Raw genomic sequence first — 57671 nt, 5'->3', positions numbered from 1 at the left:
GGCCCTCGTAGTCGACGCGCAGCACATCCGGGTATTTGCGCGCCATCCAGGCCGGATGGGCTCCCGTGCTCGTTGCCAAACAGATATACACCCCGTTCCGGTACAGCCGGTCAATCGTCTCGTCCAGCCAAGCAAAATCGTACGTATCCTCATTCGGCTGACTCAAAGCCCAGGAGAATACATTTATGGTGGCTACGTCGATGCCCGCCAGCTTAAACATGCGGTCATCTTCCTTCCACGCTTCCGCATCCCACTGCTCGGGATTATAATCCCCGCCGTACCACATTTTCGGCAGCTTTTCGTTAATCATCAGCATTCAGCTCCTTTAGCCTTCATCAATTCGTATCCGGTTATCGTTCAACCAGCCATGCTCGAGATTAGCCATTATTCACAATGCCTCCATGGCAGCCAATGCAATCTGGTAAGTCATGCCGCTCACCGTCTCAAAAGAAAGCCGATCTCCCGTCGTCACAACGCTCCCGTCTTCCCTTCGAACGGCGAGAGGCTCGGAATATTGAATTCTGCAGATCCGGCCATGCGTAGAGGTTATGCTTGCGGACGCAAGAATGCCGTCCTTCCATTCCATATCCACGATAAATCCTCCGCGGGCCTTCAATCCTCGCACGGAGCCTTCCGCCCACGCTTTCGGCAGCGCCGGCAGCAGATGAATGGCATCCAAATGGCTCTGGAGCAGCATTTCTACAAGTCCGGCGCTGCCTCCAAAATTCGCATCGATCTGGAACGGGGGATGGTCCCCGAGCAGATTGGGGTGCATGGAGCGGGAAATCAGGGTCCGGACATAATCATAAGCCTTGTCCGGCTGCTGCAGTCGGGCAAACAGGTTAATCAGCCATACGCAGCTCCAGCCCGTATGCCCCCCTCCGTGATCGATGCGCGACATCAGCGTACGATAAGCAGCTTCTGCAAGCTGCGGCGTATCTTGGAGGGTAATATCGGAGCCGGGGTACAATCCGTACAAATGGGATACGTGCCGATGTCCGGGCTCCGCTTCCGGATACGGCTTGCTCCATTCCATGAGCCTGCCCTCGTCATCGATGGCGTAAGGGAGCAGGCGCGCGACCGCAGCTTTCCATTCCTCCCGCAGTTCATCATCTTGCTCCAACAGCTGCGAAGCTTCGATGCAGTTATGGAATAAATCGCGAATGATGGCCATATCCATGGTCGAACCTGCCGACACGCTGCAAGGCAGGCCTTCCGCGGTAAGAAACTGATTCTCCGGCGATGTCGACGGGCTGGTCACCAGATGCCCTTTCCCGTCCTCAATCAGCCAATCCAGGCAAAACAAAGCGGCTCCACGCATCAGTGGATACGCCGTTTCCCGCAAGTATTCAAGATCCGGGTGGAATTGATAACGCTCCCATAGATGCCGGCACAGCCAAGCACCGCCCATTGGCCAGAAGGCCCACATGGCTCTGCCATCGCTCGGACTGGCCATTCGCCATAAATCCACGTTATGATGGGCGACCCATCCACGGGCGCCATAGTGAATCTTCGCGGTCCGGGCACCGCTTACGCTAAGCTCCCGGATCATTTGGATGAGCGGCTCGTGGCACTCGCTCAGACGCGTCGTTTCCGCCGGCCAATAATTCATCTCGGTATTGATATTCGTTGTGTAATCGCTGTTCCATGGCGGCTGGACATGGGGATTCCATATGCCCTGCAGATGGGCGGGCTGTGTACCCGGCCGGGAGCTGGCAATGAGCAAATATCTTCCGAATTGAAACATCAGCGCTTCGAGCGCAGCATCCTCTCGTCCTTCCCGGTACGCTTCCATCCGCTCGTCGGTGGCTAAAGCTGCTATGGAACGCTCATTCTCTGGACGGCCAAGCTGAAGCTCCAGACGTCTGAATAAGGCTTGATGGTCCTGGACGTGCCGTGAACGCAATTGTTCAACACCATGCCGCATGGCGCCCTGAAGTCTCTCCCTGCATATGCCGGACGGATCGGTACCGCCAGAACCCGGAGAACGATCGAAGCCTTCAAAATTCGTAGCAGCCGCAACCAGCAGCGTAACCGAGCCTGCCGCGCAAATGCGCATGCCGCTGTCATCGATCGTCACCTGACCGCTGTCCGTCAAGGCCAGCAGCCTCATTTCGTACCGAATGCCCAGCCCATCCTCATAAAGCACCGACCCGGGATGATCGCCCCTGTAATTATCAGCAATATGAGTCGGAGCATGCCCATGCAACACCAGCGTCCCGTCTTCCTCTGTACGCGTACGATGCTGCAGCGGTGAACGTAAACCGATCTCCAATTGGATGGATCCGCTCCCCGAGCATTCATAACGGATAACCCCGACCTGGTCAACCGCACTGATGAACATATCCCTGCTGAAAATATGATCGGAGCCGCCACCTTGAAAACGAGTGGAAGCGATCCCCGTATCCAGGTTCAGTTCGCGCCTGTATTCCGAGCATGAATCCCCTATTCCCGACTGTCGGATCAACAGATCTCCTAACGGCAAAAAGGACTCCGTATTTCTGCCAACCATCCTGCCCTCGATCAACTGTTCGGCTTCGGCATTCTTGCCGGACGCAATCAGTTCCCTCGCCTTTGCCAGATACCGGAGAGCCTCGTAATTATTCGTGTCCCGGGGAAAGCCGGACCAGAGCGTATCTTCGTTCCATTGAATGCATTCTTCCTGTACGCCTCCGAACACCATGGCGCCAAGGCGGCCGTTTCCAAGCGGAAGCGCTTCTTCCCACTTGGCCGCAGGCTTCCGGTACCACAGGGTTGTGTTCTTATGCTCTGCTGAATACAGCGTAATCCCCCCTTATGTCCAATGATTTATAAAGGTCTTCTCGAAGAGCACCTGAAATCCTTCATCTATGGTTGTATTTCTTCTAATAAATTGAGGTCCGCGATTATAACAGCAGCCTGCCTTGAATAGCGGCAAAAGGGGCGGCATATTGCCGGCCCCTTCGATTCGCCTCTACCTTAATTATTCCAGAGTTCCACCCGTTCGCGTACCAATTGGGTGTATTCCTGCTCCATTTTCTCGGCGCCGGCATCATTCAGTTCTTTGATGAACTGGTCATACAGTGCATCGAATTTCGCCGGATCGGCAAGAATGACTTCCGGAATCCGCTTCCGGGTAATCTCTTCCACCTTTTTGTACGTGATATTGATATTGGAGTCGCTCGGTACCGGAATGTTGTAAGCAACGCCCCACGGCTTCACATCAAATTCCTCTTGTTTCGGCCACAGGTCTTTCCACATTTCCGCGCCGTACGCTTTCAGCGTTTCCTTCGCGGCCGGCGTATAATTCTCGATGATCGTCTCCGGGAAGTTCGTTGTGTAATAGTTATCCGTCGAATCCTTCACGCCGTCGCCGTAACGAGGGAACATCGCATTGTACAAGCCGATTCCTGTTTCCTTCGTGAAGTTGGCGTTGTCATAGGTTTTGCGCTCTTGGACGTCTTCAGGAATAACTCGCTTGCCGTCCACCACGTTGTAATGCTCGCCTTCAATACCCCAATTCATCAAAACTTGCCCTTCTTCGGAAGCCAGATAATCCAGGAACTTGATGATTCGAACCGGATCCTTGGCGGATGTCGTAATGCCTACGCCCCATCCGGCGACGTAACCCGTGTCTTGGAACGTTGCATCCTTCGTGGACTCATCCAGCTGGATCGGGAATCTCGCATAGGTGCGGTTTTCCTTGCCGGAAGTTCTCAGTGCGTTCGTTGCATTGCCGAAGCCCCACTCCTGATCAATGACGCCAAGGACGCGGCCGGAGGAAATTTTCGCTTCGTATTGGTCCGTCTTCTGCACGAACGTTTCTTTATCCAACAAGCCCTCGGCGTTCATATGATTCAGCCAGCGGAAGTACTCCTTCTCTTCCGGCCGCTTGTAATGAAGCTTCGCCTCGGTTGTTTCCGGGTCGATATAGTACTCGCCGTCATCCGATACGCCTGTCGCGATAAACGCCGGGTTCGTTACCGAGATCATGATTCTCCATCCGTCCGCATTCAACGTCAGCGGAATCGTCGGCTGGCCGTCAATGGTCGGGTGTTTCTCGGCATAGTCTTTCAGCGCTTTCTCATAATCCTTCACCGTTTTCAGTTCAGGGTATCCGAGTTCTTTCAGCACCTCATGTTGGATCTGGAACGTGCCGCCGGCATCGAGTGCCTGATGATCCACTGCCGCAAGCGTCGGAAGGACATAGATGGCCTCATCCTCGTTGCTCCATTTCAGGCGGCTCATATATTCTCCGTACACCTTCTTGATGTTTGGCGCATGCTCTTCGATCAGATCCGTCAGATCGATAAACGCCCCGGAATCCACGAACAGATTGGCGTCCCCCTTGGCAAATACCAAGTCAGGGTATTCCCCGCTCGCCACCATCAGCGGAAGCTTCTGATTGGAGCCGTCCACCGCATATTCGGCTTGGATCGTAATGCCGGTCTTCTCGGTCAGCTTCTTCCCGACCGCATCCTGCATGTTGGCCCAGTTCGCATTGGAATCCGCGCTGTAATACGTCATGGTCATCGGCTCGAGCTTCTCTTCCTGCTGCGTATCGCTTCCGCTGCTGCCCTCATCGCCGCCGTTTGCGCTATTGTTGCTGTCGCCGTTGCCGCACGCCGCCAGAACGAATGTAGCCATCATCATGATCGCGAGCAGGAGCGACAATCTCTTCTTATGTTTCATTGCTATACCCCCTAAATCGATTTTTGATCATTTATCGTATAACAGGACGTTGTGCCTGCTGATACCGTTACATGCGCCTAGCTTTTTACCGCTCCAAGCGTCATACCTTTCACAAAATACCGCTGCAGGAACGGATACACGAGCAGTATCGGAACGGTTACCACGATCGTGATTGCCATTTTGATCGACTCCGGCGACACCTGCTTCACGATCTCGGCCATATTCTGCCCGGTCATCATGCCGCTGGTTTGCCCCTGGGTGCTCTGCAGCACCTTCATCAGCTCGAATTGGAGCGTGGTGAGATGGGGTGCGTTACCGTTGTAAAGATACGTATCGAGCCAAGAGTTCCACTGCCCGACAGCCAGGAACAAGGCGATGGTAGCCAAGACGGGCTTACAGAGCGGAAGAATGATTTTGTAATAGATCGTAAAATCGTTGGCACCGTCAAGCTTTGCCGATTCCTGCAGCGAGTACGGCAGGCTGTCGATGAAAGACCGGATGACGAATACGTTAAATGCGCTCACCATGCCCGGAATGATGTAGACCAGAAACGAATTCATCATGTTCAGGTCGCGGATCAGGATGAACACCGGAATCATTCCGCCGGAGAAGTACATCGTCAGCGCAAGAAAGGTCGACATGAACTTTCTTCCCTGAAAGTCTACCCTGCTGAGGACGTAGCCCAGCATCGTGCCGCTGAGCAAGCCCAGAAAGGTCCCTGCAAGCGTACGGAGAATCGTGTTTTTGGCCCCGGTGACCAAGCCGTCGTATTTAAAAATCTGCACGTAGTTATCCAGCGTGAACTCTCTCGGCCAGATGTAGATTCCCCCGCGCACCGTATCAACGGAATCGTTCAGCGATATCGCCAGAACGTTCAGGAACGGGTAGAGTGTGACAATCATGACCAGTGCCATGATGGTAAAATTCGCGATATCAAACACCCGATCGGAGAGCGAGGGCTTGAATGCTGCTTTGGTTCGTGCCATGCTGTTTCCCTCCCCTTACATAATCGATTGCTTCGTGAATTTTTTGAACACGCCGTTGGCAAGCAGCAGCAGGATGATGCTTACGACCGAGTTGAACATTCCGATGGCCGTACCGAATGAAAAACGTCCCATGCCAAGTCCATAATTCAGCGCATACAGGTCAAGCACCTCGGAATAATCTACCACTAGCGGATTACCCAGCAGGAACTGCTTCTCGAAACCGATGCTGATCAAATGACCGATGGACATGATCAGCAGGATAGCAATCGTAGGGGCGATGCTCGGCAGCGTAATGTGCCATATTTGGCGAATCCGGCTCGCGCCGTCAACCTTGGCTGCTTCGAACTGCTCCTGATCAATCCCTGTAATCGCTGCCAAATAAATGATCGCGCTCCAGCCCATTTCCTTCCATATATCGGAGCCCGTTACGATGTACCAGAACAGGTTCCCCTGAGCCATGAACTGTATCGGCTGATCGATGAGCCCCAGCCACATCAGCAACTGATTGACAGCGCCTCCATCCGTGGACAGCATTTTGGTCACGATACCGGCAACTACGACCCAGGACACAAAATGCGGCAGATAAGATATCGTCTGTACGGTCCTCTTGAATACGCTTCCACGAAGCTCATTCAACAAGACTGCGAATAGGATCGGAATCGTGAATCCAACGATCAATCCCATGAAACTCATGGCGAGTGTATTTCGCAACACCAGATAAAACTTATCGTCCGCGAAAAGTGCTGCGAAATGGTCCAGGCCCACCCATTTTTGCTCGAATATCCCTTTGCCCGGCTTGTAATTCTGGAATGCCATCAGCCAGCCCCACACCGGCAAATAACTAAAGATGAATACAATGACGATGAATGGAAGCGACATTCCGTACAGTACTTTCTGCTCTTTGAAAGTGGTCCAAAAGCCTTTCTTTTTCTTTGCGGCAGGTTGGATGCTGCTTTCCGTCTTTGTTACCGCTTTCAAACCAACCCCTCCTCTCTTGTATATCCTGATGATAAACCAAGCTGGGGCGGGGAAGTACCCGAAGGATTGGCTTAAAAATCATATAAAAATTAGACATTAACGGTGGGAGGGAAAATGCGAAAGACCTTTATGCCGCTCCGTGTCCGGATCGTATCTCCGATCGCTGTTAAACCCGGAAAACTTCGATTGATACGGGGAGGTGGTTTCCCGGCTTTAAAGGCGAGCGCTGGCGCTTCTCCGATAAGATTCCGGCCCCTCCGCTCTATGCTTCGCAGCATTTGGATTCCCCGCTAATGCCTTGGGGAGGAAAAGGGGAAAACAAAAAAGACGCGTACCTTAGTCGCGTCTAAAGGGCAGCGATATGAAAGTACTTATGCTAAGTCTGGTTGTATGGTAAGTGAACGCTATTGGAGAACAATCATAAACCATTTAGAATACGGCATCAGACGACGCGGAGCTGCTTGCAGCCTATTTGTCGTGCGCTAGCTCCTGCGTGTGATGCTCTGGTCATGATAGGCTTTATGACCTCGATGCCGCATCCATGGCTCGATCACGTTGTGCGAATCCGCGTTACGGCACGGCTAAATTACAGGTCCAGCTCCTTGCGGAAATTGGACGGAGACGTGCCGACGTATTTTTTGAATTTGCTATGAAAATAATCGACGTTCGTATAACCGACCTTCTCCGCCACCTGATACACCTTCATGCCCTGCTTCAAAAAATCTTTGGCTTTGTCGATCCGGACCTTATCGAGATACGTATTGAAATATTCCCCGGTCGTATTCTTGAACATTTTTCCGAGGTAAGCGCTGTTGTAATTAAATATCGACGCCAGCGTTTCCAGCTTAATGTTCTCGTTGTAATTGCGCTGAATCAGATCCATGATCCGCTTCATCTCCTGATCCCGTCCGCCATTGCCCGCCTGCCATATCAGCTCCTCCAGGAATTGGGACGAATGGCGGCACAGATCATAGGCCGTTCGCTGTCGGAATATTGCCGCAATCCGATCCGAGTATTCCTTCGTGCGGGACTGCAGCTCCGTATGATGCTGCATCAGTTTGTTGTGCACCCCGGTCAGGAGCTCCACGAAGGCGCGTTTCATCCTCTCCTCCGTGTATTCTTCATTCACCATGGCTGAGGCTGCCGTATACAGCAGCTTCTGCTGCACCTCCACGTTGCCCACATCCACCGCATAATAGAGCTGTTCCATCAGCTGCTCCGGATCATAGGGCTGCCGTTCTTCATCCGTGTTGCCGCCGGCAAACCGCTCGGATTCAGGAAACAGAATCTCCCCGGGAGCATAGAAGAACCGTTCGCGAATCCGTTCTTTGGCACAACGGTACGAATCCGCTACATCCTCCAGACGGTGGACCTGACGTCCCAAAGAGGCCGTTATCGCCGTGCCGGCCCGGCTTGCGGCTTCCTCCACCAACTGCAGCAATTCCTTACGTCCACCTGCCGTCAAGACCGGCGTGGGCATTAGGATACCGAGCTGTCCATGCATGGAAAACACCGCGCCGCGGCCGTTATCTTCAAAAGCTTCGATCAGCTGGTTTTTCAACCGGTCGTCGGTTTCCTCACCGGATTCATCGCTGCCGTTATGATGAACAAGCAGCACTTGGTAATGGTTCCATAACAGTCCCGACCGCTCGGCCATATGCCGCAAAGCGGCCGGATCGGGCTTGCTCTCCGGGTTGAACCATGTCTGAATGAACTGCTCGCGGCTCATATCGGAGGCTGCCCTGTTCAGTGCAATCCTCTCCTGTTCCTGCTCGATGGCTTCTTTAATCTGCAGCAAATACTTGCTCAGCTCGTCCTCATCCACCGGCTTTAGAAGGTACCCGTCCACACGGTGGGAAATCGCCCGCTTGGCATAATCAAAATCGGCATATCCGCTCAAGATGAGCAGATGAATTTCGGAATCCAGGTTTCGGATGGCTTCGATCAGCTGCAATCCGTCCATTCCCGGCATCCGGATATCAATCAGCATCAAATCCGGGTCGTACTTCCCGTGCTTCTCCAGCGCTTCGTTCCCGTTCGCTGCGGTATCAACAACCTGATACCCAAGCTCGGGCCATGGCACAATGCTCTTCAGCCCTTCGCGCAGTTTGGGTTCGTCATCCACGATCAACACTTTCATCATCGCTCTCTCCTCCTGTCGGAATACTGAATTCAATACGCGTTCCTATGCCCGGTTCGCTATAAATGATCAGACCCGCTTCAGGGCCGTACGTGAGCTGCAGACGGACATGTACGTTACGGAGCCCGATCCGTCCGCCATCCTTCTCGTCGGTATCGTTCAAATAACCGTAGATCATCTGCAATTTGTCCAGGGATATGCCTGCACCATTGTCCTCGGTCATGACGTGCAGTTTCCCTTCGCTGGCCGAGACCCTGACCCTTATGGAGGTTCCCTCTTCTTTGTGATCCATCCCGTGTATAACCGCATTCTCCACAAGCGGCTGGATGATCAAGGGCGGGATTCTTACCCGGTTCGCTTCAGGGTCCACCTGAAGTTCATATTTCAGGCGGTCCTCATATCGGAACTTCTGAATGTCGAGATAGCACTGTACCATCTCGATTTCGTCCTTGATTGTGGTTTTTCCGCTGCCCACCTCGAGATTGCTCCGCATCATTTTGCCGAGCAGCCGCACGATCCGGGCAATTTCGGTCTCGCCCTTGAGATGGGCCTCCATGCGAATGGACTCCAGGGCATTAAAGAGAAAATGCGGATTGATCTGGCTGGCCATCATTTTGAACTTGATTTCGTTTTGCTTCTGCTCCATTAACCGCTTCTGTTCGTTGGACTCCTGCACTTCGTTCATCAGGTCGTTAACGTTGCCCACCATGGAGTTGAATTGACGGGACAGCTGGCCGATCTCATCCTTGCCGTCGATCTCCATGGCAACGCCAAGATTACCGGTACCTACCTTCGTAATATGCTTGCTGAGACGCAGCAGCCGGTTCGAGATCAGTGAAGAGAAGCTGTAGATCAGAAGAACGGCCAGCAGCAGGCTGATGATGATGACGGTCATCGCCAGCTTGCTGATCCGGTTGGCATCCGCCACGATGCTATCGATCGAGAATATCGAAATAATGCGCAAGCCGTTCACTCCGGACTCCGTATTCAGCGGTTCGATCAGCACCTTGGAGGCTTCGTCATGGATGACCGACTCGTAGCTGCCGCTCGCGTGGTAAACGGCCCCGCTGGCATCTTCAATCTCGGCTAACGTTTTCCCGTACAGCTCCGGGCGATTAGCCGCGACAATATTGTTACTGCTGTCCACGATAATCGTGTCGAACGCTTCCTGGCTCAGGATCGTATTGAGCATGCCGGTGTTGACATTGATCACCAGCACGCCGCGGTTGTCCTTGCTTCCAAGATCAACCCCCTTGATCAAGCTGAGGTACACCTTCTGATCACGCTCATCCTCAATGTAGTCCCAATAGATGACCCCGATATCGTCCTCCGCCCGCCGATACCATTCCGTACTCCTGATTTCATCCTCGGGATAAAGAAACTCCCAATTGTTCAGCATGGTCGGATTGTCGCTGTAGAATCGGATATTCGATATTTCCTTGTACATCCGTATCGCCTGCTGCAAATCGGGATACTCCCTGTATGCCACGAACACGTCGTATACGCTTTCATATTGCCGGTTGGCCAGATTCCTCAGACGCTCGTCGTAGGACAAGCGGTAAGATAAATCATCCGCCACGTTGATGACTTCGGTCGACCGTTTCTTGACCCGGTCCACGTTCTGATAGGCTTGTTCCAAAGCATTGTCGAATGCAAATTTACGGAGCTCTCCCGTAAGGAATATCCCTACGATGGCTACCGGTACAAAGACCACGACCACAAATGACAATATCAATTTATTGCGGATTTTCATGTCATTCATAAGCTGAATGAAATTCGATAACATCGGACCGTCGACGCTCCTGTCCTTTAATCTTCGGCAAGCAAAAGTAAACGGTTACATTCCATCGTGGATAAGCCTGCCTCAGACCAATTATATCAGCACAGCCTTCCTTTCAAGGCCAGCTAAAATATGGAAGAAGCCCGACTCCAGCACAAAGCTGGTCCGGGCTCATCTTCACTATGTTTTTACCCGCTTAACAGCAGGGGGAACCCGAGATTATCCTAGCGCAACGCTGAAGGCCATCGCTTGTTGACCGGCTTCCACTTGAATTTTCCCTTCCTGCAGGCTCACTCCCGAGCCCTCCACGGAGGAAACGTTTCCTGTGTCATACAGCTTCACCGAAAATGGCTTGCCGCTGCCTTCCACCGTAAAATTGATCCGGCTGCCTGCACGTACAGCCCGTACAACCAGCTCGCTCTCTCCGTTCATGTTGCGAACGATGGCGGAAGCCTCGCTGCCGTCTTCCAATGCATACAAGCCAAGCTCTACTCCGTCTGCATAGTCATATTCCGGAAGGGCGTCGCTCGCACCCAAGGCGAGGAACGAGTTGCCGCGTACGAACAAAGGCAGTCCGAGGAAACCGTACGTTTCCTTGCGCCAGGTTCCGCCATCCACCGTTTCTCCGGTTAACAGATGCGTCCAGCGGCCCTTCGGCAGATAATACTTCACGTCGCCTTTCTCGCTGAATACCGGTGCAACGAGCAGGGAATCGCCCAGCATGTACTGACGATCCAGCATTTCGACGGCCGGATCCTCCGGGAACTCCAAGAACATGGCGCGCATGCTCGGCACGCCTTGCTCCGATGCCTGTACGGCGGTATGGAACAGATACGGCATCAGACGGCTCTTCAGCTTCGTGAAGAAGCGCGTAACGTCTACGGCCTCTTCGTCGTAAGACCATGGCACCCGGTAAGAGCTGCTGCCATGGAGACGGCTGTGGCTGGACAGCAAGCCGAATGCCAGCCAGCGCTTGAACACATGCGCCGGAGCCGTATTTTCGAAGCCGCCGATGTCATGGCTCCAGAAGCCGAAGCCCCCGAGACCGAGGGACAAGCCGCCGCGCAGGCTCTCCGCCATCGATTCATAATCCGCATAACAATCGCCGCCCCAGTGAACAGGGAACTGCTGTCCGCCAACGGTTGCGGAGCGTGCGAATACCGCCGCCTGATTCTTGCCGAATTTCTCGACCAGCACGTCAAAGACCACTTTGTTGTACAGCTGGGTGTAGTAGTTGTGCATTTTATGAGGATCGGAGCCGTCAAAATACACAACGTCCGTCGGAATGCGCTCGCCAAAGTCCGTTTTGAAGCTGTCCACGCCCATATCAGCCAGCTCGCGCAGGTACCCTGCATACCATTCGCAAGCATCCGGATTCGTGAAGTCCACCAGCGCCATGCCCGGCTGCCACAAATTCCACTGCCAAACATCGCCATTGGCTTTCTTCACGAGATAGCCCTTCTCACGGCCTTCCTCGAAGAGGCGCGAACGCTGCGCGATATACGGATTGATCCATACGCAGATTTTCAAGCCTTTTTCTTTCAGTCGCTTCAGCATGCCTTCAGGATCCGGAAATACCTCTTCATCCCATTGGAAGTCCGTCCAGTTGAGGCCCTTCATCCAGAAGCAGTCAAAATGGAACACTTGCAGCGGAATGTCGCGCTCCAGCATACCGTCCACGAAGGAGTTTACGGTCGCTTCGTCATATTGCGTCGTAAAGGAGGTCGATAGCCACAATCCGAAGGTCCAAGCCGGCGGCAGCGCCGGTTTGCCTGTCAGGCTTGTATATTTGTCCAGAACGCCTTTCGGGTCGGGCCCGTCAATCACGAAATACTCCAGCGACTCGCCCGGCACGCTGAACTGAACCTTCTTCACTTTCTCTGAAGCCACTTCAAAGGATACGAGGTCCGGCTGGTTGACAAACACGCCGTAGCCTTTGTTGGTCACGTAGAACGGAATATTTTTATAGGCTTGCTCGGAGCTTGTGCCGCCATCCTGGTTCCAAATATCCACAACCTGGCCGTTCTTCACAAACGAAGTGAATCGCTCGCCAAGTCCGTAGACCCACTCGCCCACGCCAAGATCGAGCTCTTCGCGCATGTAGGTCTGCCCGCCGTCCTCCACGATATGCGCCATGGATTTGGCTCTGCTGCCGGTGATGCGCTCCTCTCCTCTATAGAAGTGGACCGACCATTCCGGGCCTTTCTTGATCACGACGCTCAGATTGCCGCTCCGAAGAACAGCCTGTTGATCGTTCTCTTCGATGACCGTATGGTCGCCCTCCTGTTTGTACAATTCGAATGCAGGTCCACGATCTCTTACGCCCGCATAGTGGACCAGCTTCACGCCGATGACGCCGGGTGCCGGGGAATGAAATTGCACGGTGATCAGCTGCGCATTGATGGTCGCTCCTCTGCCCGGAATCGGTGCCGTGGAAGCATAAGCCGTCAACGTATCTCCTTTTACCGCAAAATCATAGGCCTGAACCGCTCCCGAAACGGAATACCCTTCCCGGATTAGCCAGTTGCCGTCTGTAAATTTCATCGTTACTTCCGCCCTTCTATATTTTTAAAATTGAACTTTCAGATGTAAGCGTTATAATATCATTATACTGATCCGTTTTTACCTATTCTAACAATATCCGATTGTTTTATAGCACAATTTTGATATCAGATAACAGTGTTCAGGAACACTTCACATCCCAAGGAGGTGCAGCATGGATCAATCCATCCGCCAGTCGTTAAAAGAAAGCACCGTCCACGGGAATGAGCGTTTCCCCTTCGGTGCCTATTGGTATCAATTTGCCCCCGGCGCCCATGTGGTAGACTCCCATTGGCATAAGGAAGCGGAGATTTTTTACGTGCTGGAAGGCGAGGTGCTGTTTCAGATCGATTCGGAATATATCCCCGTCCGTGCGGGCGAAGCGATATTTATCGATGGGGGAGATCTGCACACCGGCCACGCCCAGGGCAATGAAGGGTGCAGCTTCTGCGCCATGGTGTTCGATGTCGGCATGCTCGCCAGCAGCAGCTATGATCTTGTGCAGGAAGGGATGATCGTTCCCTTCCAGGAGCGGAGAGCCGCTTTTCCAAGACGGATGACAGCCGGGACCGATGGGCGCCTGCTTGAACATATAAAAGAAATGATGCTGCTGTCCAAGCACAAACCGGCTGGATATGAGGCTGCCATTAAGGGGCATCTGTTTCTCATGCTGTTTCAGGCCGCAGCCTCCGGCAGGCTTGCCAACCGCAGCCGGAGCGAAGCGGCGGACATGACGAGAACGGAACGCTTGAAGAAGGTCATTCTCTACATCCAGAGTCATTACCATCGACCTATCCGTTTGAGTGAGCTGGCTGACCTGATCCCGATGAGCGAAGGCCAATTTTGCCGCTTCTTCAAATCCATGACCGGGCAAACGCCCGTCGACTATATGAATTCCTATCGCGTTCGCCAGGCGGCGGAGCTCCTTCGTTCGCCGGACAATAAAATATCCGACATCGCACTCGATGTCGGATTTGGACACATCAGTTATTTTGTTCGGGTATTCCGCAAAATCATGAACTGCACGCCTTCGGAATATCGGAAGAAGTTATAATTTCGGCAGGCTTGGTATGACCTGATTGCAGTCCCCCTGAAGCGGCAGGTTCCGGCATACGTATTGGCCGGCGCTGTTTTCGTTCGCCGCGCCGGGCGGGGCCGGCTGATGAACCCGCTGTTTCCAGAGCTGCCACAGCATGAATCCATCATTCGCTCTTCCTTTATTCTTGATGTAGTTTACCATCGTTTCTACATTATAATAAGCCGTCGCGATGTTATTCTGACCGTTCATCATATCGGCATCGTATACCGTACCCGGCGCGGCATTCAATTGCAGGACGGCCCCGCCGGATCCCTCCGGCGCAATCTGCATGCCCATATTGATGGGCCCGTTGTATATCGCCTTGTAGGATTCATAGCCTTCGCGCGGGTCGTAATAAATACCGCCGTCGTAGGACATCAGATTGATAAAGTCGATCTTGCTGCCATGATCCTTAACCACGCGGTACATGGTACCGCCAAAAGGAGAACCCCATTGGACCTTGCCTTCCTCAAACGGCGTCCCCTTCACATAATAGGCGCCCGTGGACCAGCCGGCGATGGAAATCTGCAAATTCGCGTTCCTGGCTTGGATTTCATTGTAGAGGCTCGTTATAATGCCTGCGATCTCGCCATCCTTGGTACAGCTGAACTGGGCAGCCGTTCCTTTGTTGCAGCTGCTGCCGCTGGATTCCCAGTCAATGTCGACGCCGGCTGCGCCAAGATCCAGGGCCAAATCGACGATGTTCTTAGCATTGAATCTGGACCACTGCGATCCTTGGCTGTACGACCAGCCTCCTACCGAGAGGAACGCTTTCGTTCCGCGGGCTCTCAGTGCGGCGATGTTGTTGCGCAGATCCTGCGACTGCTGGGCCGTAAATTTACGCTGCCCATTCGGCGTCGTGGCTCCTTCCACGAATTCCAAGCCCGCTACGGCTTGATCAAACGCATACGACCCTTGCGTATACGTGGTGTCCGGCCTTACGAATGCTAGATTGAGATGCGTGATGTAATTGGGAATGTTCGCAGTCGTCAAATCGTAGATACTGGTGTTCCATGAGCTGGCGTAAGCGACGTACATCCGATCACCAGTCCCCGGAGGATCTACCGGCGGGTCTACTGGCGGATCCACCGGGGGATCTACCGGTGGTGTCCCTGGATTGCACGCTCCCAGGCCCTCCCATACTCCCCACTGTCCCGTCGTTCCGGGCATCTCACCCTGAGTCCACCATTTTGCTTTCCAGGCCTTACCCCCGTGGGATACGATATTGCCCCCGCCATATACGGCAGAACTGCTCCAAGCAGGCTCAGCGCAGGCCTCGGCGCCTTGAACCTGGGACGTAGGAAAGACACTGAACACCAGTACGGCGATAAGTCCGAGAATCCATCCTTTCATCGTTCTGGACTGCCTTGTCATTCATTAAACAACTCCTTCTCCATGGGTATTCGGCTCATTAAAGCGTTTTCAAATTTGGTGAAAGCTCCGTACCTTATACACCTCCTGACGCATTGGGATGAATCGAATGAAACACTTTAAGTGTAACTTGGTAATTTTTTGTACAACAAGGATAAGATTTACTAATTCAGGGGCAAAATCCTATACCTTGTCACAGCAGCGCATCTTCGCAAAAAAAGCCGACACCCTGCGGATGATCGCATAAGTGGCAGCTTTTGAAATGGAATGCCTGTTAACCCTTACTCCAATTTAGGGTATGATGATAGAAGCATGTTATTTTTCTATTTATGAGTCTCTTTGTGCAGCCTTGCAAACGGACATTTCGACAGAGACTCCTCGTTATCCCGCAGGAAATATTGCTTCCATTCATAATTGTCCTCCGCCCCGTAGAACTTCAAGTCCGGGTGTGGGGGGACTGGATCATATTCGGTCAACCGCTTGCGTATCAGCACTTTGGTATGTTCAGCTTGCCTGGCCCGGGCATTGAACTGCTTCAGAACCCAACGAGGCGTAAAAGCAAGCATCATGTAGGGGAAATACCTGCTCTGGCGAAGCTCATGTGCCGGCGTTCCGCAATATACGAAATAAGGCTCGCCTGCATAACAAAATTCCCACAGATGATCGTCTGGTTCCCCCGGCAGGTCCGCCGGCCAAGGCTCCGTATCGTATTCGGTGGTCCGGCTCAGCAGCCGCCAGAACAAACGCTCATAATACTCCACGCCCTCGAGGCTATCTCGGCCATGTTCCGTATTTATAAATACGACAAGGGAAGTATACGGGCCGAAGCCCCTGGAGCCGAGCCCGAACTCATGCAGTAGTGCGGCCAATTGCCCCGCCGCCTCCTGCGATTCGCCGCGGTTGATAAAACCGTATCTAAAATGATTCAGCGCATGTCCTTGCACTGCCGGAATGCAGGGGAATTTGGCGGAACGATCCGTCATTTTCTCAGTCAGCTTAACGATCGCTTCCCGCTGCCATTCCTCCGGCAATCCATAGGCTGCATCCATATCGTCCAACCTCATTAAACCGCTCATCACCAGTCCTCCTCTTCTACAGCATATAAGAGTGGGCAAAAATAGGTGACTGTCACGGACGAAATGCACATGAATTTTGAAAAGCGTTTCCCAAAAGCTTGAACTTTCTGATATCTTAAGTAGAGAAGAAATTAAAATACCAGGCTTATGCCTTAATTACCATAGAGAGGATTCTTTCACATTATGTCTAAACCCCTGCTAACCGATAAGATTCAAACTGCCAAACCGGCCAAAAAACCGAGGCCTTCCGCTCCGCCCGTGCGCATCTTTGCGCTGGGGGGGCTTGGCGAGATCGGAAAGAACATGTATGGCGTCGAATTCAAAAACGAGATCATTATCATCGATGCCGGACTGAAATTCCCGGATGCCGAAATGAGCGGCGTCGATTACATTATTCCGGATATCCGTTACTTGCTCGATAATAAGCACAAAGTAAAGGGTATGTTCCTGACCCATGGCCATGAAGACCATATCGGGGCCATTCCTTACGTGCTTCGTCAAATTCAGATGCCGATTTATGGCGGAGCCCTGACCATCGGCTTGGTTCGTGCCAAGCTGGAAGAGCATCGCCTGCTGGATCAGAGTGATCTGCGCATATTCCATGAAGACGAGACGATTGCATTCCGTCATCTTTCCGTTCATTTTTTCAGAACCACCCACAGCATTCCGGATGCCTTCGGGGTCGTTGTCGAAACCCCGTATGGACCGATCGTACATACCGGGGACTTTAAATTTGATTTTACGCCGGAGGACAAGCCTGCCAATCTGCACAAAATTCTGCATATCGGCGGACGGGGCGTCCTGGCCCTGATGGCCGACAGCACCAATAGCGAACGCGACGGCTTTACCCCTTCGGAGCGCACCGTCGGCGATTCCATTCTGCGCCTGTTCCAGGAATGTCCCGGGCGGATCCTGTTTGCGACCTTTGCATCCAACGTTCATCGTCTGCAGCAGGTGGTCGAAGCCGCCATTCGAACCGGCCGCAAAATCGCCATCGTCGGCCGCAGCATGGAAAAGGTGTTTGTGATCGGCCAGGAGCTTGGTTATATTCGCGTGCCGGACGGCATGATGATTGACGTCAAAGCCGTTAACCGCTATCGCGACGACCAGGTGCTGATTATTTGCACGGGCAGTCAGGGCGAACCCAATGCGGCGCTGACGCGCATCGCTTCTGGTGCCCATCGTTCGATCCAGATTCATCCGGAGGACACCGTCATTTTCTCGTCATCGCCGATTCCCGGGAACACCCAGAACGTTAACCGTAGCATCGATCTCTTAATGCGGGCCGGGGCCGAAGTTAAATACGGCTCCATTCTCGATATCCACACCTCGGGCCACGGCTGCCGCGAAGATTTGAAGCTCATGATCAGCAGCTTGCGTCCCAAATACTTTGTGCCGATTCACGGAGAATACCGGATGATGCTCAATCACCGTCATCTTGCCGTGCAGGTCGGGGTTCCCGACAGCAACGTCTACTTGATGAACATCGGCAACACGCTGTCCCTTTTCCGCAATTATGCGCGCAAAGGCCGGAACATCCCTTCGGGTGACGTCTATATTAACAATGGTGAACTGCGCACCCATGAGAAGGAGCTGCTTGAGGAACGCGTTCAGCTCGCTCACGATGGCGTGGTGATCGTCGCGATTACCATCAACCGGGAAACGCGCAAGCTGCTCTCCGGACCGGAGCTGATTACCCGCGGGTTCGTGTATATGCAGGACTCCAAGCCGCTTCTGCGCCGGGCCGAAGCGATGCTCCGCAAACAGCTGAACAAAGCCGGCGAACAGCGGGAATACAATCGTGCTGCCTGGGAGCAGATGACCAACAACACGCTCAACCGCTATTTCAAGCGGGAGCTTGGCAGAAGCCCGTACATTATGCCTTCCATCATGGAGGTATAATGCTTCGATCTCGCTGACGCTTGACGCTGTACACTAAAATAAGGGTGGATCCAAAGTCATTGAACCTTGGGATCCACCCTTTTTTGTCATATTAGAAAGCATGAATTTCGAAGCCTATCACCCTTCCTGTAAATCAACATAAAGCACGGGCCTGCTTTAGTCTGCAAGCTCCAGGCCTTTCGTTTCCTTGCCAAGCACCAGTACCCCCAGCGCCCCGATCAGGATGGTTACGAAAAACATCACGAAAATGATTTCGATGCGGGTCCCATTCTGCTTGAGCACCCCGACGAGCAGCGGCGCGATCACGCCGCCGATCCGACCGAACGATGTGGCAAGCCCGACCCCCGTTGAACGAACCTTCGTCGGATAAAGCTCCGGACTGTACGCATACAAGCCTCCCCATGCTCCCAGATTGAAGAAGGACAAGGATATGCCTGCGGCGAGCAGCGAGCCTTCCGTATTGGCGTAGCCAAACCAAATTGCGCTCAGCGCCGTAAGCACCAAATAAGTAACCAACACGAACTTACGTCCGAACTTCTCGATAAAATACGCCGCCGTGAAATACCCCGGCAATTGGGCAAGCGTCATAATCAGCACGTACTGGAAGCTTCGAACCAAGCTGAATCCTTTATCGACCATGACGGTGGGAAGCCACAGGAACATCCCGTAATATGAAAATACGACCGTAAACCACAATATCCACAGCATAATGCTCGTACGCCGATGTTCGACCGACCAGACCGAGGCCACACGCTGCCCGAAGGTCAGCTTCCGGACGGCCTTGGCCGTCTGCTCGATATACCTTGGCGAATCCTCGATGGCCCGCCGCAGGTAGAGAGCATAGAACGCGGGCAAAGCCCCGATGACAAAGGCTGTCCGCCAGCCGTAATCCGGAATGACGAAGTAAGCAATAAGCGCGGATAGTATCCAACCTGCCGCCCAAAAGCTTTCCAGCAGCACCACCGCTCTTCCCCGTTCATGAACGGGCATGCTTTCGGATACCAGCGTTGAAGCTACCGGAAGCTCTCCGCCAAGTCCGAAGCCGGCGATAAAGCGCATCAAGCACAGCATGACAAAACCGGTAGCCAGAGCGGAAAGCCCGCTCGCTATCGAGAATATGAGCAGTGTCCACAGCAGAATATTTTTCCGTCCATATTTATCCGCCAGAAATCCGGCCATGGCTGCGCCGAATACCATTCCGATCGATGTGGTGCTTGTCAGAATGCCGACCTGCTGCGAGCTTAGCGACCATTCCGCTGCCAATGCCGCAACAACAAACGAAATCATGCCGACATCCATCGCATCGAACATCCAGCTGGCACCCGCGCTGAACAGCAGCTTGCGCCGTTTGGGCTCTTTTAACAATTGCATGTTGCCCATTTTAACCGCCCCCTCTCCTATATCTTTCTATAATGTAGAGCGAACCATACGTCCGGTCAAGCTAGATTATGCTTAGCGGCAACATGACCGTTATGGTCGTTCCCTCCTGAAGCTTGCTGGTCACATACACCTGCCCCCTGTGATCCTCGATCATTTTTTTGCTGATCATGAACCCTAAGCCGTTGCCCTTCTCCTTCGTTGTGAAGAACGGTTCCCCGAGACGGGATAGGATCGATTCCGGGATTCCGCATCCGTTATCCGTGAAATGGATGGCCACGGTCTCGTCGCTGCCTCTCTCCAGTCGTATGGTCAACTCGCCGCCGTCTGGCATCGATTCCACCGCATTTTTTATAAAGTTGATGAAGACCTGTTTCAGATGATTCACGTCACCGTCCACATTGGCCTCTTGCTCTCCAAAATCGGTTATGATCTCTACGTTATGTATAATCGCCTGCGTATTTAATAACGTAATCACTTGTTCCAGCAGCTGCCGGATATCGGCACGCTCGAATTTCACGCTTTGCGGCTTCGCCAAGAACAGAAGCTCACTGACGATCAGTTCGATCCTTTCAATCTCCGAAGAGATAATATCGAAATATTCATCCTTCCGTCCGGCGCCGGAGCGAATCAGCTGCACGAACCCTTTGATGGACGTCATCGGGTTTCGGATTTCATGGGCGATTCCTGCGGCAAGCTGCCCGGCCATGGACAGCTTGTCGGACTGGATCAGCCGCTTCTCTTCCTGATCGGCCGCTCTCTTCATGTCGGTGATATCCGTCAAATGCGCTACATAGCCCAGCGCCCTTCCCTCTCTGCTGCGGGCTGTGCTAAGCCTGCACGATACCCACCTGATATCTCCCTGTTTATGTATCAATCTCTTTTCCATTTGCAAGGAAGAGATCCGGCCCGTTTTAAATTTTTCCATCATTTCCCTGTCCTTATTTACGTCCTCCGGATAAACCCAATCGTTATAGGGATGATGCAGACATTCGTCCTCCTCATATCCGAGCATCGTGCAAGCGGCCGGATTGATTCGGATAATGCTCCCCTCTGAATCGATGAATACCATTCCTATCGGCGCAACTTCTATCGCCTGAACCATAAAATCATAGCTGAGACATTCACTATTCATCATCGTTTGGAGATCCTCCTGTCTTTCATTGTTCAAATCGGTTTTACCTAATTTCTAGATATGGGATTGCTTCTCCTTTAGCCTATATGGAATATAAATAAAACAATCCAAAGGATAATTCGGACATGAAGCGAATATATTGGATATGAGGTTTCTAATATTTGGTGTCTATCCCAGCGCTATTCTAGTGAAATTGAGAGAAAATGGTTTTTTTTGACTTGAACGCCATGGCTTTTTCGTTTATTGTGAAAGAAAGCAAGTCATTTACAATTGCTAGTCGTTAGGATCGTTAACAAAGGAGTTTGCGAGTATGTACACGGAACAAGATATTTGGATTGTGCTTACAGGCACGGGCACCTGGTTCAGCAGAATGATCCAATATTTCACGAAGGCCCCACTTAACCATGCATCCATAGCGTTTGATTCCGAGTTACGCGAAGTGTACAGCTTTGGGCGAAAGAAGGCGAACAATCCGTTTGACGGCGGTTTGGTTCGCGAGAACCTGCGTGACCCTTTCTTCTACACTTCGGAGTGCGCGGTATATCGCTTCCGCGTCAGTAATGAAGACTATCAACGCATGCACAATCTTGTGAAAGAGATGATGCGTGATCAGGACCGCTACAAATATAATCTGCTAGGGCTGCTGGGTATATTGTTTCGGATTCATATCGATCGTGATGATGCTTTTTTCTGCTCCCACTTTGTCGCGACGGTGCTGGAGCAAGCAGGCCTGCGGCCTGTGAACAAGCCTTGTCATCTTGTAACGCCGGAAGATTTCTCCCACTCCCCCCAGTTGAATGAAGTCTATCGCGGGCCTCTCCACGGTTATCTTGCTCAAGATATGCCAGCCCCGTTGTCCCCGTCGCCGACATTTGTTCCTGTGACCACGAAAGGCCGAGGCAAGTTCTTCAGAATCGGAAAAACGGGTTAATACCGAGAATATGTAGCTATGATATAAATATGTTTCTCTGATACCTTGGAAAAAAGCAGCCGGGCTCGCACCCGGCTGCTTTTTTTAAATAAGTTTTTTGGGGTCCCCGCAAAGTATTTGGAATAAGCATCGAAGCATAGGCTCCACTTTGTGGGGTTATTTTATATGTTCCTCGCGGGGGTTAACCCCCGGCGTCATTCTCTAGCGTTAGGCCGATGGAGTCTGATCCGACGCCTGCTCCAGAACCGCCTTCTCCACCACGACAGGACCGGATTCAGCCAGCTTTTGCTGCTCCATTTTCTTGCGCTTGCGTTTGCGGTTGAAGTACACGCCGATCAACAGAAGCGGAACGGCGATCAGCGCAATATATAACGATACATCCTTAACCATGCCCTCCGCGGCGTTACCGTACAGATAGAACAGGGTACCCACCACATAAAACTTGGTAGCCCGGCCAAGCGCGGCATATGCCAACAGTCTCCATAGCGGGAATTTCAAACATCCCGACAGAATCGTAAACACTTTAAAGGGAACCGGCGTAAAGGAGCCGATCAGTATGGCGGCTTCGCCGTTTTTTTGAAACATGTTCGTTGCAGCGTCAATCCACTCTTTTTTCAGTATCTTGTATAATACCGACTTCCCAAGCAGCTTTCCGATCAAATAGCCCAGCGGCGTCCCCAGCAAGCATCCGATAAAACCATACGTTGCAAGCCACAGTGCATTCTGCGGATGCATGATGCTAAGCGAAACCTGCAGAAAAAAGGCGGGAACCGGAAAAATGACAGCATCCGCAAACGAATGAATAAACAATCCCCATGGACCAAACTTCATCAAAAAATCCAAAATGTCCTGAAACATGTCTCAACCCCTAAACATTTTCTTCCTGTTTCTATCAGACCCTTTATAAAGTATAGCACATAATTATACTGGAAAGGACCTAAGCCGCTTGATCCCTGCCGAAAAAACGCGCAGAACGAAGCATGCCTTTGCACCTATATACTATATGCAGCAGGTTCGACTAACAACAAAAAAACCTTTCTTCTAGGAAGAAAGGTTTTCGGTCGCTCCTCGCAAGCGGAATTTCAAACATGAATAAGCTTGCAAAGAAATGCATCTTGTTTAATTCGCAGATAAACTGCGGTGTGCGGAATGCCTTGTCGGACCTACGAATTCATTCAGCGGAAAGCCGTTCGAAATCGCCTGGGTAATGAAGGCTTTGGCTTGCTGTACCGACTCGCGAACGCTCAAGCCCTTGGCAAGATTGGCCGTGATGGAAGCGGATGACGTGCAGCCCGCACCGTGGGTGTACTTGGTAACGATGGCGTCGGACTCGAACCATTCGAAGCTGTTTCCGTCATAGAGCAGATCCATGGCTTTGCCTTCGCGGATCTTCCCTCTGTCTTTAATCAGCACGTTCTTTGCGCCGCGCTCGTGAATGATGGCGGCAGCCTGCTGCATTTGATCCAGGGACGTGATCGGACCGGATTTGGCCAGCTGGGACGCCTCGAACAGATTTGGCGTTACCAAATCGGCGCGCGGGAGAAGGAATTCCAGCATCGCTTCCGTATTTTCGGGCTGCAGCACTTCATCCGTGCCTTTGCAGACCATCACCGGATCGATGACGATCCGTTTCAGATCATAGCGGTCGATATACTGGGAAACGAGCTCGATGATCTCTACGGATCCAAGCATGCCGGTTTTCATGGCATCGATGCCGATGCCCTCGAGCACGGTTTTCAACTGCGTTTCAACGATATCCAATGCCACCGGGAAAACCTGGTGATCCCATGTCTTTGGTTCCATGCAGACAATCGTGGTCAGTGCGGTCATTCCGTATACGTCAAATTCCTGAAAGGTTTTCAGATCGGCCTGGATGCCAGCGCCGCCGCTTGTATCCGAGCCGGCTACGGTTAATGCTTTTCGTATCGTCATGTTCCATGTTCCCTTCGCTTGTAAAATGATTACTCTATTATAAGAAAAACTGGGATTGACGTCTATTCGCAGATGTCGAATTCTTCATTAGCGGTTGTTTTTCTTGCGAGATCAAGTCATCGAGCTTCGGCGCTTTTTCTTCCTGATCTCTAAAGAAAAACTGGGATTGACGTCTATTCGCAGATGTCGAATCCTTCATTAGCGGTTGTTTTTCTTGCGAGATCAAGTCGATCGAGCTTCGGCGCTTTTTCTTCCTGATCTCTAAAGAAAAACTGGGATTGACGTCTATTCGCAGATGTCGAATCCTTCATGGTAACGCATCACTCCGCCTGCGGATTATTCTTCCGATCGCTGTTGCCCCCAAATTTCCTTTGAACCACGAAATCAATCGTGGGAGTTCGGGGGCAAAGGCGACCACTCCGTTTCTACAGAACAATTCCGCCTGCTTCGTTGGAGTCCTTTGCCCAGGGCTCACACTATAAAGTCGCCACTTATTGTTCCGTCAGGATCACGGGGCCATCCTTCGTGATGGCGAGCGTGTGCTCATACTGCGCCGACCATTTCCCGTCCACGGTTCTGGCGGTCCATCCGTCCGAATCGATCTTGCATTGATATGTTCCCAGGTTCAGCATCGGTTCGATGGTGATGACCATGCCCTCTTTAAGCCGAGTCCCGCGGTTGGGTGGCCCGTAATGCGGAACCTGCGGTTCCTCATGCATATTTTCGCCGATGGCGTGCCCCACGAAGTGGCGGACAACCGATAAATTCTGTGCTTCCGCATAGGATTGAATCGCATGGGAAATATCGCCGATCCGGTTGCCGATCACCGCTTGCTCAATTCCGAGGTACAGAGCTTTCTTCGTCACGTCCAGCAGATGCTGCGCTTCCTCGGAGACGTTTCCGACCGGATAGGACCAAGCCGAGTCGGCGAGCCAACCATCATACTTCACCACCATATCAATGGTAACGATATCCCCGTCCTTCAGCGGCTCATGGCTCGGAAAACCATGGCAGATCACGTCATTGACCGATGCGCAGGTCGCAAAAGGATAACCATGATACCCCTTCTGCTCCGGCGTCGCGCCGCGCTCCGCCAGGAACCGTTCGACAAACTGATCAATCTCCAGCGTCGTTACGCCCGGCTTGATCATGTTGGCGATCTGCCGGTGGCATTCGGCGAGAATATCGCCGGCTTTATTCATCTTGGCGATTTGTTCTTGTGTTTTGAGGATTATCAATCATGCTCACTCCTTTTTATGGCTGTTATCTCCTACTCAAATCAAAAAGCCTTAGCTGACCGAAGGAGCTTCAGGACAGGCATCTGCGTCCTCCTCACTCCCCGGCCAATAAGGCTGATTCACAATCACAAGGTGTATCTGTTTTCTTGTCTTGTATCCAAAAAAAGAAAAGCTGATAGCGCCCTACATAATCTTATTCTACTCTTAAGCCAGGGTAACCTCAATGATTTCCGTTAGGAATTTCTGCCTTTCGGTCAAATGCGGACAGGTACGGATGCCGCAGCATAACCGTTTTGCATTCTCGGAGGCATCTTTAACTCGGCGGTAATCCAGAAAGTCATATGACTCTCAATGACCATGAACAGAATCAGGGCGGGCAGCATTTTATCCAATTTTAAGCTTCATTTATCCAATGACAATCGTTTCTCCTCATATCTATATATTTTAAGGTTGCGCAGAAACGATAATTTTACACGCGAGATCACGATTCCTTTCTTTTTCCTATGTTCATTATATCAAAAGGGGCCGTTGCTTTAGCTTTCCACTTGTTTCCGTTCCTTCTCGGTCATATCGCTTTTCTCCTTGGACAAGAACCAGCCGAGGACCGCAATCAGGATCAATACGCCCCAGAATATGAGCTTCCAGCCGGCGCTCTTGGGAAACGTCTTCTCTAATACAGCGATATCCGGGTGCGCGAGCGTATAGACGGCCAGCTTGATTCCTACCCATCCCACGATCAGGAATGCAGCCGTTTCCAAGCCGGGCCTTCTTACGAGCAGCCTGCCGAAATACGATGCCGCGAACCGCATGATCACCAAGCCGATAATTCCGCCTGCCAGGATAACCAGGAACTGTCCGCCGTCCATGCCCCCGATATTCGGGAGGCCGGTTTCCGGCAGCGTCAAGGCGAGGGCTACGGCAGCCAAAATCGCATCGACCGCAAACGCAATATCCGCAAGCTCTACCTTTAACACGGTAACCCAGAATTTTTCTTGTTTCATTTCCGCTTCCTTCAGATGTTTCTTCTTCTTCACAAAGAACTGCTTCACCATATGATTGATACTGATATACAGCAGGTAGAAGGCCCCAATCGCCTGTACGTACCAGACATCCGCCAGAAAAGAGATAATGAAGAGGGATGCGAAACGGAACACAAACGCACCGGCCAATCCGTAAAATAACGCCTTCTTCCTTTTGTCCTCCGGCAAATGTTTAACCATGATGGACATCACCAGGGCATTATCGGCTGCGAGAATCCCCTCGAGTCCAATCAACACCAGCAGCACCCACCCATATTCGAGCAACAGTCCCATTTCCAAACGCAATCTCTCCTTCATGTATAGGATGATCCGATTTACGTTTCAAAGGCGTATAAAACAAAAAACCTTTATCCCGAAAATCGGCGATAAAGGTATCTACCCTGAAATAGGCTGTAGGAATAAGCACCTTTACCGAATCGGCAAAGGTCTCGCAAACAACTTTCGTTGCCAACAAAGCCGGAGACACGTTCGTGTCACGAATTGACGACTTTGCTGCGACTGCTACTCCCCTTTACTTGAATACATGAATTATAGCATGGCCGTTTACCACCGCCAATAGACTTTCAATAATTTTACATTCACTTTACATTTCTTTTTTTCTTCCTCCAAAAATAGAGCCATAGTCCAGCTGCCAGCAGCACGACGACAACCCCCCACAGGAAAGGCCTCTGCATAAATGTCTGATCAGCAGCCTCACCTTCACTTGGAAGCATTCCCTCAGCAAGCGTATCAGACCCCGTTTCCCCCGGTGGAGGCGCAGCTTTCGGAGGATATCCGGCCCCTAGCTCGGATAGCTCCTTGCCGGCGGCGGTGAGCGGCTTCGTTCCGTCACAAAGCCCCGTTGTCAGCCGGCCCGACTCCGCGGACGCGAACACCAGATATTCGCTGCCTACGGCAAACTGGTCATAACCGCAGCTGGCCGATGACATGGCCGTGGTAAGCTCCGTTACGGGGTTCAGCTCGCCTTTCCATATTTCCGTTACCTCTAACGTAACACGAACCGGATCAGCCGAGGACATGACCTGCTTTCGCGGCGGGCCCGCGATCTGAGTCACCTTGCCTGCGAATATCGCTGCGCTCCGTTCCAGGCTTTCCGAAACCTCAGGCGGTCCGGCACATGAGCAAGCAAATACGTTGGATGGTTGTATCGTATACAGGCTGACGAGCAAGAGCAAACAGCTAAGCATGATCATAACCTTGGATTTTCTCATCATGGGTCACCTCAATCCTTAGACGGCCCTCTCCCCTGAAATGTTCCAGCTCTATCCATAAATGCGCTGATCCACTCCAAAAATCAGGGAGGGATAACGGCGCATTTCGGCTGCCGATCTAAGGAAGCACCCCCGCAAGAAGCTGCCAACGTCATGAACTACTTGCTGGCGATGATCAGGTAGTGACGATCCGTGGGATACTGGATTCCGTCAACCTGCAGCCCTGCTTGCTCCAACATAGCCTTCAGCACCTGCGGGTCAACCCGGTTCGGCCTCGGAACCCGCTTCTCGGACGAGTCTTCCTGCCATTCCAGACACAAGCAGCGCCCGCCTGGCCGTAACACTCTTGCGATTTGGGAGATCGACTCCTCCAGCTGGTCGGTGATGTGAAGGATCAAGGACGCGATGACTCGATCCACGGTTTCATCCTGTAAAGGAAGCTGTTCCAACACGCCTTCCATCACCTTCACATTCGTGATTCCTTGTTCCTGTGCACGCCCGCGCATCATGTCGAGCATGGCTGGCTCGGTATCCAGCGCGTAAACGGTGCCTGTCGTTAATGAGGCTGCCGGTATGGAAAAATAGCCGGTGCCCGCCCCGATATCCAGCACATCCACCTCGCCATTCACCTGAAGCATCTTAAGCAGCGAAGAAGCCGGCAGCTCTTTTTTCCTTTCCGGACTTTCCAATCGCTCGATGAGTGACGGATCAAAACTCTCTTTCATGTTATCGCTCTCCTCCTTGATGAATCGCATTTCATGGCATGTTGCAATATGTATTTGCATCAAATGTGAAAAGGAATTCTCCCTGTGGGTCTACCATACCGTTGATTGGGAATGATGTAAACCGGTTCATTGGTCTATAACGATTACGGCCGATCCCCTTCCGCTTGGCATGCCTTAGACAGCCTCTTGATTCTACGCGAACTGTACGAAAGAACCATGCAAGAGATCGTTGGATTGGAATAGGAACTGCGGCCATAATAAGGAGTTGAACCAGAAAAGGGCATTTCCCTGATCATGTTGACCATGGAAATGCCCCGATTCGTTACTCGCCCTTATCCTCAATCCATACCTGCCCTGCCAGAAAATCGGCAAGATGAACGGCCTCGATGCGTTGTTTACCGGCACGCTCGATGCCCCACTTCATCTGCAGCAGGCAGCCCGGATTCGAGGTCACGATGACCTCGGCCCCTGTTGCCTCCACATGCTCCATCTTATGATCGAGCAGCGTCGTCGACATTTCCGTCTGGGTCAGATTGTAAATGCCCGCGGAACCGCAGCAAACCTCTGCTCCCTGAAGCTCGCACATGTCTACGCCCGGAAGCTGCTGCATCAGCTGGCGAGGCTCTCCTTGCACCCGCATGACATTGCGCAGATGGCAAGAATCCTGGTAGGTGACCTTGACGGTCTTATTCGCGCTTTCCGCTTGAATCGGCATAAGCGGTCGTCCCGGACTGCTCAGCAGCTCCGAGATGTCCTTTACCTGTTCTGCGAAACGAACGGCCGCTTGCTGAAGCCGCTCATTCTGTTCGGCATGCATCAGATGATCGTATTCCTTCAGCAGGGCGCCGCAGCCCCCCGCATTGCTTGCAATGTAATCTACGTTCGCTTCCCCAAAAGCCCATATATTCTGGCCGGCCAGCTGTTTGGCATCGTCCATTTCACCGGCATGGGCATGCAGCGCACCGCAGCATACCTGCTCCTCCGGAATGACAATCTCGAACCCGGCCTGGCGCAGCAGCCGCACGGTGTTCACGTTCGTAGAAGCAAACATGACATCCATAATGCAGCCCCGGAACATGCCGACCCGGCCGACCCTGGCCCCGGACGCAGGGATCACCATAAGCTTGGAACCGCTCCCTATCGTCTCGCGGCGGTAGGGCAAGCCGGCCTTGCTCCACAGTTCTTCCAGACCATCGCCCGTTACGTCAGGCAGCGCCTTTTCCAGCTGCTGAAGATGGTCGGGAAACAGCTTCATGGCCCCGGAGCTGCGCGCAAACTTCTGCAGCCCGGATTTCTGATAGAACGATAGCGTCTTGCCGATCAGCTTCAGTCTTCCGCGATGCGGGAAAATCCCTTGCAGGAACGTCTTGCGGACGACTCGTACCGGCAGCGAATAAGGCTTCTCCGCCGCAATGGCCGCCCGGGTCTGCTCGATCAATTCGCCGTATTTCACGTCGGACGGACATGCCGGCTCGCATGCCCTGCACCCCAGACAGAGATCCATTTGGCTCCGAAAGCTCTCATCCGGTTCCATCAAACCATCGACAACCGCTTTCATGAGGGCGATCCGCCCGCGTGGGGAGGCAGCCTCGAGCCCGGTTTCGATGAATGTCGGACATGCGGTCTGACAGAATCCGCAGCGCATACAGTTCGTCAATTGATCCTCGTCCAGCGCCAGCTTCAGCGATTGTGCAAGCTTCTCATGGGTTGAATTCATGCGCGATCGCCTCCTCTCACGATGTTTCGAGCTTCCGATCCTGATCCTGATTCGAAGCTGAGTCCCGCCCTGCTTGCTCCGTCCGCTCCTGGAATACGATGCGCTTTCGGGTTTCCGCAAACAGCTTGCCCGGATTCATGATCTGGTGCGGGTCGATTGCATCCTTGATGGATTTCATCATCCGGATGCCGGCTTCGCCCACCTTCCATTCCAGGTAAGGCGCCTTCACGATACCGACGCCATGCTCGCCGGTAATCGTGCCGCCCATGGCAATCGCCGCCTCAAAGATTTCGGCGAATGCCTCTTCCACGCGATGAATCTCTTCCGGGTCGCGGGCATCCGTCATCGCGGTCGGATGCAGATTGCCGTCCCCGGCATGGCCAAACGTGCAGATCTGCACATCGTATTTCTGGGCGATGCGCTGAACTTCAAGCACCATGTCCGCAATCTTCGAACGCGGAACCGTTGCGTCCTCCAAGATCGTGGTCGGCCGCAGACGGGACAGCGCAGCGAGCGCGCTCCGTCTCGCCTCCATCACCTTCGCCCCTTCTTCCGGGGTCTTGGCGATATTCAGCTGCACCGCGCCGGAAGCAAGACATATCTCCTCCAGCTTCTTCAGATCCCGCTCCACATCCTCCACGCTGCCGTCCTGCTCGATCGCCAGCATCGCTTTGGCGTGTACCGGGAGCCCGATTTTGGCAAAATCCTCAACCACCTGAAGAGTCGGCTGATCCATGAACTCCAAGGTGCACGGGAATATATGATTGGCTATAATGTTGGATACCGTTCGAGCCGCCGCTTGAAGGTCATCATATACGGCGACCATGGCCTTTCTGTATGAAGGCTTCGGAATTAGCTTCACCGTGGCTTCCGTCAGTATGGCTAACGTTCCGCCCGATCCCACCAATAACCGGGTCAAATCATACCCGGCGGCATCCTTCACCAGCTTGCCGCCCGTGCGCAGGATACTGCCGTCCGGCAATACGGCCTCCAGGCCGAGTACGTAATCCTTGGTCGTTCCATACTTCAATCCGCGCAGCCCGCCGGCTCCCAAGGCAATATTGCCGCCCATCGTGCAGATGATCATGCTGCTCGGATCCGGAGGATAGAACAGCCCCGTCCGCTCGACCGCCAGATGAAACTGCTTTGTATTCAGACCCGTCTGGAAGGTCGCGGTTAGATTATCCGCATCGATCTCCAGCAGCTTGTTCATACGGGTCATGACCACGATCAGGCCGCCCTGAAGCGGAATGGTGCCGCCGCACAGATTGCTGCCTGCTCCCCGCGTAATAACGGGTATTCGGTGCTTCGAGCAAATTTTGACGATGTCGGAGACCTCCTGCGTGCTTCCAGGAAAGATAACTCCGTCCGGCATCGCTTGATACAGCGGCGTAGCATCATAACTGTATGAGACGAGACTTTCCGGATCATCCTTGAACCACTTCCCGCCAACCACGGCGGCCAGCTGCTCGCGAATGACAGATTCCAGCATGTTGTTTTTCCCCCTCCCCTATGCGGGTTTGACTACTAAGATAATCCCTTTACTTACCGCCAAATCGCTGCCTAACATTATCGATGTGCCATCGCTTGGCGCTTCCGTTTGCTGGCTTTAATGAATGGTCTATGGCAGCGCCAGCTTTCCCATAACGGTCGGCCTGCGAGCACCGGTTGCCGCTGGCAAATTGTTAGGAACGCCGAGCATGAAATCATTGCCCAGCAGCGCAAAAATCACGGCTTCCTTGGCATCGTCATCGAAGCCCAGCGCCTTGGAGGTCATGACCTTCTGCTCCGGCAACAGCTCCCCTAACATCGAGAGCAGCGTCTTGTTATGAGCCCCTCCACCGGTTACGATCACCTCATCCATTCTGTGGTGAGGAAACACATAGTTCACATAGCTATCGGCAATGGAATGTGCGGTAAACGCCGTCGCCGTGGCCATCGTATCCTCATCCGAGAGGCTCCTGAGCCTGGCTTGCTCCAGAAACGAAACCGCGTAATTGTGGCCAAACAATTCCCTGCCCGTTGATTTCGGCGGCTCTGCTTGAAAATAGGGATGCGCCATCATCTCCCTTAATAAGACTTGATCCGGGTTCCCCCGGGCAGCCCATGTGCCGCCTTCATCATAGGGTAATCGCCCTTCGGTCAGCATATGGGCCACCGCATCCATGATCATATTGCCGGGTCCGGTATCAAAGGCCAGCACATCCGAAGGATCCGCCCCTGCGGGCAGCGCCGTACAATTGCCGATCCCGCCGATGTTCTGCAGCAGCCTCCCCCGCTCCGGATGCCGAAACAGGATCAAGTCTCCGTAAGGCGCAAACGGTGCTCCTTGGCCCCCAACCGCCATATCAGCGGGCCGGAAGTCTCCTACCGTAAGTTTGCCGGTGCGCTTGGCGATAACGGAAATATCGCCGATCTGCAAAGTCGAAGCGACGGAATACGGATCCCCTTGCTCCGGTACGGGCTGATGCCAAATCGTTTGTCCATGGGAGCTTACCAAATCCACCTCATCTATGCGCATGCCGGCATCGGCAACCGCTTCCAGGACTGCGGTTCCAAACTGATACCCCAAGTATGCATTCATGCTGCAGACAGCAGCGCTGTTCGAATTCTCCTCACTGCACAAATCGCGCAGCCGCTGACGGAGCTCCGGTTCGTAAGGCTTGCTATAATAATGCAGCAGCTCAACCGATGCCTCGAAGCCGCTTCCCTGTATGCGGACGATGGCCGCATCAATGCCGTCCAGCGAAGTACCGGACATCAGGCCGACCACAATGGCCGGCCTGCCCTCCTTCCATGGCGAGAACTTCATATTTTACGCCTCCCCGTACAGCAGATACGGAGCCCGCATCGTTCTCCACTGCTCCGCGTCCTTGCCCCACTCCGCAACCAGACGCTGGAGTCCGGCTTCTTCGTGGATGTGCCGGCGGACATCCTCGCTTCCCGTCAGCAAATCAATGAAGTACCGGCTTCGTCCTTCCGGCGGGCTAAGCCACTGGAACTGATCCGGGTACATCCGGCTGACAAGATGCAGCAGCACAAGCCCTGTGCGCACAGCCTCTACTTCTGCCGGACGGGTCACAAACAGCATGACCCCGCCGCAGCCTTCGCCCTGATGCTTCGAGAAGGTAGGGGTCATGTACATGGAATGGGCATGGACGCCGGGCAGTCCGTATGCGTTGAACGCCTGGGCCAGCTCCTCCCCGTTGACCCATGGAGCGCCGATCCATTCAAACGGCCGGGTCGTCCCCCGACCTTCCGAAAGATTGGTCCCTTCGAAGAAACAGGTCCCGCTGTACAGCCGCACCGTATCCATCGTGGGAATGTTCGGCGAAGGCAGCACCCACGGAAAGCCCGTGTCGGTATATTCCATGCCGCGCGTCCAGCCTTCCAGCTTAATGACATCCAGATCGCAGCCGGTTCCCCGCATGTCATTGGCCATGCACGCAAATTCGCCGATGGTCATCCCGGTGTTAATCGGAATGTGCCATCCGCCCACCATGGATTCATATCCCGGCTTAAGGAAACCTCCTTCGCAGCGCTCGCCGCCCAGCGGATTCGGTCGATCCAGGACAAGCAGGCTCTTGCCATGTTCGGCGCATGCCTCCATAACATACAGCAGCGTCGTCATATACGTATAAAAGCGCACGCCAAGATCTTGAATGTCGAAGATGACCGTGTCCACGTTCTTCAGCATGTCAGCATCCGGCTTGCGCCGCGAACCGTACAGACTGTACACCGGCACGACGAATACCGGATCCACTTCGTCATCCACGTGCTTGCCTGCCTGCAGCTGGCCGCGCAGCCCGTGCTCACAGGCGAACAAAGCCGTCAATTCCGACTCTGGCAAGCCTGCAACCACCTCGATAGATGAACGAAAATCCGACGTGAGCCCCGTCGGATTCGTAATGACGCCAAGGCGACGACCCGTGATTTTCTCGTGCTTGATGCCTGGCAGCATATCAATGCCGCTTCGCACATTGACTTTTATCATATGCTCACACCTCTCGCTTCGGAGGCTACCACACCGTCTTCCGCCGGCTTGGCCTCTTCCGGATTCAGTACATTATACGTAACCTTATGCTGGTATATGGCCCACATGCCGTTAAATAAGAATCCAAAGCCAACAACCGTGACGAGCAGCGGAATGGCGACGCAGAAGGCTTGGAAGCACGCGCCCAGCGTATAGGCCGGAAACTTCAAGAACAGCTTGACGCTGTGCGCCATGGCCTTGAAGATCCCCATCCCTTCCTGAATAACAAGCTGAAAGGTGTAGAATTGGGAGATGAGCGCCATGATGACAAAATAGGTTTGGAACACGCCGATCGCAAGATAGCCGATCCCTTCTTTTCCCCCGTAATACCACCAGGTTGACCATAGGATCAATGTCATCACGACGAAGAAGAAACCCATCACAACGGCGGGGCCAAGCCCTTTCAGCGCACCCTGAAACACGTCCTTCAGCCTGGACTTGCCCCGCTCCGTCTTGCGGTGATAGGCATAACAAACACCATAGAAGAGCGGCATATACAGAACCGGCAGCAGCACCAGCGCTGCCCACAGCGGAACGAACATGACCACCGTCACGAGCACCAGCGAGGTAATCATGCTGTACAAGGCCACCGCCGTAATCTCACGGTAAATCTCAACCCCGGTCTTCTTTAACACATCATTCAGCTTGCGCATAGCTTTCCTCTCCTCTTCGTCGTTGTTTACCAATCGATACGCTGCTCCGTCTCAGGATCGAAGAAATGCACTTTATCGAAATTGAAAATGAAGGTTTTGTCCATGCCCGGATAACCCGTCGTTTCCGGATGAACCTTCGCGGTCACGGTCCGGTTGCCTACGCGGAAGTACACCAGATTCTCCGAGCCGAGATGTTCAACGACCTGGACCTTCGTGGAATACTTGTAATTCAGATTGGTCGTGCCCGGCAGATCCTCGCCGGTGATATGCTCGGGACGAATCCCCAGAATCAGATGCCTGTTGTCGTATTTGCTTAGGGCACCGGCCATCGAATCCGGAATGGTGAATGTCCCGCCTTCCATCCGGAGAACATTTCCTTCCTTCTGCACGTCGATGAAGTTCATCGGCGGGGATCCGATAAAGCCGGCTACGAACATATTCTGCGGATTCGCATACAGCTCGGTCGGTGAGGCGATCTGCTGGATAATGCCGTTATTCATTACAACGATCCGCTCACCGAGCGTCATCGCTTCAACCTGATCATGCGTGACGTATACGATGGTAGCTTCCAGGCGCTTGTGCAGCTCGGACAGCTCTACCCGCATTTGCACGCGAAGCTTCGCATCCAGGTTCGACAGCGGCTCGTCAAACAGGAATACCTGCGGGTCGCGCACGATCGCCCGCCCTACCGCAACACGCTGACGCTGTCCGCCGGACAGCTCGCGCGGCTTCCGGTCGATCATCGACTCCAGGCCGAGAATGGAGGCTGCCTGCGATACCTTTTGCTCGATGTAAGCCTTGGGCTTCTTCAGGTTCTTCAAACCGAAGGAGAGGTTCTCGCGGATCGTCATATGCGGATACAGCGCATAATCCTGGAACACCATGGCAATGTCGCGGTCTTTCGGATGCAGATTGTTGACCACCCGGTCCCCGATGATGATGTCGCCGGACGTTTGACGTTCAAGCCCCGCAATCATACGCAGCGAGGTGGTTTTGCCGCAGCCGGACGGACCGACGAATACCACGAACTCTTTATCATTGATCACAAAGTCCGACCCCGCTACAGCGGTAAACGTCCCTTTGTTGTCGTCTACAAATTCTTTTCGTATATTTCGGAATTCTACGCGTGCCATAACTTTGCCTCCTTCTAGCCTTTAACGGCTCCAATGGTGATGCCTTGCAGGAAATAGCGCTGAAGCGAGAAGAACAGGATCATCATCGGCAGTGCCGCGACGGTTGCTCCAGCCATAAGTGCGCCGAAATCGGTCGTGTCCGCATAGACGAAGGAAGCAAGACCGACCTGAATCGTCCTCATTTCCGTCGAGTTGGTCACGAGGAAGGGCCAGAAGAAATCATTCCATGATGCAACGAACGTGAATATCGCAAGCACCGCAAGACCCGGCTTCGCCATCGGAAGAATGACCTTCCAGAAGATGCCGAATTCGCCGCAAGCGTCGATGCGCGCCGCATGGATCAAAGAGGTAGGCAGCGATGACATGTACTGCTTCATCAAGAAAATGTTGCCCACGCTTACGATTCCGGGAAGAAGAATCGCCGTGTATGTATTCCCGAGATCAAATACGTCGATCATCAAAATGTAAAGCGGAATCAGCGTCACCTGCGCCGGGATCATCATCGTGCTGAGCAAAATCCAGAATACCGCTTTGTTCCCCGGAAACTTCAGCTTCGCAAAAGCATACCCTGCAAGCGAAGCCAGGAATACGTTGGTCACCGTCAGGATGGATGAGATCAATAAGGAGTTAAAGAGCCACCTCATGACGTCGGTTTTGCCAAAAAAACGCTCGTACGGGGCTACGGAGAATACCTCCGGTATCATTTTCGGGATAAACGATGCCGCTGACTTGGTGTCCTGTACTGAGCCGATCAGCATCCAGTACATCGGAATGATCGTCAGAACGCTCCATACCACCAGAATGACCGAGGCCACAATCAGCATGATCACTTTTGATCTTGATTTCATAGGTGCACCCCCTTAGCTTCAAAAATAGGCCTTAGTACTCCACGTCGGACGAGAAGTATTTGAATTGAATGATGGAAATGACAATAATCAAGGCAGCCAGAACAAAAGATTGCGCCGCCGCAAGTCCGAATTCGTAGAAATTGAACGCCGTGCTGTAAATCAGATAGGCGATGGTTGTCGTCGCGAAGTTCGGTCCGCCCTGCGTCATCAGGTACACCGAGATGAACACCTGGAAAGACGTAATGACGCCCGTCACCAGCAGATACAGGGTGGTCGGTTTCATCAGCGGCCACGTAATGCGCCAGAATTTGGACCAACCGCTGGCATGGTCGATGTCCGCGGCTTCATAGAGCGATTTCGGAATCCCGCCCATGGCGGCCAAATAGAGAATAATGCCCGCGCCATGCGAACCGAGCCAGTTCATCAGAATGAGCGAAAAGAGCGCCGTGTTCGATTTGCCGAGCCATATGACCGGATCGAATCCGAACAAACCGATGAAACGGTTCAGCAGCCCGGCTTGGGTCGGATCGTAGATCGCGAGCCATACCACCGATATGGTGACCCCGGAGGCAACGGCCGGCAAATACATCGTAGCCTTGAAGAAGGTCTGCCATTTATTTTTCATCTGAAAAATAAAAAAGGATAATGCATACGTGATGACAATGTTGACCGGAACGGTACCGATCGTGAAGATGACCGTATTCCTCATGGATTTCCAGAACACTTCATCCTGTACCATCCGTGTGTAGTTGTCTGCTCCAATCCATTCGGAGCCCATCACGCTGTATTCCTGAAAGCTCATCAGAAAAGCGGACGCGACAGGGTAGAGCGTGAATATCAAAAACAACAGTACGGGAGCCAGAATGAATAAATACGCCCATCCATATTCTCGTATGTACCCCTTCATGGGGGGACGTGATGGCCGAGCTTGCGCCGGGGCAGTCTGCATGTGATTTCCTCCTTTGCGCACAGGTGAAGTATTTTCATGAAGCCTTATAGAGTCTGGAGCGATTGGTTTAAAAAGGGAGTGCCCCGATCGTTCCTGCTAAGGACAACGGGACACCCCCTTATAACTTCAATTACTGTCCTAAAATTTGTTTGCCTTTGTCCTTGAAGTCTTGTGCGATCTGCTCCGGCGTCTTCTCGCCAGAGAACAGCGCTTGAATGTTCGGCTTCACCACTTGCTCCTTGAATTTCTTCTGGTTGCCCGAAGCATCCGCATCGAGATTCAAAGTCACCGGAATTTCCTTGAAGTTCGCGAAAATTTCCGCTGCTTTAATGGTAGATTCCGTACCGAGCCCTTTGCCTTCATAAAACTCCGCTTGGGATTTACGAACGAAAGGCAGCACCAGTTCATTCGCGGAATTACCGGCTTTCGCGCCGCTCAGTCCTTCCATGATCAGGAACGTGTTCTTTGCATGCTCTTCGCCTTTATCCTTCTTCTGTTTGAACGCTACGTAGCCTTCGCCAAACATGGAGGTCTTGCGCTCAGCCCCGTCATTATGCGGAACCGGCAGCAGGACGAAGTCGATTTTCGCGCCTTGGACCGTACCGCTGTCAATATCCTTCGCGCGGTTCTGCAGCATCACGTCATAGTAAGGGATCGCCTTGGACACGATCGCGGCTTCTTCGGCATAGAACAGGTCCATCCGTTTCGCCGGCGTAATCGCGGCAGTCTCGGCAGGCAGATGTCCGGCTTTCATCAGATCGGACACGAACGTCATCGTATCCAGGATCCGCTCGTCATTCCATTGGAACTCTCCCTTGTCGTTCAGAACGTCAGGCATGCCGTTGCTGCGTGTCAGCATTTCCATGAAGTCCAGGGAAGTACCGTCCGTCACCAGCGCATACTGCGTATTGCCGTTCGGAAGTTTCTTGGTCAGCTTCTCGGCAGCAGCCTTGAACTCGGTCCAAGTCCAGCCGTTCTCTTGAATAGCCTTCCAGTCGATGCCTGCTTCTTCGAGAATCTTCTTGTTGCCGCCCCAAGCCCAGAGGGATTGGTACAGCGGGAGACCATACTGCTTGCCCTGGATTTGACCCAGCTCAAGCGTTCCCGGCAGGTAGTCGTTCTTGATTTCATCCGTAATATAAGGGGTCAGTTCCAGTGCCAGGCCCGTATCCACATAAGCTCCATCCACCGCGTGGAAGTATAGGTCAGGCGGGTTGCCGGCATTCAAGGCGACGTCGAACTTCTTCGGGCCTTCAGCCCAGGAGAGCACTTCGGTTTGTACGGTAATATGCGGATATTTCTCCTTCAGATCCGCCACATGCTCTTTCAATTCATCTTCGTATTTACCATGTACCGGATAAGTCCAGACAACGACCGTGTCCTGCTTTGGCGCAGCTTCGCCGTTTCCTTCCGAAGCCGTTCCGCTTCCGCCTTCCGGTGCCTTCGCTCCGCCGGAACCGCCGCAAGCCGCGGTAAACACGAGCATCAAAGAAGCCAACAATGTAAGCCAACCTTTTTTCTTCATGTACTACTCCCCTTATCATTTATATATTTGTGGTTTCGCTATGAACTACAAACGCTTGATCGCTCGCCGGCTTTCATCCAGGTATTTCACTGAATTCTCGTAATTCCGGCTGGCGACGCCAAGATATAAAATATCGATAAGATTAAGCTGCGTAATACGAGAGGACATCGCGCCACTGCGAATCTCGTTCTCCGTCGAGGAGGTGTACAAAGGGATGTCGACCGATCGGCTCAAGGTAGAATCTCCGTATTTGGTAATGCCTATCGTCTTGCACCCCTTCTCCTTGGCAATGGCTGCTGCGCGGATCACCTCGTCCGTTTCACCGGAATAGGAAATGCATACGGCCGCATCTTCCGGAGTCAGCAGCACCGCCGAGGTGAGCTGAACATGAGGGTCCGGAAAAGATATGCATACCTTATTGATCCGCAAAAATTTCTGCTGGGCATCCATCCCGATCAGATTGGAAGCCCCTACCCCAAACATGAAAATGCGCTTCGACTGATCGAGGGCCAGAACGGCCTCTTCCACCATCCCTTCCTCCATAATCTTCATCGTATCCCGAATCGATTGAATGTTATTGTTCGAGACGTTCTGTATAATTGCAGAAATGCTGTCATTGGGCCGGATATCCTGATATCCGGTGGCTAATGGCTCCTGCAAGTCTCCGGCTACCTTCAGCTTCAGATCCTGATAGCCTTTGAATCCCATCGTTTTGCACAGGCGCACAATGGCTGCCTGACTGGAGCCGCTTCGGACAGCAAGATCCGCCACCGACATTTGTATCATCTCTGCCGGCTCCTGCAAAATGAAGGCTGCAACCTTGCGCTCGGACGGATTTAATGAATCATACACCTCGCGCAATCGAACCAATCCGCCGTTCATTTCTTGCCCCCCTTTTCAAATCATCCTCTGATGGTCACTACTATGTAATATTACTTTACACATCTTGAATGAAAGCATGACTGGTATCGCTTTCACTATCAGTGGATTGAGTTTATTATAAATTGTATGAAATTATATTTCAATACATAATTCATGATTTAAAATTTTATTTTACAACACCTGGTTTTTCTCCTATACTGGATATAGAAAGCGAAGTGGTTCAATATGGAAATTTTTATCGGTGTCGATGGCGGCGGTACAAAGACCGAAGCAACCGCTATCAATAGCGCTGGAGAAGTGTTGTCCCGTTTTACCGGAGGTTCCACCAATCCTTACATTGTAACATTCGATAAAGCGATGGAGGAACTCCAAACCGTGTTGGATGAGCTCCTGTCCCCCCTTTTTAATAAGTCGTATTTATTAACATCAATATGTCTTGGTATGTCAGGTATAAGTTCGGTTGAGGAGCGGCAGCGTGTACAATCTCACCTGCGTTCCTACTTCCGGCAGCGGCAGCTCTCGTTGCGTATTTACATGCGTTCGGAAGCCGAAATTTCATTGATGGCGGTACTGGGGCGTCAGCATGGAATACTCGCAATCTCAGGAACTGGCTCCAATACCTACGGCATCACCCAATCGGGAGACATCCACCGCGTCGGTGGTTGGGGACATCTTCTCGGAGATGAAGGCAGCGGTTATCAGATCGGACTTCAGACTCTGAAATCCGTGATCAAGAGCCATGAAGGCATAACGCCCCCCACCCTCATGAGCAGCCTGATCGTTGCAGCCTACCCGATCCGGCATATTACCGACCTCAAATCTTACATTTACCAGCCCGCTATAACGAAACAGGATATCGCCTCCTTCGCCCGCTGCTGCATCGAGGCAGCCGACGCCGGCGATGAAACGGCACTACGCATTATCAGGCAGCAGGCCGAAGAGCTGGCCGATACCACTTGCGCGCTCATTCGACAGAACGCCGAATTCGCCGAGAGCGAGCTTGTGGGAATCGGCTCGATTTTCAGGCATTCACGATGGTTCCGGGAGACGTACACCAGCCTTATGCTTACACGTTACCCCCTGCTCCGTTTCCCTGAAGGAAACCGTGAGCGAACGCCCGCGCAGGGCGGGGCCCTGTTGGCCTGCAAGCTATTTACTGACGGCGTCTCTGACTTGCTGTAGCTTCCACATCATCAGTGCCCGTCCATATTCCAAGGCAAAAAAGGAGACCTGTCTCATGACGAATATTCTAAGTCAATTGACAACCGAACAGCCTCACGAAAATACCCAGAACATTGATCAGTTGAGCTCGGAACAAATCATGATCCTCATCAACAATGAAGATAGCCTGATCACCGATGCGATTCGCGAACTCATTCCTCTGATTGCCAGGGCGGCCGATCACGTTGTCGATGCTTTCCAGAAGGGCGGCAGATTGTTTTACATCGGTGCGGGGACCAGCGGTCGCATCGGGATTCTGGACGCATCCGAGTGCCCGCCTACCTATGGAACGGACCCGTCCATGGTGCAGGGGTTGATTGCCGGCGGCTTCAAGGCCGTCAAAGAGGCCATCGAAGGCGCTGAGGATAGCGAAGAGCTCGGCGAGCAGGATATCAATGAAAACGGTATCAACGAGAAGGACGTCGTTCTTGGCATCGCTGCAAGCGGGCGCACGCCGTATGTCCTTGGCGCCATGAGACGCGCCAAGGAAAGAGGGGCCGTTGTTATCGGTTTGTGCAACAATTACGAATCGCCGATGCATCAGTATGCCGAATTCGTGATCGAGGCCGTCGTGGGTCCCGAGGTCATCATGGGCTCCACGCGCATGAAGGCCGGCACCTCTCAGAAGCTGATTCTGAACATGCTGACGACAACCGCCATGATTCGGATCGGCAAGGTGTACAAAAACCTGATGGTTGACCTCAACCCGTCGAACAATAAGCTGGTCCATCGCGCCAAGCGCATCATTACCCTGGCAACGGGAGCATCGGAGGAGGCCGTGGAGAAGGCATACCATGAAGCCGGCGCCCATGTCAAAACCGCGATCGTAATGCTGCTTGCCAACGTCAGTGCCGCGGAAGCCTCCAAGCTTCTTGACGGTACCAGCGGGTTTGTGCGCAGCGCGATCGATATGAAAACAACGAAATAACATAACGTGTGCTTATGTGCGAACTATGGCACCCGTCGTGAAATGTTAAACGGGATATCCCAGGTCCGGTCGATCTGGAGGATATCCCGTTTATTTGTTTGCCAGCCTTGGACCTTTATGTACCGATAGACGTCATCTTATTGATGGGCCGACGGGTTTCATCGTTCATGGATGCCCGTTCTGCCCCATCGGATCGTTAGGCTTCAGCCCCTCGCGAAACCTGGACTTCTTGTAAACAACCGTGGGTTCATCACTCCTTGTCCGATGCCCGGCCGACCTGTTGTTCGCTCCATTCCCACAGGCGCGCAGCCAGCTTCGGATCCCTTGCCTTCTCGGTCGTTTTGGCCGGTTTGCATTTGACGTAGTATTCCCCTGACACATGCTCCACTTCTGGGCTTGATGCCAGGTAAATCGCTGTCCGGGCTCCTTCGAGCGGGGTTAAGAAGAAGGGACGAAGCAGCTTATGAACGGCTTTGCCGAAGCCTGTATCCCGGTTCACGCCGATGCTGGTGCTGACGGCGCCCGGATGAAGCGCATTAACCGTTATCCTTGTCGGCTGCAGCCTGCGGGCCAGCTCTTTGGTGAATAAAATGTTAGCCAGTTTGGACTGCGCGTAACCCTTGGCCACATTGAAGCCCTTCCCAAGATTCGGATCATCGAAGTGGATGCTGCCCACCTTGTGCGCTCCGGAGGAAACGTTCACGACCCTCCCCTGCCTGGCACGCTGAAGGGGCTCCAGCAGCTCGTTCGTTAGCAAAAAATGCCCCAGATGGTTGACTCCGATCATCGCTTCGAATCCGTCCTTCGTCAGTTCCCGCTGAATGGTGACCACGCCGGCGTTATTCACCAGAACGTCAAGCTGCTCGTATTTGGCCTTATATTCGGAAGCAAATGCCCTAATGCTGTCAAAAGACCCCAAATCCAGCGACATCAGCTCGATGTTCGAGCTGCCGCTCTCCTGCTGCGCCTGGCGAAGAGCCTCTTCGCCCCTGGCCCGACTACGGCAGGCCATAATCACGTGCGCTCCGCCTTTTGCCAGCTCCGACGTCGTTGCCAGGCCCATGCCGGAGTTGGCTCCTGTTACGATGACGATCTTTCCTGTCATGTCATTCATCCCGCTGACCTCCTGTTCGTATCCTTCTACCATTGTAATAAGAAAAACGTCTATCGACGTACTTTCTCAGAAGACAGACCGCATTTAGCGGAAGTTTTTCTTGCGATATAGAATTTCATCAGCGTAGCTGATAACTTATAAATTCTATATCTATAACAAAAACGTCTATCGACGACTTTCTCAGAAGACAGACCGCAATTAGCGGAAGTTTTTCTTGCGAGACAAGGATGGTAAGCCTCCGAAGTTTATACTTTCTTATCTCTAAAAAAAAAGTCCCGCCACCAACATCGATCTGGAGACGAGACTTCAATTACGTACTGAAGAAAGCTTATGCCAGGCTTATACGCCTCAAGCGCCGCCGTTCATGGCGAGTATGATCGCAGCCAGTCCGAAGCACAGGTTCAGCAGGCATAGGAATACCAGCGTCTGCTTCTGGTTGAGCCCCGTTGCCAGCAAACGATAATGGGCCTGGGAAGCATCGGCCTGATAGATCGGCTTGGATTGAAGCATTCGGCGGATGACCACGATGATATTATCGAAGATCGGCACGCCCAGCGCAAAGATGGGAACGAACAAGGACGCCAGGGTTGCACCCTTAAACGCGCCGTCCAGAGCAATAATCCCAAGGATGAACCCGAGGAAGGTAGCGCCGGCATCCCCCATGAACACTCTGGCCGGCGGCTTGTTGTACCTTAAATATCCCAGCGCGGCTCCTACGAGTATGACGGCGAGCAAGGCGGATTCGCCTCGGCCCATCGTAATCGCGACAACAAACAGCGTACCTCCGGATATGGCGGAGAGCCCTCCTGCCAGCCCGTCGATGCCGTCCGAGAAGTTAATAACCGTCGTAACGCCGAAGATCCACAGAATCGTTAAGATCAGCTGCAGCCATTCCGGCAAGTTAATATAGTGACCCGTAAACGGATTGTTGAATCCTTCGAACGCGATGCCGTAGCTGTATACAACGACGGCTGCGCTGACCTGTACAATGAGCTTCGGCAGCGAAGCCAGCTCCTTGCCCTGGGACTTATACCAATCGTCCACGAGGCCGATCCCAAGAATCAACGCACTACCGATAAAGATACCTACCACTTCCCTTGAGATGGTACCTGTAAGCGCAAAATAAGTGATGAAAAATCCGATGAATATGGCGACTCCCGCCGTCAGCGGTATCGGCTCGCGGTGTATTTTCCGCTCGCTGTCCGGCCTTGGCTTGTCCACAAAATCAATCTTGATCGCAAGTTTGCGAAATGGCGGAATCAATACCAACACCAGCACCATGGATATGACAAACGCTGCAAAATAGAGCATGGTTTCCTCCCAATGAATGATGAATAATGGAGAACATTGCAATCTAAGTATATGACTTATAGCGAATCCTATCAACCTATCAAAAAGAAAAAGACCGCCGCATCCGTAGAATTTCTACTTAGCAGCAGCCCTTTTCGGACTCATCGGTTAAGACTCCTTCTTCACCGCAAGCCCAATGATCATAACGATAAGTGCCAGCAAAGCAATCAACTGATCGATGGTCATGGCCAAAAGCCTCCTTGAATGGCAGGATGGCTCTTGCCGGACTACGCATCTCCCTCTCCCGTTAAATGCCTTACGTTTTCCCCATTACCATCCTATGAGGGTTCATCCCCCGTTTATGACGATGACCGCCAAAAAAAACTGCCCTCGTTCAGATAACTTTCGAGGGCAGGTTTGCATATCGGCGCAGGCACGGGGGAAGAGGCAGCGCACGGGGTACGAGGTACTCATTCCGGACAGCGTACGAGGCACTCATTCCAAACAGCGCCAGCGTTTAATGGCTCGCTTCGGATCGGGATTCACCTTATTCCGTCACGATGTCATAGATCAATATAGGCGCATCTGCATGATCAGCGATTCGAATGCTTTCATACAGCTTCTGCTTCACGTCGTCCACGTTCTCGCGGTTGGCATGGATCGTGACAAGGGAATCCCCCTTCTTCACGGCATCGCCGACCTTCTTGTTCAGCATCAGGCCTACCGCCAAATCAATTTCAGATTCCTTCGTCGCGCGGCCGGCCCCGAGCAGCATCGCCGCCGTACCGATCTCATCCGCTACCAGCTCGGCGACAACGCCGTCCTGCTGCGCGGGAAGCTCAATGAGATACTGTGCCTTCGGCAGACGGTCAGGATGATCCACCACGGACGAATCTCCGCCCTGGTTCTGGATGAATTCCTTGAACTTCTCCAGTGCCTTGCCGTTGCGAATCACCTCTTTTAGCTTCTCTTCGGCATCTTCGAGCGAGTCGGCCTTCCGGGCCAGATACACCATCTGTCTGCCCAGCGCCAGGCACAGCTCTTCCAGATCCTTCGGACCCTCGCCGCGAAGCGCATCGATCGCTTCCTGCACTTCCAGCGAATTGCCGATCGCGGCCCCAAGCGGTTGGCTCATATCGGAGATGACCGCCATCGTTTTACGGCCGACGTTGTTGCCGATGCTGACCATGGCGTGTGCCAGTTCCTTGGCATCCTCCACCGTTTTCATGAACGCGCCAGCGCCGGTTTTAACGTCCAGCACAATCGCATCCGAACCGGCGGCAATCTTCTTGCTCATGATCGAGCTTGCAATCAGCGGAATGGAATTGACGGTGGCCGTCACATCCCGGAGCGCGTACAGTTTTTTGTCCGCCGGCGTGAGGTTTCCGGTTTGACCGATGACGGCGATTTTATGTTGATTCACAAGGTTCACAAATTCGTCTTTGCTGATCTCCACATGGAAGCCTTCGATGGATTCCAGCTTGTCGATCGTTCCTCCGGTATGGCCGAGGCCGCGTCCGGACATCTTCGCTACCGGAATATCCAGAGCTGCCACGAGCGGAGCCAGCACCAGCGTCGTCGTGTCGCCTACGCCCCCGGTGGAATGCTTATCGACCTTGATCCCCTCAATTGCGGACAGATCAATCGTTTCGCCGGAGTTTACCATCGCCATCGTCAAGTCCGCCCGCTCCCGGTCGGACATGTCCTGGAAATAAATCGCCATGTTCATGGCGCTCACCTGATAGTCGGGAATATCTCCCTTGGTATATCCGTCGATAAAGAAATTGATCTCTTCTGTTGTCAGTTCCTTGCCGTCGCGTTTCTTCGCAATTAAATCAACCATTCTCATCGTACATTCTCCTCACTGTTTGCGATGATTGTATTCCTTTCACGGGAATCACTACAAATACGGACTGTTCTTCTGATCGCCGCTGCCCCCAGACTCCTTATTATTGGAATCCGTGGGCAAAGGCGACCTGGTCGCTTCTCCAAAACAATTCCGCCTTCTGCGCTCAGGGCAGTTTCCTTACAATGAAATCGCCGTATCCAGCGCGACTTCCATCATCTCGTTAAACGTCGTTTGCCGCTCCTCGGAAGAAGTCTCTTCCCCTGTGAGCAAGTGATCGCTCACGGTCAGGATCGTCAGGGCATTCACGCCGAATCGTGCCGCGATCGTGTAGAGCGCCGTCGTCTCCATTTCCACGCCGAGCACGCCATGCTGCATCAGCTTCTCCACCACGGATTTGTCCTCGCGGTAGAACACATCGGACGTGAACACGTTGCCGACATGCATCTTCAGGCCTTTCTCCTTGCCACGCTCATACGCGCCGAGAAGCAGCGGGAAGCTGGCAATCGGGGAGAAATCATAACCGTTGAAGTGGTGACGGTTCATGCCGGAATCCGAGCAAGCCGCCTGGGCCAGGATGACGTCGCGCACCCGGACGTGCTCCTGCATCGCGCCGCAGGTTCCGACGCGGAACAGGTTTTTGACGCCATATTCCCGAATGAGTTCATTGACATAGATCCCGATGGAAGGCACGCCCATACCCGAACCCTGCACGGAAATGCGTTTTCCTTTATAGGTTCCCGTAAATCCGAGCATCCCCCGCACTTCGTTGTAGCAGGTCACGTCCTCCAAATACGTCTCGGCAATGAATTTAGCTCGCAGCGGGTCGCCTGGCAGCAGAATCGACTCCGCGATATCTCCCGGTTTCGCTCCAATATGTGTACTCATGTCCCATTCCTCCACTTGTTCGATTATTTCAAGTCATTCAAAAAGCTGGTTCCGTGCTCCGGCAGCTTCACGCCGAAGTTGTCGGCAACCGTGGCGCCGATGTCGGCAAAGGTCTTGCGAACCGGCAGTTCCTTGCCTTCCGCAAAGCGAGGGGAATATACAAGCAGCGGCACGTATTCTCGCGTATGGTCCGTGCCCTTGTAAGTAGGATCATTCCCGTGGTCGGCCGTGATGATCAGGAGATCGTTCTCCGTCATTTTCTCGAATACCTCCGGCAGGCGCCGATCGTAATCCTCCAGCGCTTGGCCGTATCCTTTCGGGTCGCGGCGGTGTCCGTAGACGGCATCGAAATCCACGAGATTCAGGAAGCTCAACCCCTTGAAGGATTCATCCAGGGTTTGCACCATTTTATCCATGCCGTCCATGTTCGATACGGTTCTGACTGCCTTCGTAATGCCTTCCCCGTCGTAAATATCGGAGATTTTACCGAGGGCGATGACGTCAAGACCGGCATCCTTCATCTCGTTCATCGTCGTACGTCCGAAAGGCTTCAAGGCATAGTCATGCCGATTCGCCGTACGCTTGAAGCTCCCCGCCTCGCCAATAAAAGGACGGGCGATGATCCGGCCGAGCATATACGGATCTTCCAGCGTGATTTCGCGGCAGAACTCGCAGATTTCGTACAGCTCCTTGAGAGGAACCACATCTTCATGAGCAGCGATTTGAAGCACGGAATCGGCAGAGGTATAGATGATCAAAGCCCCTGTTTTTACATGCTCTTCGCCAAGCTCCTCGATAATCTCCGTTCCGCTGGCCGGCTTGTTGCCGATGACCTTCCGTCCGGTTTTCTCTTCGATGCGCTGAATCAGCTCGTCCGGGAACCCGTTCGGGAACACGCGGAATGGCGTATCGATATACAAGCCCATGATCTCCCAATGGCCTGTCATGGTGTCTTTGCCATTCGAAGCTTCCTGCATTTTCGTATAGTAAGCCCGAGGTTGATCCGTTGCAGGGACGCCCTCGATCTCCCGGATGTTGGATAGCCCGAGCGCTGCCATGTTCGGCATGTTCAGCCCGCCGCATTCGCGGGCGATATGCCCCAGCGTGTCGGAGCCGATGTCGTCGAAATCAGCCGCATCCGGTGCTTCCCCGATGCCAACGGAGTCCAATACGATCAAGTGAATTCGGTCAAAACGTTCCATATCCATTGCTCCCCCTCATATATGAGTTGTTAAATCAAACTTATCCATAAGGCTCGCTTGCAGTAGTTCCCTTCCTGCCAGGCTTACAGGAACAGTCCGGTAATCGTAGCCGACAGCACGCTCACCAGCGTCGCGCCGTACAGAAGCTTAAGGCCAAAGCGGGCCACCACGTTCCCCTGCTTCTCGTTCAGGCCTTTGACCGCGCCGGCAATGATGCCGATCGAGGAGAAGTTGGCGAAGGACACCAGGAATACCGATACGATACCTACGGTTCGTTCGGACATATTCGTGAAGTTGGCCAGATCAAGCATCGCGACGAACTCATTCGATACCAGCTTGGTAGCCATGATGCTGCCTGCATCCACCGCCTCTTTCCAAGGCACGCCCATCACAAAAGCGAATGGAGCAAAGATGTAACCTAACAGCTCCTGGAAGGTGATTCCGAAAATCATATCAAAAATGCCGTTGATCATTGCGATCAAAGCAACGAAGCCGAGGAGCATCGCCGCAACGGTAATCGCGACCTTGAAACCATCCATGATGTATTCGCCCAGCATTTCGAAGAAGGATTGCTTCTCCTCCTCCTGCACCTCCAGAATATCCTCTTCCTTCTCCACCTTGTAGGGATTGACGATGGAAGCAATGATAAATCCGCCAAACAGGTTCAATACAAGCGCGGTCACCACATACCGCGGCTCGATCATGGTCATGTATGCGCCGACGATCGACATCGATACCGTGGACATCGCGGAAGCGCAGAGCGTATACATGCGGTGCTTCGGAATTAAGGCGATCTGTTTTTTGACCGAGATAAACACCTCGGATTGCCCCAGGATCGCGGAAGCTACCGCATTGTAAGACTCCAGCTTCCCCATGCCGTTGACTTTACTCAAGACGAGGCCGATATATCTTACGATAAACGGCAGTACCTTAATATATTGAAGTATACCAATCAACGCGGAAATAAACACGATTGGCAACAGGACATTCAGGAAGAACGGACCTGCACCTTCATTGGCAATGCCGCCAAATACAAACTCGATTCCCGCTCCGGCATAGTCAAGCAGCGCTTCAAACGTGCTGGCTATCCCTTTAACAAGATACTCGCCGATGCTTGTGTTCAGCAGAACGAATCCAAGGATCAGCTGCAGCACAATCATGACGGCCAGCGGGCGATAACGAATGTTGCGCTTATCATTGCTGATAAGGAACGCAAGACCGAATACGACCAGCAAACCTAGTATGGCGATTAGAAATTTCATCGTCGATGTTCCCCCATAGGTGAATTTTTTTGATAGATGGCATGACTACCGAAGCATTGAAAACCTTATACTCCAATAAACGATTTAGTAGGAAGAGCTGGATTGGCCGCCCTCCATAATTTTCACGCCGGAGCTGGCTCCGATACGCGTTGCGCCCGCTTCAATCATGCGATCCATGTCTTCCTTGCTGCGCACGCCGCCGGAAGCCTTAACGCCCGTGTTCTCACCGACCGTTTTGCGCATCAAGGCGACATCCTCCGCAGTAGCTCCGCCTGTAGAGAATCCCGTGGAGGTTTTGACAAAATCGGCTCCGGCTTTCACGGACAGCTGGCACGCACGCACCTTTTCTTCTTCTGTCAGAAGGCTTGTCTCAATGATGACCTTGACCAGGGCTTTGCCCTTGGCTGCATCCACGACAGCCTGAATATCTTGCTGCACCAGCTCATCGTTCCGATCTTTCAGCGCCCCGATGTTGATGACCATATCAACCTCCGTAGCCCCGTTAGCGATGGCATCCTTCGCTTCAAAAGCCTTTACGGCCGTCGTGTTAGCCCCCAGCGGGAAGCCGATAACGGTGCATACTTTGACGCTCGTGCCCGCAAGCTGCTCAGCACAGTAGGATACCCAAGTCGGGTTCACGCAAACCGAAGCAAATCCGTACTTTTTGGCCTCATCCGTAATTTTCGTGATCTCGGCCTGGGTTGCATCCGCCTTCAACAGCGTGTGGTCGATCATTCCTGCTATATTCATCTGGTTAAAACACTCCTTATATTGTTTTTATGCAATCTTGTAAAAGCGCTATCATAACGCTCAATCCTTTAGACGGGACCATCATATCATAGCCTTGAACATATGTAAAACATATATTGAAAATATGTTCATTCCGATTTATGGCAATGATATTTATCATTGTTCGCTGAAGGACTATTCATCATTCAGGAATAATCTAACAATTCACGCCGTTTACTATGCTCTATACCCTGTCAGCGTAAACATAAACAGAGAATATTCCTCCCATGCGGCATGGGGAAGCCGATTTCCAATACGCAAAAAAACACCCCGTCCAGACAGAGGAAGCTGATTGCCGCTTCGATCTTCCGGAACGAGGTGCCGTAAAACTGCACAATATGTTGGACATGTCATGGAAGCAAGGCTTGCGCCGTAAACTGGTCCGTTACCAGGATGTTTGCATACTTGCCGATCAGCGCAGCTCGGATGGCCTCCACCTTGCGCTGCCCGCCTGCCACGAGAATCGATTTCTCCTTGTGGCGCAAATCGTCCAAATCGATGCCCACCGTACGATTGTTGATATCCTCGCTGCACACCCTGCCCTCCGCATCGAAAAAACGGGAGCAAATATCTCCCGCGCCGATGCGCTGGAGCAGCTTCTGTTCTTCCTTGCTCAGATAACCGAGCCGGAACAGCAGCGCGTCCTCATGAACGGTGCCCACCGTAAACATGGCGATATTGGCTTGTTTGCCTAATTGGATAATCCGCTGGATATGCCGGTCCCTCTCCACCATTTCCTTCAGCTCCGTGGTGTCGAAGATGACCGGCAGCGGCAAATATCTCGCCATCGTGTGGTAAGCCTCGGCGAACAGATTGACGATCTCGGCGGCATACGTGTTCACATGCGAATGGCTGACGCCGCCCTTCAACTGCACGACCTCGACGCCCCGAACGGGCTTTTGCTGCAGCTGAAGCGCCACGGCATGCATGGTCGTTCCCCAGGTAACACCGATGATATCCGCATCCTGGACCGTTTCCTGCAGGTAATCGGCTGCCTTTTTGCTGATATGCTTCTGGATTTCGCGGTATTCGTTGACGGGAGAATAACTCACCAGCACGTGTTCCAAACCGTAAGCCTTCTTCACCCTTTCGGCCAAAGCGCCCAGGTCCTCGAGAGGGTCCACGATGCTGATCTGCACGTACCCCTGCTCCTTGGCGTGCTGAAGAAGCCTGGAGACCGTAGGGCGGGAAACGCCGAGTCTCGTGGCGATATCCTGCTGGCTGTAATCCGACATATAGTACAATCTTGCCGCCTCAATGCTGAGGCGCTGTTTATCCTGATCCATGATCCAACCCACTTTTATTATGTCGTAATCGAATTGGGTCCATTATACATCGTTATGCTGCGGATTTCGATAGCCGCATTAATTCCATGAATGGTCAGCGTGCTTATGGACAGAACCATTAAACATCGGTTGATTTTGCGGGATGCCGCTTCTCTTGATCGATGGGTTTCTTTTTTTCAAGGAGAACGAGCAATGCCGGCATCAAAAAGCCGCGAATGATAAACGTATCCATAAGAATGCCCACCGCCACGATAAATCCGAACACGAACAGCACCTCGACCGGCTGAGTCATTAAAACCGCAAAGGTAGCAGCAAGAATAATACCGGCGGATGAAATGACTCCGCCTGTGCTCGCAACCGAAATTTCTACCGCTTTGGCAAGCGGGTATTTCCTGCGCTCTTCCAGAAATCTGGAGATCAGAATGATGTTATAATCGATGCCTAGTGCGACCAGAAATACAAAAGAATAGATCGGAACCCGGTTGCTGATGGAGTCGATACCGAACAGCGTCTGCGTAAGAAACATTCCCAGCCCAAGTGCTGCCAGAAAGGACACCAGAATCGTCCCGACCATGTAAAGGGGGATACGGACCGATTGGGTCATCACGATAAGGAGAATCAGAATCATGAGCGTCTCAAGGATCACAATGACCACCAGATCCCGGTTATTGACCAAGCGGTCATCCACTTGGGATGCCGTTTCCCCGGCAAAGTACAGCTTGCCCTCCATCCCGCTTTGCTTAACCAACTCCTCCGCGCGGTCACGAATATCGCTTAACGCATCCATCGAGCGGGTATCGTAAGGACTCTCGTCGAACGTAAGGCTGTACCGCACAGCGTCACCAGAATCCGTCATTCCGTTCATCCGAATGTTTGCGACAAGCGGTTGCCCCTCCAGAATAGCCATCAGTTCCCGGATGTCGTCCTCTTTCATTGGACCTGCAGATTCGAACAATACCGTGGTAGGAGCTAAATCGCCTTTATCGAACCCACTCTCCAACGCCTCATAGCCTACTCTCGATGACATGTCCTCTGGAAAGGATTTGATGTTGTCAAAGGAGTAGTTCAAATTGAATAGATTGCTAATCGATAATAGTAAAATGATGCCCACAAGAATAACGGATTGTAAAGGTCTCTTGACTACCAAGCGACCGATACTACCCCAGGCGGAGCTTTGCGCTACTGTCGGATCGCCGACTTTCGGAATTTTTGGCCAGAATGATCTTCTTCCGAACAAGGTAAACAACGCAGGAATCAGTGTCACGGACGCCAGCATGATAACAACCATAGCCGTCCCGAAAATCGGAGCGAAATTCCGATATTCTCCGTAGTTCGCGAAAAAGAGGATCAGCATGGCAGCCAGCACGGTGCCGCCCGAGAAAAATACGGGCAGGCCAACTTCTCTCATCGCTGACTTCATCGCTTCATATTTGTTGTCACAGCGTTTCAGTTCCTCCCTGAACCGGGAAAACACAAACAGCGAATAATCGATGACGGCCGCGAACAACAGTATCATCATAATGGACAAAGATTGATTGTTTAGGAGAAGCCCCGCTTTCCCCAATAGCCCAAGCGATTGGTTGACCACTTCATAAACAAAAGCGACGGCCAGCAGCGGGATGAAGGCTAACAAGGGTGAGCGGTAAATTATGATCAGGAGAACCAGCACCAGTCCCACCGTTGAAAGAAGGAGAATCACATCCGCTCTTGAGAACAGATCGAGTGAATCAGCCGAGATTCCGGCAGGACCCGTAACGTACATTGCCAGCTTCGAGCTGTGCGCAACCTCATCCTTGATCTGGTTAAGGATATCCCTAAGCTCCTTGAATTCCAAAGAAGAGACAAACTGCATAGGGATAGCTACTGTCTTCCTATCCTTCGAGTAAAGGCTTTCCCATGCCTGAGGCGGCAGTTTATCCAGCGGAACAGACTCTTGTATGGCCTCTTGATGGTTATGCTCGATCCCTTCCATCATTTTTTGGATTTCTGCTTGATCAATCTCTCCTTGTTTAGATTGAAAGACGAATACGGCCGGCATGCTGTCTTCGTCCGGGAAATATTCACCAAGTTTATCTTTGGCAATTACAGACGGCATGTCTTTAGGAAGCGAGTCTATTCGACTGACCTCGTATTCTTTGGCGCCTGGAGCAAGGGCACCCAGCAGCATTGCGGCAGCAAACCAAATGATCAGGGTAACCCACATTCCTTGTCTTGACGCCACGCGGTCGGTTAGCCAGTTTAACCATGACTTCACGGGTAATCTTCCTCCTTCACATCAATCTGAGGGCCGTAATCAGAACGACTCCGAGGGCGAGTACAGCCGAACTGATAATCGTTGTCCGGTAATACCCAAGTAACGAAGACTTTTTGTCAACATTAACGGCTTTAGATATATTGCGGCTCAACACACTGAGTACGGTAATGCTGAGCAGCACAATCATCGAACCTGCCATCTCCATCAAAGACAAGTAGAACGGAAGATTGCCCCTTTCAAATTGACTGATCATGTAAGATCCGCTGAGTACAATCATAATGGAGCTGGGAAGAATGACCCGGTTAACGATTTTGCGGATTTGATCGCCCGTTCGAAGTGCGTCCCCCTTCTTGATCATGCCAGTCAACAGTAAACCAAAGCTAAAAAAAGCCCCTATCCACAAAATAATTCCTGCAATGTGGATAAAATAAGAAAGCTCATACATTAGGAAACCCTCACTTTCATCGAGTAGTGGTATTTAGCCGCAAGTGACACATGTGTCACTTTGGAGATAGAATCGCTTCTATTTCCGCGTTGAAGACAATGACTCCAATATGACATAAGTGTCACTTTTATGAGCGTCATGGAAATCATGCTTCCTTGTGTCACATGGACAGTATCCCGCAAAGTGACACAAGTGTCAATTAATTATTTTTGTAGATTCCGTGACAAATCATCAGCTGAATAGCATCCAGCCACTCTGTTTTGGGGAGGCCCTCATGATTGGGGATGTTGATCGTTTGGAATATCATCCCCAGGACCAACTGATCCGGAAGCCCGGGATTCAGCAGATCTTCGTCCCGCCCCTGCTTAATAAAACCCTGAAATCGTCCATACATCTCCATATGGAGTTTCTCCAGCAGTTCTTTATTCGATCTGACCTTATCGCCCGCTTCGGCCGGTATCTGTTGATTCATACCAAGTATCTGGTGGATGTTGCTATGTTTATGGATGATGTCCAGCAGTTCCCTTAGTTGCTTCTCAAAGCCTTCGGATTTCTCAAATTCCCCCAGATCCTTCAAAAATCGACGCATTTCATATACCATATAGTCCATAATAAATTCTTCTTTATTCTCGTAGTATTTATAAATCGTTCCCCTGGCTACCTTCAACCGGTCCGCCAGCATGCCGAACGTGAACCCTTCATATCCATGCCGCAGCAGCAGGTCCTTCCCCGTTTGAAACAATAACTGCGTTGAAAATTTCCGTTCCCGTGCCATCTGCTCACCTCTTACGAATAAACGACTCTTTAGCTAAGGATAGCTAAAGAGCCCGTAAGGTGCAACCACCATCTGTTGCGACGGGTCCTAACACGTCAAATCGCGAAGAAAGCACGGTTCCTTCCGGCAACTTGATGTTTACTCAGGTATCGGGCTCGATCGCCAAATAAGCGCTGACCAAATTTGCACGCAAATAAAAAACGAAGCAGCCGTCAGGACACGCTGCTTCGTTATGAAGGTAAACTTCCCACGAATTCATCAAAAGCTTAGAGCCTATACCGGCTGTACGTATTCGAGCGGAGATACCCGGCCATAGGACGTCTTCGCACCTTGAATCGGTGCCGCCCAAGCCACGGCATTGGCAATCACCTGCTGAATTTCAGGCTGGTGATAGGTAGGGAACGCTTCATGACCCGGTCTGAAATAGAAGAGCTTGCCGCGTCCGCGCTTGTAGCAGCAGCCGCTGCGGAACACCTCGCCGCCTTCGAACCAGGAGACAAACACCAGCTCATCCGGCGCCGGAATCTCAAAACGCTCCCCGTACATTTCCTCCTGCGGAATCTCGATAAACTCACCGAGCCCGCTGACGATCGGATGGCCGGGATCGATGACCCACAACCGTTCCTTCTCGCCGTCGTCGCGCCATTTCAGCGCGCCGGTATTCGTGCCGAGAAGGCGCTGGAAAATCTTCGAGCCGTGGCCGGAATGCAGTACGATGATCCCCATGCCGTCCAATACGCGCTGGCGCACTTTTTCCACGATATCATCCCGTACTTCACTGTGCGCCACATGCCCCCACCAGATCAGAACGTCCGTTGAAGCGAGCACGTCGTCCGTCAATCCGTGTTCCGGATCATCCAGCACAGCCGTGCGTACGACGAACTGTGCATCCTTCCCCAGAAAATCGGCAATCGTCCGGTGGATGCCTTCGGGGTAAATCTTCGCGATCTGTTCATTATGTCTTTCGTGCCGGTATTCGTTCCATACCGTTACATTGATATTAGCCAAGGATGGCGGCCTCCTTTAAATTGAAATCCAAAGACCTCTTATACATTCAACCCAAGTATAGGCTGTGTTACAATGAACGGGAATGTGTGAAAGTTACTCTTTTTGTACAAAAACGACTTCGCGTTTTTTAAGGAGAGAGGGTGGAACTCGTGCTATCGATGAACGCTGACTATGTGCCTAGAATCAAACTGATGGGCTTCGTCTCCTATAAGAACCCCTGGATTCATTTCAAACGGAACACCCACGAGCATATTCTGTATTTCGTGAAGAGCGGCGAGCTTCATATGCGGGAGAACGGCGAATCCCATGTGCTCCGAAAAGGCGACATGCTGGTGCTTGAGCCGCATCTGGACCATGAGGGAACCCAGAAGCATCCCTGCGACTACTACTATATTCATTTTGAGCATCCCGATATTCGGCAGGCGTCCGAACGTCCCTTATCCCTGCTGGCCAAGCAGTGGATCATGAGCGAGAATCAGCCGGCAGGCAAGGATGACGGCAGGCCGCTGTACTTTCCGAAGACCTGCACGTTAACCCAGAGAAAAAGTCTTCATCACATGTACCATGCCCTCAGTGAAATGCTGCAGCTTTACAGAAGAAAGCACTTTAACCGCAGTTTGACCGCGCTCAAATTCATGGAAATGCTGATCGAGCTGTCCCGCGAAAGCCTGTTCGATGAACTGGAGAAGGACAGCCCGCACACCAAGTCCTATATGAAAGTGCATGCGCTGCTCGACTACATCCACGAACATTATGCCGAGAAAATCATCAGCTCGGATATCGAACAGCGCTTCGAATGCAACTATGACTATATCAATCGGGTGTTTGCCAAGCTCACGGGCCATACGATCATGCGATACGTGAATCAGGTCCGGATCAATCATGCCAAAGAGTTAATCGAGGCCACCCATCTCAGCTTCGGGGAGATCGGATATCTGACCGGCCTGGATGATCCCTTTTATTTCAGCAAGGTGTTCAAGAAATACGTCGGCATGTCGCCGAACCAATACTATAAGCAGGTTCGCGACAAGGAATAAGGCGGGGGACCGGGGGCCAGCGTCCGGCATCATGGTTGGCGTATCGTGGATAAGTCATAGCGAACGTTCCGGGCGCCCCTTCTTCCTTGGGGATAACCTGCCGCCCCTCCAAGTTAATAGGAAGTTATCCTTGCACTTCTCCACATTTGTTCACAAACGCTGGATAACTCCCCTGGAATCAGGGAGCAAAATGCAGCTTGCGCTGAATGAATGGGGATGATGTTCATAAATCTGTGTATAAAGTAACGTAAGAATAGGTTATGCACAGTTCATGCTGACTCCATCCGTTTTATAGAATGCAATTATCCACATCCGGGGATTTGGATTTTTTCGCATATTCCGGGACAGGATCATTCTTTTATTTGCGCCCGTAGTCTGCCTTAATCTCTCCCCAGCTCTTCGTTTGCCATTTCAGCACCTTGTTCTCGTATGTATTGGTTCGAAGCCAGTGCTCGGCCCGGTCCACGAGATCCC

47 protein-coding genes (2 of these 47 only partly in view) are annotated in these 57671 nt (G+C 52.5%); 6 read left to right on the top strand and 41 right to left on the bottom strand.

Features of this window, described 5'->3' with window-relative positions; all coding sequences use genetic code 11:
* The 8 genes from JNUCC32_RS28850 to yicI all read right to left on the bottom strand — a co-directional run.
* On the bottom strand, nucleotides 1–310 hold the beginning of the coding sequence (locus JNUCC32_RS28850) for a beta-galactosidase (RefSeq protein ID WP_192570536.1). The gene continues 1724 nt to the left of window position 1, outside the view; only the first 310 of its 2034 coding nucleotides appear in the window; it begins with the start codon at nucleotides 308–310; its stop codon lies off the left edge, out of view.
* A gap of 78 nt (nucleotides 311–388) precedes the next feature.
* Entirely contained in the window at nucleotides 389–2788 is a 2400-nt protein-coding gene (locus tag JNUCC32_RS28845) for a glycoside hydrolase family 95 protein (protein ID WP_192572750.1), read from the bottom strand.
* 170 nt (nucleotides 2789–2958) lie between these two features.
* Entirely contained in the window at nucleotides 2959–4671 is a 1713-nt protein-coding gene (locus tag JNUCC32_RS28840; RefSeq protein WP_192570535.1) for an ABC transporter substrate-binding protein, read from the bottom strand.
* Nucleotides 4672–4748: 77 nt separating this feature from the next.
* Nucleotides 4749–5657, bottom strand: a complete 909-nt coding sequence (locus JNUCC32_RS28835) for a carbohydrate ABC transporter permease (RefSeq protein ID WP_009592812.1) — start codon at nucleotides 5655–5657, stop codon at nucleotides 4749–4751.
* 15 nt (nucleotides 5658–5672) lie between these two features.
* Entirely contained in the window at nucleotides 5673–6635 is a 963-nt protein-coding gene (locus JNUCC32_RS28830; protein WP_009592813.1) for an ABC transporter permease, read from the bottom strand.
* 586 nt (nucleotides 6636–7221) lie between these two features.
* Nucleotides 7222–8778, bottom strand: a complete 1557-nt coding sequence (locus JNUCC32_RS28825; RefSeq protein ID WP_192570534.1) for a response regulator transcription factor — start codon at nucleotides 8776–8778, stop codon at nucleotides 7222–7224.
* On the bottom strand, nucleotides 8753–10561 hold the full coding sequence (locus tag JNUCC32_RS28820; RefSeq protein ID WP_096776909.1) for a cache domain-containing sensor histidine kinase: 1809 nt from the start codon (nucleotides 10559–10561) through the stop codon (nucleotides 8753–8755). The genes JNUCC32_RS28825 and JNUCC32_RS28820 overlap by 26 nt, the downstream gene beginning before the upstream one ends.
* Nucleotides 10562–10774: 213 nt before the next feature.
* Nucleotides 10775–13099, bottom strand: coding sequence for an alpha-xylosidase (gene yicI / locus JNUCC32_RS28815; RefSeq protein WP_192570533.1), 2325 nt, complete (start codon nucleotides 13097–13099; stop codon nucleotides 10775–10777).
* Nucleotides 13100–13271: 172 nt separating this feature from the next.
* Here yicI and JNUCC32_RS28810 point away from each other — a divergent pair, with 172 nt between their 5' ends.
* A complete protein-coding gene (locus JNUCC32_RS28810; protein ID WP_192570532.1) occupies nucleotides 13272–14150 on the top strand; it encodes a helix-turn-helix transcriptional regulator in 879 nt (292 codons plus the stop codon).
* Here JNUCC32_RS28810 and JNUCC32_RS28805 read toward each other — a convergent pair.
* Nucleotides 14145–15548: a glycosyl hydrolase family 18 protein gene (locus tag JNUCC32_RS28805; protein WP_192570531.1), complete on the bottom strand. Its 1404-nt coding sequence runs from the start codon at nucleotides 15546–15548 to the stop codon at nucleotides 14145–14147. The genes JNUCC32_RS28810 and JNUCC32_RS28805 overlap by 6 nt on opposite strands.
* A gap of 320 nt (nucleotides 15549–15868) precedes the next feature.
* Nucleotides 15869–16621 carry a YqcI/YcgG family protein gene (locus tag JNUCC32_RS28800; RefSeq protein WP_192570530.1) on the bottom strand — a complete coding sequence of 251 codons (753 nt, stop codon included), beginning with the start codon at nucleotides 16619–16621 and terminating at the stop codon, nucleotides 15869–15871.
* Nucleotides 16622–16804: 183 nt separating this feature from the next.
* On the opposite strand from JNUCC32_RS28800, the gene rnjA reads away from it, so the two are divergent.
* Complete coding sequence (rnjA, locus tag JNUCC32_RS28795; RefSeq protein WP_015737537.1) at nucleotides 16805–18523, top strand: ribonuclease J1; 1719 nt, start codon at nucleotides 16805–16807, stop codon at nucleotides 18521–18523.
* 156 nt (nucleotides 18524–18679) lie between these two features.
* On the opposite strand, the gene JNUCC32_RS28790 is transcribed toward rnjA, so the two are convergent.
* Together JNUCC32_RS28790 and JNUCC32_RS28785 are read right to left on the bottom strand one after the other, a co-directional pair.
* Nucleotides 18680–19903, bottom strand: a complete 1224-nt coding sequence (locus JNUCC32_RS28790; protein ID WP_192570529.1) for an MFS transporter — start codon at nucleotides 19901–19903, stop codon at nucleotides 18680–18682.
* 61 nt (nucleotides 19904–19964) lie between these two features.
* A complete protein-coding gene (locus tag JNUCC32_RS28785; RefSeq protein ID WP_192570528.1) occupies nucleotides 19965–21038 on the bottom strand; it encodes an ATP-binding protein in 1074 nt (357 codons plus the stop codon).
* A gap of 307 nt (nucleotides 21039–21345) precedes the next feature.
* On the opposite strand from JNUCC32_RS28785, the gene JNUCC32_RS28780 reads away from it, so the two are divergent.
* Entirely contained in the window at nucleotides 21346–21966 is a 621-nt protein-coding gene (locus JNUCC32_RS28780) for a hypothetical protein (protein ID WP_009590113.1), read from the top strand.
* Between the two features lie 207 nt (nucleotides 21967–22173).
* On the opposite strand, the gene JNUCC32_RS28775 is transcribed toward JNUCC32_RS28780, so the two are convergent.
* From JNUCC32_RS28775 to JNUCC32_RS28700, 16 genes are all read right to left on the bottom strand, one after another.
* A complete protein-coding gene (locus JNUCC32_RS28775; RefSeq protein WP_015737540.1) occupies nucleotides 22174–22824 on the bottom strand; it encodes a YqaA family protein in 651 nt (216 codons plus the stop codon).
* A 261-nt stretch (nucleotides 22825–23085) separates the two neighbouring features.
* Nucleotides 23086–23898 (bottom strand): pyridoxine/pyridoxal/pyridoxamine kinase, encoded by an 813-nt coding sequence (gene pdxK, locus JNUCC32_RS28770; RefSeq protein WP_192570527.1) that lies wholly within the window; start codon nucleotides 23896–23898, stop codon nucleotides 23086–23088.
* 491 nt (nucleotides 23899–24389) lie between these two features.
* Complete coding sequence (gene map, locus JNUCC32_RS28765) at nucleotides 24390–25136, bottom strand: type I methionyl aminopeptidase (protein WP_015737542.1); 747 nt, start codon at nucleotides 25134–25136, stop codon at nucleotides 24390–24392.
* A gap of 533 nt (nucleotides 25137–25669) precedes the next feature.
* Nucleotides 25670–26455 (bottom strand): TerC family protein, encoded by a 786-nt coding sequence (locus JNUCC32_RS28760; protein ID WP_192570526.1) that lies wholly within the window; start codon nucleotides 26453–26455, stop codon nucleotides 25670–25672.
* Between the two features lie 299 nt (nucleotides 26456–26754).
* A complete protein-coding gene (locus tag JNUCC32_RS28755; protein WP_192570525.1) occupies nucleotides 26755–27390 on the bottom strand; it encodes a hypothetical protein in 636 nt (211 codons plus the stop codon).
* Nucleotides 27391–27545: 155 nt separating this feature from the next.
* The gene (locus JNUCC32_RS28750) at nucleotides 27546–28112 is read right to left on the bottom strand and encodes a class I SAM-dependent methyltransferase (RefSeq protein WP_192570524.1); all 567 of its coding nucleotides are present in this window, start codon (nucleotides 28110–28112) and stop codon (nucleotides 27546–27548) included.
* Between the two features lie 322 nt (nucleotides 28113–28434).
* Nucleotides 28435–29829, bottom strand: coding sequence for a (Fe-S)-binding protein (locus JNUCC32_RS28745; protein WP_192570523.1), 1395 nt, complete (start codon nucleotides 29827–29829; stop codon nucleotides 28435–28437).
* 16 nt (nucleotides 29830–29845) lie between these two features.
* Complete coding sequence (locus JNUCC32_RS28740) at nucleotides 29846–31321, bottom strand: FAD-linked oxidase C-terminal domain-containing protein (protein ID WP_192570522.1); 1476 nt, start codon at nucleotides 31319–31321, stop codon at nucleotides 29846–29848.
* Between the two features lie 129 nt (nucleotides 31322–31450).
* Nucleotides 31451–32641, bottom strand: coding sequence for an anhydro-N-acetylmuramic acid kinase (locus JNUCC32_RS28735; RefSeq protein ID WP_192570521.1), 1191 nt, complete (start codon nucleotides 32639–32641; stop codon nucleotides 31451–31453).
* A 3-nt stretch (nucleotides 32642–32644) separates the two neighbouring features.
* Nucleotides 32645–33823 carry a DUF1343 domain-containing protein gene (locus JNUCC32_RS28730; protein ID WP_192570520.1) on the bottom strand — a complete coding sequence of 393 codons (1179 nt, stop codon included), beginning with the start codon at nucleotides 33821–33823 and terminating at the stop codon, nucleotides 32645–32647.
* Complete coding sequence (locus tag JNUCC32_RS28725; RefSeq protein WP_096776894.1) at nucleotides 33820–34515, bottom strand: hypothetical protein; 696 nt, start codon at nucleotides 34513–34515, stop codon at nucleotides 33820–33822. The genes JNUCC32_RS28730 and JNUCC32_RS28725 overlap by 4 nt, the downstream gene beginning before the upstream one ends.
* Before the next feature lie 26 nt (nucleotides 34516–34541).
* Nucleotides 34542–35648 (bottom strand): ABC transporter ATP-binding protein, encoded by a 1107-nt coding sequence (locus JNUCC32_RS28720; RefSeq protein WP_090913312.1) that lies wholly within the window; start codon nucleotides 35646–35648, stop codon nucleotides 34542–34544.
* A gap of 14 nt (nucleotides 35649–35662) precedes the next feature.
* Entirely contained in the window at nucleotides 35663–36496 is an 834-nt protein-coding gene (locus JNUCC32_RS28715) for a carbohydrate ABC transporter permease (RefSeq protein ID WP_009590118.1), read from the bottom strand.
* A 31-nt stretch (nucleotides 36497–36527) separates the two neighbouring features.
* A complete protein-coding gene (locus JNUCC32_RS28710; protein WP_009590108.1) occupies nucleotides 36528–37445 on the bottom strand; it encodes a carbohydrate ABC transporter permease in 918 nt (305 codons plus the stop codon).
* A gap of 130 nt (nucleotides 37446–37575) precedes the next feature.
* On the bottom strand, nucleotides 37576–38970 hold the full coding sequence (locus JNUCC32_RS28705; RefSeq protein ID WP_009590111.1) for an ABC transporter substrate-binding protein: 1395 nt from the start codon (nucleotides 38968–38970) through the stop codon (nucleotides 37576–37578).
* A gap of 45 nt (nucleotides 38971–39015) precedes the next feature.
* Nucleotides 39016–39852: a MurR/RpiR family transcriptional regulator gene (locus JNUCC32_RS28700; protein ID WP_036663781.1), complete on the bottom strand. Its 837-nt coding sequence runs from the start codon at nucleotides 39850–39852 to the stop codon at nucleotides 39016–39018.
* A gap of 225 nt (nucleotides 39853–40077) precedes the next feature.
* Here JNUCC32_RS28700 and JNUCC32_RS28695 point away from each other — a divergent pair, with 225 nt between their 5' ends.
* Together JNUCC32_RS28695 and murQ are read left to right on the top strand one after the other, a co-directional pair.
* A complete protein-coding gene (locus tag JNUCC32_RS28695; RefSeq protein ID WP_192570519.1) occupies nucleotides 40078–41034 on the top strand; it encodes a BadF/BadG/BcrA/BcrD ATPase family protein in 957 nt (318 codons plus the stop codon).
* A gap of 55 nt (nucleotides 41035–41089) precedes the next feature.
* Nucleotides 41090–42001: an N-acetylmuramic acid 6-phosphate etherase gene (murQ, locus tag JNUCC32_RS28690; protein WP_192570518.1), complete on the top strand. Its 912-nt coding sequence runs from the start codon at nucleotides 41090–41092 to the stop codon at nucleotides 41999–42001.
* A 250-nt stretch (nucleotides 42002–42251) separates the two neighbouring features.
* Here the strand turns inward: murQ and JNUCC32_RS28685 are convergent, their stop codons facing one another.
* The 12 genes from JNUCC32_RS28685 to JNUCC32_RS28630 all read right to left on the bottom strand — a co-directional run bounded on the left by JNUCC32_RS28685 (nucleotide 42252) and on the right by JNUCC32_RS28630 (nucleotide 56160).
* Nucleotides 42252–43115 (bottom strand): SDR family oxidoreductase, encoded by an 864-nt coding sequence (locus tag JNUCC32_RS28685; RefSeq protein ID WP_192570517.1) that lies wholly within the window; start codon nucleotides 43113–43115, stop codon nucleotides 42252–42254.
* A gap of 348 nt (nucleotides 43116–43463) precedes the next feature.
* On the bottom strand, nucleotides 43464–44426 hold the full coding sequence (locus tag JNUCC32_RS28680) for an MraY family glycosyltransferase (RefSeq protein ID WP_036663778.1): 963 nt from the start codon (nucleotides 44424–44426) through the stop codon (nucleotides 43464–43466).
* Nucleotides 44427–44952: 526 nt separating this feature from the next.
* Nucleotides 44953–46254, bottom strand: coding sequence for a pyrimidine-nucleoside phosphorylase (locus tag JNUCC32_RS28675; RefSeq protein ID WP_096776890.1), 1302 nt, complete (start codon nucleotides 46252–46254; stop codon nucleotides 44953–44955).
* 177 nt (nucleotides 46255–46431) lie between these two features.
* Complete coding sequence (gene deoD, locus JNUCC32_RS28670; RefSeq protein WP_009589537.1) at nucleotides 46432–47139, bottom strand: purine-nucleoside phosphorylase; 708 nt, start codon at nucleotides 47137–47139, stop codon at nucleotides 46432–46434.
* A 23-nt stretch (nucleotides 47140–47162) separates the two neighbouring features.
* On the bottom strand, nucleotides 47163–48341 hold the full coding sequence (gene deoB, locus JNUCC32_RS28665; protein ID WP_192570516.1) for a phosphopentomutase: 1179 nt from the start codon (nucleotides 48339–48341) through the stop codon (nucleotides 47163–47165).
* A gap of 83 nt (nucleotides 48342–48424) precedes the next feature.
* Nucleotides 48425–49603 (bottom strand): NupC/NupG family nucleoside CNT transporter, encoded by a 1179-nt coding sequence (locus JNUCC32_RS28660; protein ID WP_192570515.1) that lies wholly within the window; start codon nucleotides 49601–49603, stop codon nucleotides 48425–48427.
* Between the two features lie 84 nt (nucleotides 49604–49687).
* Complete coding sequence (gene deoC / locus JNUCC32_RS28655; RefSeq protein WP_192570514.1) at nucleotides 49688–50353, bottom strand: deoxyribose-phosphate aldolase; 666 nt, start codon at nucleotides 50351–50353, stop codon at nucleotides 49688–49690.
* Nucleotides 50354–50742: 389 nt separating this feature from the next.
* Nucleotides 50743–51678, bottom strand: coding sequence for a DNA-binding transcriptional repressor DeoR (locus JNUCC32_RS28650; RefSeq protein WP_192570513.1), 936 nt, complete (start codon nucleotides 51676–51678; stop codon nucleotides 50743–50745).
* A 118-nt stretch (nucleotides 51679–51796) separates the two neighbouring features.
* Nucleotides 51797–53932, bottom strand: a complete 2136-nt coding sequence (locus JNUCC32_RS28645) for an MMPL family transporter (protein WP_192570512.1) — start codon at nucleotides 53930–53932, stop codon at nucleotides 51797–51799.
* Between the two features lie 16 nt (nucleotides 53933–53948).
* A complete protein-coding gene (locus JNUCC32_RS28640) occupies nucleotides 53949–54377 on the bottom strand; it encodes a hypothetical protein (RefSeq protein ID WP_192570511.1) in 429 nt (142 codons plus the stop codon).
* Nucleotides 54378–54576: 199 nt separating this feature from the next.
* On the bottom strand, nucleotides 54577–55152 hold the full coding sequence (locus JNUCC32_RS28635) for a TetR/AcrR family transcriptional regulator (RefSeq protein ID WP_096776883.1): 576 nt from the start codon (nucleotides 55150–55152) through the stop codon (nucleotides 54577–54579).
* 273 nt (nucleotides 55153–55425) lie between these two features.
* Nucleotides 55426–56160 carry a ThuA domain-containing protein gene (locus JNUCC32_RS28630; protein WP_192570510.1) on the bottom strand — a complete coding sequence of 245 codons (735 nt, stop codon included), beginning with the start codon at nucleotides 56158–56160 and terminating at the stop codon, nucleotides 55426–55428.
* Nucleotides 56161–56309: 149 nt separating this feature from the next.
* Here JNUCC32_RS28630 and JNUCC32_RS28625 point away from each other — a divergent pair, with 149 nt between their 5' ends.
* Nucleotides 56310–57197 (top strand): AraC family transcriptional regulator, encoded by an 888-nt coding sequence (locus tag JNUCC32_RS28625; protein ID WP_228469028.1) that lies wholly within the window; start codon nucleotides 56310–56312, stop codon nucleotides 57195–57197.
* Nucleotides 57198–57555: 358 nt separating this feature from the next.
* Here the strand turns inward: JNUCC32_RS28625 and rnhA are convergent, their stop codons facing one another.
* Nucleotides 57556–57671 carry the final stretch of a ribonuclease H gene (gene rnhA / locus JNUCC32_RS28620; RefSeq protein ID WP_096776881.1) on the bottom strand. It continues 550 nt past the right edge of the window, so the window shows 116 of its 666 coding nt (coding positions 551–666); its start codon lies off the right edge, out of view; the stop codon is at nucleotides 57556–57558.

Source organism: Paenibacillus sp. JNUCC32 (assembly GCF_014863545.1).
Lineage (GTDB): Bacteria > Bacillota > Bacilli > Paenibacillales > Paenibacillaceae > Paenibacillus_AQ > Paenibacillus_AQ lautus_A.
Note: the sequence above shows the minus strand (reverse complement) of the source record. Positions and strands in the feature narration are given on the sequence as shown.

Excerpts from the sequence above, each read along its gene's own strand:
- JNUCC32_RS28800 (WP_192570530.1), bottom strand. The coding sequence starts at position 16,621 with ATGAGCGGTTTAATGAGGTTGGACGATATGGATGCAGCCTATGGATTG.
- JNUCC32_RS28720 (WP_090913312.1), bottom strand. The coding sequence starts at position 35,648 with ATGGCACGCGTAGAATTCCGAAATATACGAAAAGAATTTGTAGACGAC.
- JNUCC32_RS28695 (WP_192570519.1), top strand. The coding sequence starts at position 40,078 with ATGGAAATTTTTATCGGTGTCGATGGCGGCGGTACAAAGACCGAAGCA.
- JNUCC32_RS28700 (WP_036663781.1), bottom strand. The coding sequence starts at position 39,852 with ATGAACGGCGGATTGGTTCGATTGCGCGAGGTGTATGATTCATTAAAT.
- JNUCC32_RS28680 (WP_036663778.1), bottom strand. The coding sequence starts at position 44,426 with ATGCTCTATTTTGCAGCGTTTGTCATATCCATGGTGCTGGTGTTGGTA.
- JNUCC32_RS28755 (WP_192570525.1), bottom strand. The coding sequence starts at position 27,390 with ATGATGAGAAAATCCAAGGTTATGATCATGCTTAGCTGTTTGCTCTTG.
- JNUCC32_RS28810 (WP_192570532.1), top strand. The coding sequence starts at position 13,272 with ATGGATCAATCCATCCGCCAGTCGTTAAAAGAAAGCACCGTCCACGGG.
- JNUCC32_RS28735 (WP_192570521.1), bottom strand. The coding sequence starts at position 32,641 with ATGAAGTTCTCGCCATGGAAGGAGGGCAGGCCGGCCATTGTGGTCGGC.
- JNUCC32_RS28840 (WP_192570535.1), bottom strand. The coding sequence starts at position 4,671 with ATGAAACATAAGAAGAGATTGTCGCTCCTGCTCGCGATCATGATGATG.
- JNUCC32_RS28675 (WP_096776890.1), bottom strand. The coding sequence starts at position 46,254 with ATGAGAATGGTTGATTTAATTGCGAAGAAACGCGACGGCAAGGAACTG.
- JNUCC32_RS28640 (WP_192570511.1), bottom strand. The coding sequence starts at position 54,377 with ATGTATGAGCTTTCTTATTTTATCCACATTGCAGGAATTATTTTGTGG.
- JNUCC32_RS28745 (WP_192570523.1), bottom strand. The coding sequence starts at position 29,829 with ATGAATTCAACCCATGAGAAGCTTGCACAATCGCTGAAGCTGGCGCTG.
- murQ (WP_192570518.1), top strand. The coding sequence starts at position 41,090 with ATGACGAATATTCTAAGTCAATTGACAACCGAACAGCCTCACGAAAAT.
- JNUCC32_RS28715 (WP_009590118.1), bottom strand. The coding sequence starts at position 36,496 with ATGAAATCAAGATCAAAAGTGATCATGCTGATTGTGGCCTCGGTCATT.
- rnjA (WP_015737537.1), top strand. The coding sequence starts at position 16,805 with ATGTCTAAACCCCTGCTAACCGATAAGATTCAAACTGCCAAACCGGCC.
- JNUCC32_RS28775 (WP_015737540.1), bottom strand. The coding sequence starts at position 22,824 with ATGTTTCAGGACATTTTGGATTTTTTGATGAAGTTTGGTCCATGGGGA.
- JNUCC32_RS28805 (WP_192570531.1), bottom strand. The coding sequence starts at position 15,548 with ATGACAAGGCAGTCCAGAACGATGAAAGGATGGATTCTCGGACTTATC.
- JNUCC32_RS28825 (WP_192570534.1), bottom strand. The coding sequence starts at position 8,778 with ATGATGAAAGTGTTGATCGTGGATGACGAACCCAAACTGCGCGAAGGG.
- JNUCC32_RS28785 (WP_192570528.1), bottom strand. The coding sequence starts at position 21,038 with ATGATGAATAGTGAATGTCTCAGCTATGATTTTATGGTTCAGGCGATA.
- JNUCC32_RS28790 (WP_192570529.1), bottom strand. The coding sequence starts at position 19,903 with ATGGGCAACATGCAATTGTTAAAAGAGCCCAAACGGCGCAAGCTGCTG.
- JNUCC32_RS28705 (WP_009590111.1), bottom strand. The coding sequence starts at position 38,970 with ATGAAGAAAAAAGGTTGGCTTACATTGTTGGCTTCTTTGATGCTCGTG.
- JNUCC32_RS28650 (WP_192570513.1), bottom strand. The coding sequence starts at position 51,678 with ATGGATCAGGATAAACAGCGCCTCAGCATTGAGGCGGCAAGATTGTAC.
- JNUCC32_RS28725 (WP_096776894.1), bottom strand. The coding sequence starts at position 34,515 with ATGCGCAAGCTGAATGATGTGTTAAAGAAGACCGGGGTTGAGATTTAC.
- JNUCC32_RS28750 (WP_192570524.1), bottom strand. The coding sequence starts at position 28,112 with ATGAAAGAGAGTTTTGATCCGTCACTCATCGAGCGATTGGAAAGTCCG.
- JNUCC32_RS28740 (WP_192570522.1), bottom strand. The coding sequence starts at position 31,321 with ATGCTGGAATCTGTCATTCGCGAGCAGCTGGCCGCCGTGGTTGGCGGG.
- deoC (WP_192570514.1), bottom strand. The coding sequence starts at position 50,353 with ATGAATATAGCAGGAATGATCGACCACACGCTGTTGAAGGCGGATGCA.
- JNUCC32_RS28685 (WP_192570517.1), bottom strand. The coding sequence starts at position 43,115 with ATGAATGACATGACAGGAAAGATCGTCATCGTAACAGGAGCCAACTCC.
- pdxK (WP_192570527.1), bottom strand. The coding sequence starts at position 23,898 with ATGACGATACGAAAAGCATTAACCGTAGCCGGCTCGGATACAAGCGGC.
- JNUCC32_RS28730 (WP_192570520.1), bottom strand. The coding sequence starts at position 33,823 with ATGATAAAAGTCAATGTGCGAAGCGGCATTGATATGCTGCCAGGCATC.
- JNUCC32_RS28635 (WP_096776883.1), bottom strand. The coding sequence starts at position 55,152 with ATGGCACGGGAACGGAAATTTTCAACGCAGTTATTGTTTCAAACGGGG.
- yicI (WP_192570533.1), bottom strand. The coding sequence starts at position 13,099 with ATGAAATTTACAGACGGCAACTGGCTAATCCGGGAAGGGTATTCCGTT.
- JNUCC32_RS28710 (WP_009590108.1), bottom strand. The coding sequence starts at position 37,445 with ATGCAGACTGCCCCGGCGCAAGCTCGGCCATCACGTCCCCCCATGAAG.
- JNUCC32_RS28660 (WP_192570515.1), bottom strand. The coding sequence starts at position 49,603 with ATGAAATTTCTAATCGCCATACTAGGTTTGCTGGTCGTATTCGGTCTT.
- JNUCC32_RS28780 (WP_009590113.1), top strand. The coding sequence starts at position 21,346 with ATGTACACGGAACAAGATATTTGGATTGTGCTTACAGGCACGGGCACC.
- JNUCC32_RS28820 (WP_096776909.1), bottom strand. The coding sequence starts at position 10,561 with ATGTTATCGAATTTCATTCAGCTTATGAATGACATGAAAATCCGCAAT.
- deoB (WP_192570516.1), bottom strand. The coding sequence starts at position 48,341 with ATGGAACGTTTTGACCGAATTCACTTGATCGTATTGGACTCCGTTGGC.
- deoD (WP_009589537.1), bottom strand. The coding sequence starts at position 47,139 with ATGAGTACACATATTGGAGCGAAACCGGGAGATATCGCGGAGTCGATT.
- JNUCC32_RS28835 (WP_009592812.1), bottom strand. The coding sequence starts at position 5,657 with ATGGCACGAACCAAAGCAGCATTCAAGCCCTCGCTCTCCGATCGGGTG.